General features: G+C 40.5%; 48 protein-coding genes, 2 tRNA genes and 1 rRNA gene (1 of these 51 running past the window's edge). 3 read left to right on the forward strand and 48 right to left on the reverse strand.

Features of this window, described 5'->3' with window-relative positions; translation table 11 throughout:
* The 28 genes from G610_RS0108695 to murI form a co-directional block, all read right to left on the reverse strand.
* A 16S ribosomal RNA gene (locus G610_RS0108695) occupies nucleotides 1–141 on the reverse strand; the annotation flags it as partial.
* A 611-nt stretch (nucleotides 142–752) separates the two neighbouring features.
* A tRNA-Ser gene (locus G610_RS0108700) sits at nucleotides 753–840 on the reverse strand.
* Between the two features lie 152 nt (nucleotides 841–992).
* Nucleotides 993–1,550, reverse strand: coding sequence for a Fe-S-containing hydro-lyase (locus tag G610_RS0108705; RefSeq protein WP_026524466.1), 558 nt, complete (start codon nucleotides 1,548–1,550; stop codon nucleotides 993–995).
* Nucleotides 1,551–1,581: 31 nt separating this feature from the next.
* On the reverse strand, nucleotides 1,582–2,427 hold the full coding sequence (locus G610_RS0108710; protein ID WP_026524467.1) for a fumarate hydratase: 846 nt from the start codon (nucleotides 2,425–2,427) through the stop codon (nucleotides 1,582–1,584).
* A 15-nt stretch (nucleotides 2,428–2,442) separates the two neighbouring features.
* Nucleotides 2,443–2,853, reverse strand: coding sequence for an HIT family protein (locus G610_RS0108715; protein WP_026524468.1), 411 nt, complete (start codon nucleotides 2,851–2,853; stop codon nucleotides 2,443–2,445).
* Nucleotides 2,850–3,548 (reverse strand): rhomboid family intramembrane serine protease, encoded by a 699-nt coding sequence (locus G610_RS0108720; RefSeq protein ID WP_051197877.1) that lies wholly within the window; start codon nucleotides 3,546–3,548, stop codon nucleotides 2,850–2,852. Before G610_RS0108720 ends, G610_RS0108715 begins: the two co-directional genes overlap by 4 nt.
* Nucleotides 3,549–3,550: 2 nt before the next feature.
* Nucleotides 3,551–4,552 (reverse strand): SCP2 sterol-binding domain-containing protein, encoded by a 1,002-nt coding sequence (locus tag G610_RS0108725; protein ID WP_026524470.1) that lies wholly within the window; start codon nucleotides 4,550–4,552, stop codon nucleotides 3,551–3,553.
* Nucleotides 4,553–4,636: 84 nt separating this feature from the next.
* Nucleotides 4,637–5,965 (reverse strand): DUF6382 domain-containing protein, encoded by a 1,329-nt coding sequence (locus G610_RS0108730; RefSeq protein WP_026524471.1) that lies wholly within the window; start codon nucleotides 5,963–5,965, stop codon nucleotides 4,637–4,639.
* Nucleotides 5,966–6,460, reverse strand: coding sequence for a pilus assembly protein (locus tag G610_RS0108735; protein ID WP_026524472.1), 495 nt, complete (start codon nucleotides 6,458–6,460; stop codon nucleotides 5,966–5,968).
* Nucleotides 6,447–6,911, reverse strand: coding sequence for a hypothetical protein (locus tag G610_RS0108740; protein ID WP_026524473.1), 465 nt, complete (start codon nucleotides 6,909–6,911; stop codon nucleotides 6,447–6,449). Before G610_RS0108740 ends, G610_RS0108735 begins: the two co-directional genes overlap by 14 nt.
* Nucleotides 6,912–6,933: 22 nt before the next feature.
* Nucleotides 6,934–7,794 (reverse strand): pilus assembly protein, encoded by an 861-nt coding sequence (locus G610_RS22125; RefSeq protein WP_155830992.1) that lies wholly within the window; start codon nucleotides 7,792–7,794, stop codon nucleotides 6,934–6,936.
* Between the two features lie 52 nt (nucleotides 7,795–7,846).
* On the reverse strand, nucleotides 7,847–9,319 hold the full coding sequence (locus tag G610_RS0108750) for a DUF5702 domain-containing protein (RefSeq protein WP_196809827.1): 1,473 nt from the start codon (nucleotides 9,317–9,319) through the stop codon (nucleotides 7,847–7,849).
* Nucleotides 9,264–9,398 (reverse strand): Flp1 family type IVb pilin, encoded by a 135-nt coding sequence (locus tag G610_RS23915; RefSeq protein ID WP_242829632.1) that lies wholly within the window; start codon nucleotides 9,396–9,398, stop codon nucleotides 9,264–9,266. The genes G610_RS0108750 and G610_RS23915 overlap by 56 nt, the downstream gene beginning before the upstream one ends.
* Nucleotides 9,399–9,561: 163 nt before the next feature.
* Nucleotides 9,562–11,031 (reverse strand): immunoglobulin-like domain-containing protein, encoded by a 1,470-nt coding sequence (locus tag G610_RS0108760; protein ID WP_026524475.1) that lies wholly within the window; start codon nucleotides 11,029–11,031, stop codon nucleotides 9,562–9,564.
* 15 nt (nucleotides 11,032–11,046) lie between these two features.
* Nucleotides 11,047–11,811, reverse strand: a complete 765-nt coding sequence (locus G610_RS20300; RefSeq protein ID WP_081667331.1) for a type II secretion system F family protein — start codon at nucleotides 11,809–11,811, stop codon at nucleotides 11,047–11,049.
* Nucleotides 11,762–12,988 (reverse strand): CpaF family protein, encoded by a 1,227-nt coding sequence (locus tag G610_RS0108770; protein ID WP_155830993.1) that lies wholly within the window; start codon nucleotides 12,986–12,988, stop codon nucleotides 11,762–11,764. Before G610_RS0108770 ends, G610_RS20300 begins: the two co-directional genes overlap by 50 nt.
* Nucleotides 12,978–13,973, reverse strand: coding sequence for a hypothetical protein (locus tag G610_RS0108775; RefSeq protein WP_026524477.1), 996 nt, complete (start codon nucleotides 13,971–13,973; stop codon nucleotides 12,978–12,980). Before G610_RS0108775 ends, G610_RS0108770 begins: the two co-directional genes overlap by 11 nt.
* A gap of 18 nt (nucleotides 13,974–13,991) precedes the next feature.
* Nucleotides 13,992–14,423, reverse strand: coding sequence for an A24 family peptidase (locus G610_RS0108780; RefSeq protein WP_026524478.1), 432 nt, complete (start codon nucleotides 14,421–14,423; stop codon nucleotides 13,992–13,994).
* Nucleotides 14,424–14,810: 387 nt separating this feature from the next.
* On the reverse strand, nucleotides 14,811–15,287 hold the full coding sequence (locus tag G610_RS0108785; RefSeq protein ID WP_026524479.1) for a flagellar export chaperone FliS: 477 nt from the start codon (nucleotides 15,285–15,287) through the stop codon (nucleotides 14,811–14,813).
* A gap of 48 nt (nucleotides 15,288–15,335) precedes the next feature.
* Nucleotides 15,336–17,036, reverse strand: coding sequence for a flagellin N-terminal helical domain-containing protein (locus G610_RS23795; protein WP_051197883.1), 1,701 nt, complete (start codon nucleotides 17,034–17,036; stop codon nucleotides 15,336–15,338).
* Nucleotides 17,037–17,067: 31 nt separating this feature from the next.
* Complete coding sequence (locus G610_RS0108795; protein WP_026524480.1) at nucleotides 17,068–20,163, reverse strand: DUF6240 domain-containing protein; 3,096 nt, start codon at nucleotides 20,161–20,163, stop codon at nucleotides 17,068–17,070.
* Between the two features lie 100 nt (nucleotides 20,164–20,263).
* Nucleotides 20,264–22,312, reverse strand: coding sequence for a 1,4-alpha-glucan branching protein GlgB (gene glgB / locus G610_RS20310; RefSeq protein WP_035797300.1), 2,049 nt, complete (start codon nucleotides 22,310–22,312; stop codon nucleotides 20,264–20,266).
* 86 nt (nucleotides 22,313–22,398) lie between these two features.
* Nucleotides 22,399–25,692 (reverse strand): tetratricopeptide repeat protein, encoded by a 3,294-nt coding sequence (locus G610_RS0108805; protein WP_026524481.1) that lies wholly within the window; start codon nucleotides 25,690–25,692, stop codon nucleotides 22,399–22,401.
* Nucleotides 25,693–25,809: 117 nt separating this feature from the next.
* Entirely contained in the window at nucleotides 25,810–26,574 is a 765-nt protein-coding gene (locus G610_RS0108810) for a TatD family hydrolase (RefSeq protein WP_026524482.1), read from the reverse strand.
* Complete coding sequence (rsmA, locus tag G610_RS0108815) at nucleotides 26,574–27,455, reverse strand: 16S rRNA (adenine(1518)-N(6)/adenine(1519)-N(6))-dimethyltransferase RsmA (protein ID WP_026524483.1); 882 nt, start codon at nucleotides 27,453–27,455, stop codon at nucleotides 26,574–26,576. The genes G610_RS0108810 and rsmA overlap by 1 nt, the downstream gene beginning before the upstream one ends.
* A 122-nt stretch (nucleotides 27,456–27,577) precedes the next feature.
* Nucleotides 27,578–28,111 (reverse strand): anaerobic ribonucleoside-triphosphate reductase activating protein, encoded by a 534-nt coding sequence (nrdG, locus tag G610_RS0108820; RefSeq protein WP_026524484.1) that lies wholly within the window; start codon nucleotides 28,109–28,111, stop codon nucleotides 27,578–27,580.
* Nucleotides 28,112–28,266: 155 nt separating this feature from the next.
* A complete protein-coding gene (nrdD, locus tag G610_RS0108825; RefSeq protein WP_026524485.1) occupies nucleotides 28,267–30,438 on the reverse strand; it encodes an anaerobic ribonucleoside-triphosphate reductase in 2,172 nt (723 codons plus the stop codon).
* Between the two features lie 159 nt (nucleotides 30,439–30,597).
* Nucleotides 30,598–31,419, reverse strand: a complete 822-nt coding sequence (gene murI, locus G610_RS0108830; RefSeq protein WP_026524486.1) for a glutamate racemase — start codon at nucleotides 31,417–31,419, stop codon at nucleotides 30,598–30,600.
* A 70-nt stretch (nucleotides 31,420–31,489) separates the two neighbouring features.
* On the opposite strand from murI, the gene G610_RS0108835 reads away from it, so the two are divergent.
* Nucleotides 31,490–31,939, forward strand: coding sequence for a hypothetical protein (locus G610_RS0108835; protein ID WP_026495426.1), 450 nt, complete (start codon nucleotides 31,490–31,492; stop codon nucleotides 31,937–31,939).
* A gap of 67 nt (nucleotides 31,940–32,006) precedes the next feature.
* On the opposite strand, the gene G610_RS0108840 is transcribed toward G610_RS0108835, so the two are convergent.
* From G610_RS0108840 to trmB, 3 genes are all read right to left on the reverse strand, one after another.
* Nucleotides 32,007–32,858 carry a hypothetical protein gene (locus G610_RS0108840; RefSeq protein WP_026524487.1) on the reverse strand — a complete coding sequence of 284 codons (852 nt, stop codon included), beginning with the start codon at nucleotides 32,856–32,858 and terminating at the stop codon, nucleotides 32,007–32,009.
* 180 nt (nucleotides 32,859–33,038) lie between these two features.
* Nucleotides 33,039–33,362, reverse strand: a complete 324-nt coding sequence (gene trxA / locus G610_RS0108845) for a thioredoxin (RefSeq protein ID WP_026524488.1) — start codon at nucleotides 33,360–33,362, stop codon at nucleotides 33,039–33,041.
* Nucleotides 33,363–33,416: 54 nt separating this feature from the next.
* Complete coding sequence (gene trmB, locus G610_RS0108850) at nucleotides 33,417–34,055, reverse strand: tRNA (guanosine(46)-N7)-methyltransferase TrmB (protein WP_026524489.1); 639 nt, start codon at nucleotides 34,053–34,055, stop codon at nucleotides 33,417–33,419.
* Between the two features lie 123 nt (nucleotides 34,056–34,178).
* On the opposite strand from trmB, the gene G610_RS0108855 reads away from it, so the two are divergent.
* Nucleotides 34,179–35,582, forward strand: coding sequence for a D-alanyl-D-alanine carboxypeptidase family protein (locus tag G610_RS0108855; RefSeq protein ID WP_242829630.1), 1,404 nt, complete (start codon nucleotides 34,179–34,181; stop codon nucleotides 35,580–35,582).
* Here the strand turns inward: G610_RS0108855 and G610_RS0108860 are convergent.
* Nucleotides 35,579–36,502 carry a 3'-5' exonuclease gene (locus G610_RS0108860; RefSeq protein WP_026524491.1) on the reverse strand — a complete coding sequence of 308 codons (924 nt, stop codon included), beginning with the start codon at nucleotides 36,500–36,502 and terminating at the stop codon, nucleotides 35,579–35,581. The two genes, G610_RS0108855 and G610_RS0108860, sit on opposite strands and share 4 nt — an antisense overlap.
* Nucleotides 36,503–36,521: 19 nt before the next feature.
* On the reverse strand, nucleotides 36,522–39,020 hold the full coding sequence (locus tag G610_RS0108865; RefSeq protein WP_026524492.1) for a clostripain-related cysteine peptidase: 2,499 nt from the start codon (nucleotides 39,018–39,020) through the stop codon (nucleotides 36,522–36,524).
* A 202-nt stretch (nucleotides 39,021–39,222) separates the two neighbouring features.
* Between G610_RS0108865 and G610_RS20315 the strand changes: the two genes are divergently transcribed.
* On the forward strand, nucleotides 39,223–40,902 hold the full coding sequence (locus tag G610_RS20315) for a putative bifunctional diguanylate cyclase/phosphodiesterase (RefSeq protein WP_051197885.1): 1,680 nt from the start codon (nucleotides 39,223–39,225) through the stop codon (nucleotides 40,900–40,902).
* 69 nt (nucleotides 40,903–40,971) lie between these two features.
* Here G610_RS20315 and pepF read toward each other — a convergent pair whose 3' ends face one another.
* The 15 genes from pepF to G610_RS0108945 all read right to left on the reverse strand — a co-directional run.
* Nucleotides 40,972–42,771, reverse strand: a complete 1,800-nt coding sequence (gene pepF / locus G610_RS0108875) for an oligoendopeptidase F (protein ID WP_026524493.1) — start codon at nucleotides 42,769–42,771, stop codon at nucleotides 40,972–40,974.
* Nucleotides 42,772–42,809: 38 nt separating this feature from the next.
* Complete coding sequence (locus G610_RS0108880) at nucleotides 42,810–44,195, reverse strand: MBOAT family O-acyltransferase (RefSeq protein ID WP_026524494.1); 1,386 nt, start codon at nucleotides 44,193–44,195, stop codon at nucleotides 42,810–42,812.
* Nucleotides 44,192–45,238: a hypothetical protein gene (locus tag G610_RS0108885; RefSeq protein ID WP_026524495.1), complete on the reverse strand. Its 1,047-nt coding sequence runs from the start codon at nucleotides 45,236–45,238 to the stop codon at nucleotides 44,192–44,194. The genes G610_RS0108880 and G610_RS0108885 overlap by 4 nt, the downstream gene beginning before the upstream one ends.
* A gap of 69 nt (nucleotides 45,239–45,307) precedes the next feature.
* A tRNA-Arg gene (locus G610_RS0108890) sits at nucleotides 45,308–45,381 on the reverse strand.
* Nucleotides 45,382–45,454: 73 nt separating this feature from the next.
* Nucleotides 45,455–47,686 carry a hypothetical protein gene (locus tag G610_RS0108895; RefSeq protein WP_026524496.1) on the reverse strand — a complete coding sequence of 744 codons (2,232 nt, stop codon included), beginning with the start codon at nucleotides 47,684–47,686 and terminating at the stop codon, nucleotides 45,455–45,457.
* 123 nt (nucleotides 47,687–47,809) lie between these two features.
* Nucleotides 47,810–48,694: a DUF3881 family protein gene (locus tag G610_RS0108900; RefSeq protein WP_026524497.1), complete on the reverse strand. Its 885-nt coding sequence runs from the start codon at nucleotides 48,692–48,694 to the stop codon at nucleotides 47,810–47,812.
* Between the two features lie 44 nt (nucleotides 48,695–48,738).
* On the reverse strand, nucleotides 48,739–50,025 hold the full coding sequence (serS, locus tag G610_RS0108905) for a serine--tRNA ligase (protein ID WP_026524498.1): 1,287 nt from the start codon (nucleotides 50,023–50,025) through the stop codon (nucleotides 48,739–48,741).
* Nucleotides 50,026–50,071: 46 nt separating this feature from the next.
* The gene (locus G610_RS0108910; RefSeq protein ID WP_026524499.1) at nucleotides 50,072–50,581 is read right to left on the reverse strand and encodes a DUF4446 family protein; all 510 of its coding nucleotides are present in this window, start codon (nucleotides 50,579–50,581) and stop codon (nucleotides 50,072–50,074) included.
* A 20-nt stretch (nucleotides 50,582–50,601) separates the two neighbouring features.
* Nucleotides 50,602–51,498 carry a ParB/RepB/Spo0J family partition protein gene (locus G610_RS0108915; RefSeq protein ID WP_026524500.1) on the reverse strand — a complete coding sequence of 299 codons (897 nt, stop codon included), beginning with the start codon at nucleotides 51,496–51,498 and terminating at the stop codon, nucleotides 50,602–50,604.
* A gap of 60 nt (nucleotides 51,499–51,558) precedes the next feature.
* Complete coding sequence (locus tag G610_RS0108920; RefSeq protein ID WP_026524501.1) at nucleotides 51,559–52,323, reverse strand: ParA family protein; 765 nt, start codon at nucleotides 52,321–52,323, stop codon at nucleotides 51,559–51,561.
* Between the two features lie 216 nt (nucleotides 52,324–52,539).
* A complete protein-coding gene (gene rsmG / locus G610_RS0108925) occupies nucleotides 52,540–53,274 on the reverse strand; it encodes a 16S rRNA (guanine(527)-N(7))-methyltransferase RsmG (protein WP_035797303.1) in 735 nt (244 codons plus the stop codon).
* A 64-nt stretch (nucleotides 53,275–53,338) separates the two neighbouring features.
* Complete coding sequence (gene mnmG, locus G610_RS0108930) at nucleotides 53,339–55,261, reverse strand: tRNA uridine-5-carboxymethylaminomethyl(34) synthesis enzyme MnmG (RefSeq protein WP_026524503.1); 1,923 nt, start codon at nucleotides 55,259–55,261, stop codon at nucleotides 53,339–53,341.
* 8 nt (nucleotides 55,262–55,269) lie between these two features.
* On the reverse strand, nucleotides 55,270–56,667 hold the full coding sequence (gene mnmE / locus G610_RS0108935; protein ID WP_026524504.1) for a tRNA uridine-5-carboxymethylaminomethyl(34) synthesis GTPase MnmE: 1,398 nt from the start codon (nucleotides 56,665–56,667) through the stop codon (nucleotides 55,270–55,272).
* A 116-nt stretch (nucleotides 56,668–56,783) separates the two neighbouring features.
* A complete protein-coding gene (gene jag / locus G610_RS0108940) occupies nucleotides 56,784–57,578 on the reverse strand; it encodes an RNA-binding cell elongation regulator Jag/EloR (protein WP_026524505.1) in 795 nt (264 codons plus the stop codon).
* On the reverse strand, nucleotides 57,578–57,671 hold the 3' portion of the coding sequence (locus tag G610_RS0108945; RefSeq protein WP_051197887.1) for a YidC/Oxa1 family membrane protein insertase. It continues 1,214 nt past the right edge of the window; only the last 94 of its 1,308 coding nucleotides appear in the window; its start codon lies beyond the right edge, outside the window — the gene reads right to left on this strand; its stop codon occupies nucleotides 57,578–57,580. Before G610_RS0108945 ends, jag begins: the two co-directional genes overlap by 1 nt.

Consider the following 57,671-nt stretch of genomic DNA (forward strand, 5'->3'; position numbering starts at 1 on the left):
CCCACGCGTTACTCACCCGTCCGCCACTAAGATTTAACAAGATTCCGCCGAAGCCTCATCAGCGTTAAATCTCCGTTCGACTTGCATGTGTTAGGCACGCCGCCAGCGTTCATCCTGAGCCAGGATCGAACTCTCACGTTTAAAATTTATCTAATCACTTAAAGTGACTGGATCGTTCGTCTGACCAGAACTAAAGCTTGGCTTTGTTCTGTCCGTTTTTACCTTGTTAGGTTTGTTTTGTTCTCTGAAATTTCTTTTTTGGAATTTTCAGGGTTGCATTACTATTCCATTGTCAAAGTGCTTTGTCTTGGCTTGTCAGCCGCAACTCTGATAGAATATCATGTTTGGCTTTCTCTGTCAAGAACTTTTTTAAATTATTTTTTCGTTCGCTTTTCTGTGTAGACGCTGAAGCCTTCCGGTCAGTCGTTTCTATCACTCGCAGCGAGCGAATATAAATATAACATCAGTGCCTTAGTGTGTCAATTACTTTTTTTAAATTTTTTTAAAATTTATAAAAATTTCTCAAACCCTCGTATTTACTGCGGTTTTGACGACGCTGTCATATATATTTTAGTTTTTCTTTATATTGTTGTTTTAATTGTATATGAATCTTTTAACTACTATATATAGTAGTTATTATATAGAAGATACTCATTCAATTATTAGTTGGCCTCCACTTTTACTTATCCAGGCAATCCATGAAAATAAAAAAATAGAGAGCATTGATCTCAATGCTCTCTGGAAGTATTCAACGGAGAAAGAGGGATTTGAACCCTCGCACCGCGTGAACGGTCTACACCCTTAGCAGGGGCGCCTCTTCAGCCACTTGAGTATTTCTCCATGTCTGAAAACCTCTACCAAACGGTATTTGGTTTTAATGGTCAGAGGTAAATATCTCTAACGCAAAAGTAATTATACAAAGACATTGATGCCTTGTCAACACATCTTTTAAGAAGTTGTTGAGTTGCCATGCCTGTTGTTATAGAAGATTATTACTTCTTTTCTGTATTAAACTCCTTAATTGCAGTCTCATACAGGTTGTTGCCCTCAGAATCAATAACCACTATCGCCGGGAAGTTCTCAACAGTAAGTTTTCTTATAGCTTCGGTTCCAAGGTCATCATATGCAACTACTTCAGATTGAACAATGGCTTTTGATAAAAGAGCGCCGGCGCCGCCTATGGCTGCAAGGTATACTGCGCCGTTTCTTACTATGGCATCTATTACTGCCTGGGATCTTTTACCTTTTCCTATCATGCCTTTAAGGCCCATATCCAATAAGGTAGGGGCGTATTTATCCATTCTGCTGGCTGTGGTAGGACCTGCAGATCCTATAGGGCGGCCTTCTCTCGCAGGAGATGGTCCCATGTAATAGATAACGTTGCCATCAACATCAATAGGAAGTTTTTCCCCATTATCAATGGCTTCCTTCATTCTCTTATGTGCAGCATCTCTTGCTGTGTATATTGTTCCTGTGATAAAAACCATATCTCCGCTCTTAAGCTTTGAGATGGTTTCATTATCAAAAGGCGCATTTATCTTATATTCCATCAGATAATTCCTTCCGGTATAAAAATAGTATTTATAATGTAATACTGCGGTGTCTGTTTACATGGCAGCAAATGTTCACTGCTACGGGCAGACCTGCAATGTGGGTCGCATAAGTGTTGATGTTAACTGCAAGAGCAGTTACTCTTCCTCCGAGACCGCCGGGGCCTATTCCAGTACTGTTTATTCTTGAAAGAACTTCATCTTCCATTTTAGCTACATATTCTATATCAGAATGCTGACCTACGGGTCTTGTAAGAGCTTCTTTTGCCATAAGGGCACACTTTTCAAAGGTGCCGCCTATGCCTACTCCTACAACCATGGGAGGACATGCGTTGGGACCGGCATCCTTTACTGCCTGAACGATCGCATCCTTGACACCCTCTTCACCGTCTGCGGGCTTAAGCATGAACACTCTGCTCATATTTTCACTACCAAAGCCCTTGGGCGCTATTGTGATATGGATTTTATCGCCGGGTACTATATCATAATGAATTACAGCCGGTGTATTGTCCTTTGTGTTTTCCCTGATAAGAGGATCGCTTACTACAGATTTCCTGAGAAATCCTTCCGTATATCCCTGTCTTACACCTTCATTTATGGCATCTGTAAGGTTTCCGCCTTCTATATGAACGTCCTGGCCAAGCTTAACAAAAAAGACAGCCATTCCTGTGTCCTGGCAAATCGGTATAGTATCACTGTCTGCTATTTTCAGGTTTTCCTCAAGCTGTGAAAGTATCTGCTTTCCAAGAGGGGATTCTTCCGTCTCTACAGCTTTCTTAAGAGCGTCTGTCATATCGGGCGAAAGTCTATGGTTAGCCTCTATGCAGAGTCCTTTTACAGCTTCTGTTACTTCTGATGCGTTGATTGTTCTCAAAATAGTACTCCTCTTTTTTCAGACCTTAAGGTTCTCGCAAAGAGCTTTTAATTCTTCTGCTGAAGGCTCTGTGGGCTTCCAAAGTATATGCTGTCCATCATTCTCATAACGAGGAATAAGATGAAGGTGGAAATGATTAACAGTCTGTCCTGCTGCCGCTCCGTTGTTCTGAACGAGATTAAGACCATCTGCTGAGAGCTTTTCCGTAAGTGTCTTCGCAAGCTTCTTGGCAAGCTTCATAGCTTCTGCTGCTGTATCATCAGGAAGCTCATAAAGATTGGCATAATGTTCCTTAGGCAAAATAAGGCAATGGCCCTTTGTTGCAGGTCCGTTATCCAGGATTACATTGAAATTATCATCCTCATATATTGAGTTTGTGGGGAAAACCCCATTTGCAAGTTTACAGAAAATGCAATTATCGTCCTTCATAGCCACTCCTCCATTGTGTATTCTTTTTTGAATATATTGGTTATAAAAAATGTAATGATGATTCCGCCAATGAGTCCGCCGATATGGGCGGCATTGTCGATATTCACTTCTTTAAATCCGCTGTATACCGAGAGAAAAATAATGGCGATCAGCCTACCCAGTAAATTAGAACCGGGCCTTAGATTTTTCCTTCCATATATAACGATGATCAAAACAGCACCTATAACGCCAAAAATAGCTCCGCTGGCGCCAAGTGACGGTGTAAGATCATTTCTTATGATAGAATCCGCAAGACTTACGACGTCTCCTATAAATCCCGAGAACAGGTAAACGAAAAGATAGCTGATATGTCCAAGATCGTGCTCTGCGTTTGCTCCTATAAAGAAAAGTATAAGCATATTACTGCCAAGATGCTCTATAGATGCGTGCAGGAACATGGATGTGAACAACCGGTAATACTCCCTGTTTTGGAAAAATCTGACAGGGTCAAAATCAAATCTGTCCTGGAAATCATAGCCTGCAAAGAGTCCATAAACAAAGATTATCACATTGCATAGAATGATCGCGATATTTATATAGGAAGATAAGAAAACCTGGGTCTGGCGTTTCCAAAAGGCCTGCATAGGATCCTCTTCAAGACCATACTCCCTGTTTTCTTCCTCTTCTATCAGATTTTCATCGTTGTGTTCTTTCAATATTATTTAAAATCAAATAACTGATCCATATTTCTCAGTAATTTGAAGTCTCCCTTCATTTTAAGGTTGCCCTCCATGAAGGCTCTCTGGAAGGTCATCCTGCCCTGAATGATCTGCTCAAGAACGGATGTAGTCATGGATGCATGCACATCACTGCTGGATGTATCCTCTGCCTTGCATTCAAGGTTCTGATTATCAATCTTAAGTAAAATATCTCTGTCCTTTGTCTGATCGGTCAGAGTAATATGATAAACAGCGTGAAGACCGGCAACAGGAGTAAAGCGGCCCTTAAGCTTACTTATAAAATCATCAACATGGCCTGCGGACTGTTCCTTGTCCATCTTGTCGCGGAATAAGTTACTGAGCTCCGCTATATCCTTTTTCTGTGTCTGTACATATTCATCATTGGAGACATATCTTGAAAGCTGCTCTGTCTCCTGGGGCGTAAGGTCAGTTATCTTGGTGATGGCAACACTGTTCTTAACGGCCTGATTACTTGTGGGCAGGGAATCCATCTTCTGATTCATGCTTCTGTAGATATTCTCAGCCTTTTTCTCGATGAGCTTCTGATAGCTCTCATTTCTCTCAAAGGTTGATGTATCTGCTACATAGCCGCAGATTCCGTCAAGAGGTATTCCGCCAAGCATCTCCCATGCACAGGCCAGCTCCATCATACCTTCACGCTCACCATGGGTTGTAGACATGACAATAGGAGCCATGTATAAGCCCTTAAGCTTATCCTCATCGCCGTATAACCAGCATGCATCAAGGAACTGGTGCATATATCCGCCTATTCCGAACCACTCCACAGTAGACGCCAGAATAATGCCATCTACACCTTTAAGTGTGCCCGGCAGTGCTGTTATTCCATTTTTGTGCTCAAACAGATTAAATTGTTCGACCTGAACATTGAGCTCCCCAAAAACATCCGACATCCTGGAAAGAACCCCAAGAGTAGGATCGTCGATAATTCCTCTTCCGCCATAATATATATTGATTTTCATACCATACCCCATGTACATGATTTAGAATAATCTAAATCACATTATACCACAAAGCGGATTGGTGAAATATAAGAAGCCTCATTATTATCTGAATGAAAAAGCGCACTTTCCAAAGACTATCTCATCATCAACTTCGATGGTTCTCTTTTCGTTCGGAAGGAGCTGAGTGCCGTTAATGAAGGTGCCGTTTTTGGAATTTAAGTCCTGTATCATGATCTCGTCCCCAAAGCTGAATATCTTTGCATGGATTCTCGAGACTGTCGGATCCTTTATTACCGCATCGGCGCAGGAGGAAAGCTTACCTATTACTATAGGAAGACTGCTTAATGAAATGTTCTGTATTCCACCGTCCTCGCTGTAGAGTTTGTGGGGATTCTTGGAAAAACTAAAATTTAAAAGAACAGTCTCTTCGTTTTCATCTTCTTCAGAATAAGAGAAAGATGGAACTGCTTCGGGGGCGGGCCTTCTGATTTCATCTTTAGTTTCTTCTTTTTCCTCATCCTTTTCCGCATCTTCATCATCTTCATACTCATCATCTGATGATGAGCGCTTTCTTTTCCTAATGATAGGGCCAGCAACCTTAGATGCCTTAAGTGTCTGAATAAAACAGATAAGCGACATCATGACACAGATCATGAAAACAGCTATATCAAGGAGGTTTTCTTCGTAGGTAAGAATATATGCCGCCCTGATGTACCAAAGAACGCCGCCCACTATTGCAAAAAGAGCGGCCATCAGCATGCTGACTCCAAATGGCAGCTTTATGGGGATAACCTTTGTTTTTACATCAGTTTCTTCTTCATCATCAATATCTTCATCAATGTCAGTAACTTCATCTACGAGAATATCATTATGACTGACATCCGGATTTTCCAAGTCCTCTTTTGCTCTTAAAATGTCATTTATTATAAGAGAAAAGCAGGGGCTGTCCGGCTTTACTCTGTCGCATAGTTCATAGATAAGCTCCATAGCCTTTTGATCGCCTATATCAATCATTTCAAGAAGGGATGCAAAAAAGGATACTGCATTATTATTGTCGTAGTCCGGATTATATAAGAAATGAAAGCTTCCTGTGGAAAAATCCTCAAAAATGCATTCCTCTGTGAGCATAAGGTGATTGTCATCAAGGAAAAATCTGGATATTTCCTCTGTTACTTCAACAACTGATTTAAGAAGCTTTTTTAGATTCTCGTATGAAATTCTTCGGCGAGAATACATATTTCCAAGACTTTGCTTTGAATCTATCTCATAATACATCGCTGTTTCGCCGTCGATCCTTCTAATTGTAAAGGGAACAATTCCTTTTATATTGTTGTGCTCAAGCATCTTGTACTGATAGCTTCCTGTATCATCCCCATCTATCTTAAGAACAAGATAGTTATGTAGCGCCTCTCTGTAATATTTTATTTCCATTTATGAATCCTCTCTTTTATCACTCTTATTAATGGCCTTTTTGGCTATGTCCTTTATCCGCTTATATTTCCTTAGTTTTCCGGAAGGGTCACGAAGCTTAACTGTTGCTACGGCACTTCCCCTAAAAGAAGAAGGAAGGCTCTTAAAATATCGAAATAAACCGTTTGTCTTAGTCAAAAAGCTGCCTTCAACCTTTATCTTGTCTGAGGCTTTTGATGCGCTAATATCCGGCTTGTCTGCTGCAAAGTATCTGGTCCCCAGCTTTTTCCCCGCATTATCTGTTATATATTCCGTCTCTGAAGCATAGCCCTGCTCCTTGGATAGGAGCTCTGCGCGAAATCCAAGTATGTATACGTCCTGAGATAAAATGCACCTTCCATAGAACCAGAAAGCAAGATATATGATGAAAGCCATAATGAACGTAGCTGCCGGAACTATGAAGGAAGCTTCAACAGTCATATATCCGGATAGCTCTCTTTTCTTAAATAAATGCAAAGGAGATAACCCCCATTCCGGCTGTCAGATATGGCAGAAAGGCTATTTTACTCTTTAATGTAGCCTTACCGAATATCAGTAAAAAAATACCTGCTACTGCAGAAAATGCAAATGCCACAGTGATGCCTGTTAAAACAGGCACCGGGCCAAATACAGGTCCCGCCAAAAGAACCATAAGTCCATCACCTTCTCCTATTCCAATCTTTAAAAGCTTTGATAATACAAGCATTATTGCTCCCGGCAAAAGTGACATGAAAATAAACTTAATATCACCTCCGCAAAATGCTATATCATATACACACCATGAAACTGATATTATGGCGCATGCCAGAGGATACATGATATCTATTTTCTTTTCGCGCAAATCCTGAAAAGCCGACATTAGCATTATCAGCAAAACTTCCACCCTCATTAATGTTTCAACTACTATTCTTCCTTCTATAATTTCCATAATTAACCTCTAATTTTCTGTTTCATCCGCACTCACTGCAGGCTCTTCTTCCGCCTACTTCTGAAATTGGTACTGTTCTTATGCTTCTCTTAATTCCGGGACATTTATTGTTACTGTGATATCTGTTTCCGTAATTTGTGATGTAAACCGTACTTCCAGATCTCTTGCCGCAATATTCGCAAGGGTAATACTTTGACCCGTCGCTGCTTCTTTTTTTACTTACGCTGCTCTTAGAGCAGGCCTGTACTGATACCCTCAAATGAGAACACTTCGTACTTCTGTGATAAACAGTTCCGCTTTCTGTAATGTACACGTATTCTTCTTCGGCTTCCCCTTCATCCCCGCAGCCATCATCAGGATTGTAGCCAGTAAAGCCATGTCCATAAAATCTGCTCTCCACGGTAAAATCCGAAAAGCCCGCAATTCCTAGTAATGGGTGTACCTTGTAGGACGCAACGATATCAATGATGTCACCGTCTGATCTAAGCGCTGTCTGCAGGAATGAAAGACCTCCTGCTCCGCCTCTGATACAGCTCTTATTTAAATATTCTTCTCCCAGATATGCCTTAACCTTTTTGCTTGCAAGACCGGTAGTTATCGCACCTTCTGCAAAAGCTTCTGTTTTACTTTTTTCATCCCCTGTAAGCATTTCTGAAAAAGCTGCCTGTTCCATAATCTGACTCCCCGCTTGATGAAGTGCAGCTTCCATATCACACTGGAGCCGTAAAATATCAAAGGCTCCCAGAATGTTAATAAAGAAGAATATAAAAAGTGGCAGAACAAGTGATGCCTCGACTGTTACTGAAGCAGCCGGTGATGGTCTTTTTCCAGTGAACTGCCGGAGAAGCAGGTCCTTTATTTTTTTATTTTCTTTTGATTTCACTTTAAATTTTCCATTATTTGAAAAAGACCATAACCGGCCACTCCAAATCACATCATTCCATTTCATAGCCATATATTCTGTCAACCTCAAAGCTTTCCATTCCTCTTGAAGACGCCTTAAAATCTGCTCTGAAAACATCTATGCAATTGTCTATTTTGAAATACTCATTTCCCTCAGTGTTTCTGATATTCATCTCCATAACATCCATGAGTCTCATAGTCTTTTTGTCCTCATTTTCCATAAGAACCATCATTCTGAGATAGTCCTCATATTTAAGGCCGGATCCTCCGCCATCTGTTAAGTTATCTCCAAATGAAAGCATTGCTTCCAAAGAAAGCTTCCAGCTTGCAGCTGTTTTAACCATAGGGACCCTTCCCCCTGTCAAAAGGATGTGGATGTCCGAGATGCTCTCAGCAAAGGTCCAGGCAAGGATTATTGCTGTCTTTACTACCTCGCACAGCTCCGGTGCTGCAACAACTGCTGCCGCTGTAAGAGCCAAAGCCTCTGCCTCCGCAAGCTTTGCAGAGTCTGTCATTATATATGCAAAGTTAGCCGCTTCCCTCCAAAGGAAAAGCTTATTGCACACTGCTTCAAGATTCTTATAATCGCTATCTTTTCCTGCATAGATGTACTCAAGCTCGTATTTAAGAGGCGAGTCCTCCATCTCATTTCCATAGCTGGACATCTTTTCAAAAATGTATTCGTTAAAAAGAGCTTTCTTTGATGCTCCCATGGAATATTCATCATCAAGGCCTGTCCCCTTTGACAGCGTCCTGTGAGATGCATAGAGATCTTCATTAATTGCAGCTGACGATATCTTTGACATGTCGGGAGCAGCCAGGGTCAATATTCCAAGCCCTTTCTTGGAAGCTACAGACTGTGCCGGGTTATCGATATCTATTTCTTCGTTTTCCCCGTCTCCATCACTGTCTGTTTCGTACTTCCCTGACATTGCAGAATCATTTTCATCTGCCTTTTCCTCAAAATCCGAAGAGTCGTACCCGGACTCCTTAAGGTCATCTACATTTTTACTGACACCTGATACTATTTTCCCAACTGCGTCGCCCTCCATATAGGAAAGGATCTGCCTTTTTAAAACAGCGCCATTGTTATCGCTGGCCAGGGAAAAACCTGTTACAGCGCAGTCAGTGAGTTTTGCCGACATGTAAGTCTTCCTTCCGGTGATCCCCTTGTCAGAAAGCTCGAAGTTTTTCCTAAAGTATTTAGAAAGGTGCTCTTCCACATTTCTTACAGAGCCTTGCTTTTTCCCAAAGGAATCATCCAAAAGAAGAAGACCGTATCTGTCAAAAAGCTCTCTGTTATATTCTCCGAGAACAGAATTCATTGCTATGTCCGTAACCAGCTCTGTTTTCATTTTCACTGCACCTATTCGCGCCCCGGAAAGGAGCGCCAGAATAAGTGAAAGTATCACCGTCATTGAGAGGGATAAGTAAACCGTAAGATATCCGTCAACCTGTGACCTTTGCTGCATCTGTGTTGATTGTTTTAAAGATTTCTTCAACAAGACCATCTATCTCCTTTTTGAATACGATAACAAGGCCAATCAAAACCACTATGATAAGTATGACTTCAACGGTGCCCATTCCTCTCTCATCAAGCAAAAACTCCTTTGCCTTAAATGCCAGGTAATTACCTGCATCTCTTGCTGTTTCGATTACTCCTTTGAATCTTTCCTTTAATTTGTTCATTTTTTCCTCCTAAAATTTGGTTAATAAAATATATTTAGTAACACCTGCGTGATTACTATCAGAATGATAAATATGCAGGAACCATGATCACTATCATTACGATTAGAAGCATCATGATCATTGGTAAAAGAAGCTTTGTTCCCGCTTCCTCGCCAAGCTTTCTGGCATAGCTCATTCGTTCCTTTACCGCTTTGTCTGCTTCTTCTCTAAGTAGATATGAAAGCTCACTGTTTCCCTTTTTAAGATTTTGTGACAAAAGTGTCACAAGTCTTGTATACTGCTGTGCGCCGCATCTTATTCCGAGTCTCTCGTATACGGAAAGCTCCGATACTCCGCTTTGAAGCTCATTGGACGCTTTGCGGATTTCCTCATATAAAAAGCTTTTGGAAGAACCGCTCTCTAAGTCTTTTTTATATTCCTCGGAAAACAGCTCAAAGATCGCTCTTACTGACATGCCGGCTCCCATGTAAAGAACCAGTCTTGAAATAAACTGCGGATAATCAAGAATCAGTTTCTTTCTTCTGTTTTCCACCTCTTTATCCAGTTCCTTATCCTGAAATACAAAGATAAGTACCGCTGATATGATGACTAACAGCAGAATAAGAAGGCTGTTATCATCTATGCTTTCTGAAAAGATTATTCTTTTCCCAAAAACTTCTTCGGGAAGCTTAAAGCTTGCATCTTCCCTTGTGCTTTCTTCTGCCTTAGTGAGCTCATTTTGAATTTCCTTTTGTAAAAAGGCTGCTCCTGTAAGCTCCTTTTCATAGACGTTTGCAAAAAACTCATGCTCCCATTTATAGTCCAAATAGGATATTTCCGCCGTTAGAATTACCAAGGCGCCTTTATCCGTAAGCCCTTCTCCGTCAACTTTTCCATCTGAGTGAATGACATCAATGTCGTCAGTTTTCCAGCTTATTTCAAAGGGATAGCCGGAAACCTTTGTCACCAGATTAAGGTCCTTTTCCACATGACTAAGATCCTCATTTTCGCCAAGGATTATCGCAGGCAGTTCCTTAAGCATCTTTGCAAGCAGCTCTTCTGCCTGCTTTTTTGTATAGGCTCTTTCTTTTACAAGAAGATCAAAATCTCCATACTGCTCCCCGCCTTCCCCTGCTGCCGTCAAAGTCCTTGTCATTTCCCGCTTGTCATAATCATTTCTAATGAGAAATCCGTTTTCATCGAAGGCATCACTGCGTCTTGACTGAAAATAGCAAAGGGCTGCTATGATAGAACCTGCCGTAATAAGCATCAGTGCCATACTGATTTTTTTGATATAGTATTTAGCCTGCTCTTTTTCCACATCTGTCTTGGAGTTAAGAGCTTTTAATCCTCGCTCCACATTCTTTCTTGAAGGCGATCTGTAAAAGGATTTGCTTTTCTTTAAAAATCTTCTGTATAGGAATGCTGCTATTTTGTTAAAAAAGGTACTTACTCCATCCGCAGGTAAGCCTGTAGGGAGCTTTTCCTCAGCGGATAATATATACAAAAGGCCCATATACGCCGGAATCATCAGATATAAAACTATCAATGCAAAACCTCCTGCCTAAATCTCTATTGTGACTATCTTCTCTATCATCAGATAAGCTGCGATGTAGATAAGAAGGCACACCGTCATAATGAATACGCCAAGAACATTCCCATAAAGGACATCAAAAAAGCCGGGGTTGGTAAGGCCCACGTAAGCCATGATTCCAAAGGGAACCATCTCCATGATCTGGGCTTCCATTCTTTTTGCAGATATCAGTACATCGATCTCGTTTTCAACTTCCATGCGCTTTCCGATGACATCGACGCATCTTTCTATTGTCTCTGTCATGTTTCCGCCGCTCCTTTTTGCCACTGCAAACACACCTGCAAATTCCGTAATGTCCCTGTTACCTGATTTTCTTCCAAGCTTTCTTATCATCTTTTCTACTGAGACATTGTTGTTTATGCCCTGATGAATTATTTCCAATTCTTTGCATATAGGCGCATGTTTTCCATATAAAAGCTCCATGTCATGCTTTGCCTCGTGGAAAGAATTCTCTACGGAATATCCCGCCTTTTGGGCAGTAGAAACAGCCATCATGGCATCCTTAAACTGAATACCAAGATCGTGATTGTCTTTTCTTTCCTTTTTCTTTTTTTCATGGAAAAACCAGGGAACTGAAAGTGGCAATATGAAAAGTGAGATTATAAAGGACCCGTAAAAGAGCCTTCCTGCCAGGAGAAGTATAAGTACATTTCTTAAAAGGATAGGTATGTCGGATGGCACATATCTATATTGCAAGGCCTGCCGACAGTAGCTTTTCAGTGTTTGTAAGATCATTTTCTTTTCTCCACTCCCCTATTATTTTGTTATTTTCATCTACTCCAACCTCCGTAAACTTATACAGCGTTTGCATTACAATATCCCCGGTTCTCTCGTCCAGCTTCCCCGTAAGTTCGCATATTTCAAGCACCTTCCTTGTTTTGTCTCGAAGTCTTCCAAGCTGCACGATTATATCTATGCCGGAGGCAATCTGTCCCCTTATGGCATTAAGAGGTATGTCCATTCCCATAAGAACCATGGTTTCAAGTCGCGATAGCATATCGGATGCGCTGTTTGCGTGGCCCGTGGACATGGAGATGTGGCCTGTATTCATAGCTTGAAGCATGTCAACACACTCCTCGCCGCGAACCTCCCCCACAATGATTCTTGTGGGTCTCATTCGAAGAGATGACTTTATCAGATCTCTTATGGTTATCTCTTTGCAGCCCTCCACATTGGCATTTCTGGTTTCAAGGCGCACAAGATTAGGGACATGCAAAATCTGTAGTTCTGCGTTGTCCTCAATTGTGATAACTCTGTCATCACTTGGTATACTGTCTGATAAAGCATTTAGGAATGTGGTCTTACCGGAACCGGTGCCACCTGCGATAAAAATATTGTAACCTGCTGCCACTAGAGTACTTAAGAAAGTTGCCAGCTCTTTTGGTATCGAGCCTATCTCTATAAGCTTATCCATGGTTATGGGATTATCCGGGAATCTTCTGATTGTAAGTATCGGGCCGTTTAGTGCGACTGGTCCAAGTACAATATTCACTCTGGATCCGTTTTCCAGCCTGGCGTCCGCTATGGGACTGGCTTCATTCACCACCCTGTTGCATTTACTTACAATCTGCTGGATTACGTCTTCTAGCTTTTCCTTTGATTCAAACTTAAGGTCATACCTTGATAATCTTCCATCCTTCTCCACAAAAATATTATCTGTTCCGTTTACCATTATTTCTGTTACGGAAGGGTCATCCACGAGGATTTGCAGCACATCAAGCTTTCTTATTGAATAAAAAAGCTCTTTCCGGAGCCTTAGCTTTTCATCCATGGATATTCCCTTTGATCTGCATAGCTTCAGGATATTTCTGTCTATCCTCTCAAGCATCTCATCATCATCAACATCTCTGGAAAAATCCATCTCTGAAAGAATGCTATCCTGTATACACTTTTTTAATTCTTCATGTTCCATCAGATCCTCTTCCTCCGCGGCTTTCTCTGATATTCCTGTATAAGCTTATTCTGCCCTCTGAAACATCTTCATAAATGATCTTCTCTTCATTCATATCTTCATGCTCAGACAATTCCATTCTAAATTTCCTTATCCTTTCTCTGGCTTCTGCATCCTTTGCTCCAAGAACCACAATTTTGTCGCTGGTCTTAAGAACATCCATAAGTCCCGATATGCTCTCAGAAAAATCAAGAACAATATAGTCATAGCCCGCTGTTTTCCTAATAAGCTCTATAAGCTTTATATATTCCTTCCCGCAAAAATCTCTGACTGCACTGTTGTTGCAAGGCAGGTAACAAAGCTTTTTATATCTTTTTCTAATCCTTTCAAGATATATAGATAACCTTTCTTCGTCGCACTGTGCATAATACATAAGATCACAGATATTCTCGCAGGGCTCTTCGCTTCTAATCTCAGGAAGGCTGCAAAGTGAATCATTGCAGATAAAAAGGACATTCTCATGTTCTGAGAGCTTACAGGCAAGATCAAATGCTGCCCTTGACTGATCTATACTTCTAACCGGCGTATAAAAGGCTATAAGCTTAACATGCGTTGTAGCTGTAACAGCCATTCCACCAGGCAAAAGCTCAGGCATTTCAAGGCACATGGAAAGGATGCTGTCTGCAACCTTCTCGCTACTTTGATATTTACTGGTATGTCTTATATTTACATCTTCTGGCTTTCCAAAATCCGTATCGCTCTCAGAAAGCACTGCGTCCCTCTCATCAAGAACCAGGATGTTTTTATATCCATCAACAGCGTTTTTATTAAAGAGTTTTTCTGAAATAACAAGCAGCGTCTCCTTTTTATAGGAAAAATCCTTAAGTTGTTCGCTTCCCGTAAAACTGAATATCTCAAAGGGAATACTGAGTGATCCTCTTAAGAAACTATCCATTCTTTTGCAATATCTTTTATCGGGATCGCAGATAACAAGTATATTCTTCATAAGTCTCCTCCAAAAATGTCAAAGGCTCGTTTTCGTAATAAGTAAAACACTTATAAGTACAGGAACCGCAAAATTTATGGTTTGATATGGTTTTTTATTTTTAATAATTTTCAGGATTCCCATAAATGCAGCAATTACAAAAGAAACCACAACTGCCGCGATAAGCTCATTCTTATTTAAAAACATTGCCGTAACAGCAAACAGCTTTATATCTCCGCCTCCAAGTCCGCCTAAGGCATAGACCGGAATAAGACAAAGTAGCGTGATGGATGCACGTAGGAGTTTCATATAGAATGGATCCTGCCCTTCTCCAAAAAAAGACAAAGCAAGTCCCATACAGATTCCTGCAAGCAGCCAACGGTTCAAAATTTTGTGTCTGTAAATATCCGTCAAAGCTGATCCTGACAGCAGACAGTACAAAACCGGTAATTCCATATTTAATCCTTTCATTTACTGAAAACTTCCCGAATGGGTGTAGGGAATTAAGAATTGTGATCATCAGACATCCGTGAAAAATTCGGCTTTGCGAATGCTTATGGGGAACAGGGGGATAAGACTCGATATGGAGCAGAAGGTGCTTGGCGAGTGCCAGCCGATCATTTTCACTTTGCTGATGTCGTTCAACGAAAGCGATAATATCAGCCGGAGAATTTTATGTCAAACCCGGTTTCCAATGGCTAAAAACAAATATTAAGATTTTATGAAGGCACCTCTTTTTACAAGAAAATAAGCCGAACATAACACCCTCCTGGGAATTATATCCGGCCTTAGCTTTAGGTCATTCTATCTGATGAATTTTCATTATTAAGTTTTTGTGAATTTGTACCTGAAAAAAGATTACGCCATAAAGCCTCTGGATGAAACGTTGCCCATTACGCTCTCGCTAAGGGTTCCTCGTCCATAGGTAAGTCCTGCATATACCTTAGGAACATTTGTCATAACCGCGCTTTCTTCATCCTTCTTTTCAAGCTCTGCGTATGCTGCCCGCAGACTTTCAAAGGTCTTTATTACATGAGAGAGCTTATCTTCATCCATTTTTACAGTACATAATATAAGTGCTCTTTTCTCAAAAAGGTAAAGCTCAAATAATACTCTGCCAAGCTCATAGCCTATGTTTAGAGAATGAATAAGCTCGTCTATGCAGCCCATGGCACGGTACATGGATTCCGTGTACATATTGGTATCATCTTCTTCATAGGCCTTTGTTGCATCATCTATGTAATCTAGTACCATCTCATACAAAATGGTAATCATCTGGGTTTTATTTGCCATGGTGATGCGTCTTGTGTAGGCCTGGATCTTTTCACGTGTCATAAAGGTACCTCCTGACTGGTGCTGACTTCAAAGTAAACATGGAAGCTTTTACTGCAGGAGCTGAAGCACCTGTGAAGGTCTCTCATTTGCCTGAGCAAGCATTGTGGTTCCTGCCTGTGAAAGAACCTGCTGTGTTGAATATACTGTCATTTCTTCAGCCATATCCACATCCATTATTCTGGAATATGCGGCTGTCATGTTTTCGCTAGTTACGTCAATGTTGCTGACTGTGTGCTCAAGTCTGTTCTGATAAGCACCAAGTCTGCTTCGAATATCGGATACTTTCTGTATAGCATTTTTGATATCCTCGATAGCCTGGTCTGCACCGGTATGAGGAGCCACCTTATAGCGTTTATCAGCATAGGCTTTTATTTCATCAAGCTTCTCATTATAGGCTGCCATGGGAGCTGCCCTGAGCTCATCATAATATGCCATGGTATCTGCTATCTGGTTATCTCTTGCCTCATTAACTCCGTCTATAAGTGAAGCAACTATCGGATTCATGGGAGTATCAGTTGCTCCGGGAAGAGTCATATAAGTGGCAATCGTGTCATCTGCATCCTTATTTATCTGTCTTACCTTCTGCTCCTGTGCCATATCATAGGTATATGTCTGCTCGCGATATTCTTTTTTGGCTTCTATTATGGCTCTGGCATCTTCTATGTTAAAGAAGTAGTAATCAATATCATTCTTTTCGCCTTTACCCTCATCGATGCGCTCTTTATCGATGTCATAGTAGGTCATGTCGATGATTTCATTTTTTTCTGTAAAGGACAGAATGTTGTTGGATACATTATTTACATAATCTACGAAATCAAGAAGATCATTTTTATAGGTACGGCTTACATCTGTGTATTGAATTCCAAGGTTTGACAATGTGATCTTGGGCACTCTGATATCAAGGGTCTGTCCTTCGTTTGCTCCAACCTGCATGGTCATGGCGCCTTTTCCTGTAAGCTCAAAATCAATCCTCTCACCAACAAGTTTTCTGTTTACCTTAACCTCGATCTCTCGTCCATCTCTGGTTGCAACCTTGATAAGATCTCCGTCAACTGTGACATCAGCGTCAGACATGTATGTGATGGTCTCTGTTCCGCCCTGAGAGGTAATAACTCTTGAAACGTCCACCTTAAGAGAATCTACATAATGGGGATATTTAACATTATCAATTTCTTCTACTTCGAAAAGTCTTACTTTTCCTGTTGCCTCATCATATTCTGCATTTATGCCTTCAAAGTAGTAGTTTCCACCGTCCACAAAATCACTGTAGCTGTTTACTGTTATTGCAGGATCGGTTCTGTTATTTACAGTAGCATAGCCCTTAAGATCAAAGGAACCATCAAGGAGGCTCTGTCCGTTAAACTGCGTAGCCTCTGAAATTCTGGTGATTTCATCCTTTAACTGACCTATCTCATCCTGTATGATTTCAAGATCGCTTTCACTGTTTGTGCCGTTTGCAGCCTGAATAGACAGCTCGTTCATTCTCTGAAGGATGTCATGAACCTCGGACAATGTGCCGTCTGCTGTCTGTATTACAGATATACCGTCGCCGGAATTGCCGCCTGCAACAGATAAACCTTTTATCTGCGCATTCATTCTTCTGGAAATAGCTAGCCCTGAAGGGTTATCCTTGGCATTTGCGATCTTAAGACCACTTGAAAGTCTCTCAATCGATGCTGCCAGCTTGTTATCATTTGAAACAAGTGCGTTGTTTGCGATCATTGCGGAAATGTTGTAGTTAACTTGCATGTGATGGACCTCCTACTGCATGCGTCATACATTAAAGTGCATGAACAAATATCGCCGCCATCCTTAGCAACTGTCTGTTATCGGAAAGTCCATTTTCCGCACCTTGTACCACGCTACCTGCTTCGCTTCTGTGATACATAATGTTTATGTTACTTTCTGTTACAGCAAGTCCACTATCAAGTAGATCTGCTTCTTTTATAAACCTATCTCTTACCTCTTCCATATATTCACTGACATCAGGTGCCTGGGTAAGAGAAGATGCAAATGCGCCTCTAAGCTGCCCGTTTTCTATGGTTGCTGCAAATGAGATTCTTCCATAGAAGCTGCTCTCAACACTGGCTTCCATTTTGGAGCCTTCGTTATCACTGTCCTTTAGAGTTACGTGCATGGATACCGTTCTTCCATCCACTTCTACTGGAACTTCAAAGCTTCCTCTGTCAGCCATCTTAACAGCTACGTAAATCTGCTTTTGCATTAGCTGTATTGCTTTAACATCAATAAATGATTGGGTCTGAGTCTCTTCTATCAGCATATCGTCGAGGCTTTGTGACAATTCTTCAAGGTGTTCTTCATAGGCTTCCTTGAATTCTATGCCGCCTGCAAGCTCATCGAGAATCTCCGCTTCCTTTTCCTTAAACGAAAGATTGGAAAGCTTTTCTGCCTGATTAAACAGCCCGTTCCTGCCTCGTCTTCCGGCCCTTAGATTAATAAGTGCTTCTAAGTTAGAAACATTTACTTCTATTTCATTTCTTATAAGCTCTTCTGCCACATCGGTGTCATCTGCCACATCTATGATGTTCCTGATCCTTCTTGTTTCCTCAGAATAATATGCTTTTTCTGCTTCTTGTGACAGAGCACTCTCCTGCATTGCAGATAATTTATCAGCCAGCTTATCAAGTAGAGTATCTTCTTTTGGCTTAAGCCTGTTCAGTTTCTCGGGATCGAGATTCTGATATACAATATCGGCCTTTTCGCTGTAATACTTAAATGCTGCTTCTATCTGGTTGTCTATTGATTTTGTAATCCTCTCTCCTGCATCTGCGCCTGCAAAGCTTTCATCAACCTTATAATCAAGACCTCTTTTTTCTGTCTTTAAGGTTCTTGTGGCACTAAGGAGATTTTCAAGAGTCATGGGCGCTCTTGTTTCAAGAACGGCACCAATTGCTGCATTGTCTGTCTTTTTAAGTGTATGGAAAAGTCTGTAAATACCAATGTAGCTTTCTCTCTCTTCAGGTGATATTTCGGCATTTTTCTCGAGTTTATAAAGGAATTTTGCATACTTTTCTTCTCTCCCTGATCTGTCTTTGTCCCCATCAGATAAGTTATTTGATAACTCATCTAACGTCATGTTTAAAGGATTTTTGCCTTCTCTTATAAGGTTCAAAACTGCCTGGGGCTTAAGCTTATCTATTGTATTCATAAGCTTTTCATCCACAGCTCTTACCTTCTCGATATTCTCAGGTGATATCTCCATGCGGTTGTATCCAAGAATTCTTACAACGCGCCTGTTTTCATCATTAATGTCTTCCTTAAGATCTCTTAGAATATCATCAACATTCCTGAAGGCTTTCTTAATGTTATCTCCAAGATCTGATCTAACCTGTGTTCCTACTGCTTCATAAGTTGCGCCGGCCTTTTCATATCTGAGCTTTAGCTTGTAACCTGACTCGATAATACTGTCAAGGCTGTCATTTTTTTCGGGATCTATTCTTCCAACAAGGGCTACAGGATAGGATCTGAATTCACTTATCTTTTCCTGCGTGCTATCAAAAAGTCTAAGCTTCTCTGCGCATTCTTTTCCTGTGATATCAGGAGTGCTGCCAAAAAGACTTTTACCTATTTCTTCTATTTCATTATTGAGGTTTGTTATGAGCTCCTCCATGGGAGCTGTATCTATAGAAAAACCTTTATCGATGAGACGAAGATTTGCTGTAACTGACATTGAAAGCCTTACTTCCTCAAGCTGCTTTCTTGCTGTAAGAAAATTAACATCATGATTTTTTTCAGGCCCACTAACCTCAGTTTGCTGCCCCTTTTCTTCATGGACATCAAAGAGGGTCTTGAGATTTATCTTTTCGCCTCTCTTTACTGCTTCTTCTAAATCGGCGTCTGTAATTAGCCTTGTCTTTTTATTTATTGCTACTGCTTTTTCGAAATGATTTTCCTCGCCTGAAACAGCACCTGCTGCCGCTGTATTCTTGTTGGCTATGGACTTGACAGCACTGTCAACTATAGCTTCTTCGCTCATAGGAAGCTTTATGCCTTTTAACTCATCTGCTTTTTTAAGATTATCTGTTGTAAGCGGTATGGACTGCTCAACCATCCACTTTGCAAGGTTTTCATTTTCTTTTGTGGGCTCAAGTCCGGCCTCATCGATAATTCTAAGGGCCTGATCTCTTAATGAATCCCATTCAATTTTGTCTGCCTTCTGGGCATAATATCCGCCTGTTTCAAGAGCGATAAAGCCGCGGCTCTTTGCACTTTGGCCGTTTGTGGCATGCTCAGCCATGTAAATGTTATCCATGGTCGCATCAAGATTATTTGTAACCATGAATTTTACAGAGCCCTCTGACAAGCTGTCTATTTCAGACATTTGCCTTACAGTCTCTGCCACTTCCTTAACATTTTCTTTTGTAAGCGGGATATCATTTTCATGAAAAGATGATGCTATCTGATTGGCAAGACCCTCACTTCCTGTTATCTTTTTTAGCTCACTTTCTGAAAGATCATCTGTATAGCCGATAATCTCTTCACCTGACTGGGCAAGAACCGCCTTTATCTTATCAATAATAGTTACGGTTTCATCGGAAGAAGTCCTTGAAAGATCAAAGCCCTCCTCTGCTGCCTTGGCATAGTCCTCAGGAGATAAGGTGTTTGCTATTACTGACATATAATTGTGGCGAACGGACATTTCTGTGTTTTGCGCCTGTGCCATAATATCATTTTTGGTCTTTGCGCCTTCGCCATAAGCGTTATTACTAAACAGACTACTGCCAAGATCAACCACGGCGGCACTCTGTGTTTTATTTACCTTCTGATTGTTAAACTGAAAGCCTGCTTCCATGCTGACTGTAGCTTTTTCAAAATCGGATTCCGTTCCGGACAATGCATTTATACTTATGTTCATATATCCTCCGAATGCAGGTCCATAAAAAAGTAAAAAGGTGACGGACATAATCCATCACCTTTTATTTCGGAATAATTATTTAATTTCTAAAGAACCGTTATTACTTCTTTTTGGTAATAGTCTTTGCTGCCGGCTTTTTAGCTGCTGTTTTCTTAGCAGGAGCCTTCTTTACAGGCTTTTCTTCCTTTTTCTCTTCAACCTTAGCTTCCTTTTTTACTTCTTTTTTGGGTTCAGGCTTAGCATCAGGATTCTGGAAAACGAAAAGCTCTGCGCCATAAGGCGGAAGTGTCATTGTAATACTGTAATCCTTGTAATCGCAAAGACCGGGCTCTGCCTTGATCTTATCAGGAATACCGCTTCCACAACCTGCATATTTCTTATCAGCGCTGTCCAAAATGTGCTTGTATATGCCTTCGAAGGGAACGCCTACCTTGTAATTCTGAATCTCCATGGGAGTAAAGTTGATTACAAACAAAACGTTATCCCTGCCGTTGCTGGCTCTTCTGTAAAAGCTGAATACGCTGTGATCTGAATCGTCAGCATTTATCCATTCAAATCCGCCCCAGTCATTATCAACCTCATAAAGAGCAGGATATTTTCTGTAAATCTCAAGAAGGTCTCTTACAAAATCCTTCATTCCACGGTTTAAGTCCTCTGCAAGAAGGAACCAGTCAAGCTCTCTCTTCTCGCTCCACTCGCGTTCCTGACCAAAGTCCTGTCCCATGAAAAGGAGCTTCTTGCCGCTATGACCAAACATATATGCATATCCGGCACGGAGGTTAGCGTATTTATCAACCTTATATCCGGGCATCTTCTCAAGCATTGAGCACTTAAGATGTACAACCTCATCATGTGAAAGAGGCAGGATATAATTCTCAGCATTATTGTAGCTCATGGCAAAGGTCATCATGTGATGAGCGCCTTTTCTGAAATAGGGATCAAGCTTCATGTATTCACAGAAATCATGCATCCATCCCATGTTCCACTTAAAGGTGAAGTTAAGACCATCCTCCTCAACAGGAGCTGTGATCTTAGGCCATGCTGTGGACTCCTCAGCGATCATCATAACCTGAGGATAGGTTCCTCTGATTACGCTGTTAAGATGCTTGAAAAACTCGATAGCTTCGTAATTCTTATTGCCGCCGTCCTTGTTGGGAACCCACTGTCCATCTCTCTTACCATAATCAAGATAAAGCATGGAAGCAACGGCATCTACTCTAAGGCCGTCAATGTGGAACTCCTTAATCCAGAAAAGTGCATTGGCAATAAGGAAATTCTTAACCTCATGTTTGCCAAGGTTGAATATCTTGGTACCCCAGTCGGGATGCTCACCTTTTCTCGGATCCGGATCTTCATAGATGCAGGTTCCGTCAAAGCAGCCAAGACCGAACTCATCGGGGCAGAAGTGTGCCGGTACCCAGTCAAGGATTACGCCGATGTTGTTTTTGTGAAGCAGATTAACAAGATACATGAAATCCGTAGGCTCACCGTAGCGTGCTGTAGGTGCATAGTACCCCGTTACCTGATATCCCCATGATCCGTCAAAAGGATGCTCGGCGATTCCGATAAGCTCAATATGTGTATATTTCATCTCCTTGAGATATTCGACGATTCTGTCGGCGAACTGCCTATAGTTATAGAAGCCGTCTTCTGTACCGTCAGGATGCTTCATCCATGAACCGATGTGACATTCATAGATTGCAACAGGTTCTCTATTAATATCCTTGCCCTTAATGGAGTCAAACCATTTCTCATCACTCCATTTAAACTTGGAAAGATCTGTTGTTCTTGAAGCATTGCCCGGGCGAAGCTCGGCATAGTTTGCATATGGATCAGCTTTGTACAGCTTCCTTCCATCCGGTGTGTAAATGAGATATTTGTAAAGCTCACCTGTTCCTACACCCGGAATAAATAACTGATAAATGCCCATATTTCCAATGCGCTGCATAGGATACATATCCTCATCCCATCCATTGAATGATCCGATAACATGGACAGCTGCTGCATTGGGAGCCCAAACAGCAAAGAACATTCCTTTGACCCCGTTCTCTTCAGAAACATGTGCACCAAGCTTTTTATAAATATCGTAATGTGTTCCCTGACCGAAAAGATATTCATCTGCTTCGGAGATAAAAACTGTCTGACCCATATATAATTTCCCCTTGATAAGTTTATTTGTTTTACATTATAGCACAAATTAAGGGCAGACCACATTAATGGCTGCCCTTTTTGAATTTAATGAAGAAAATCTTTTTCTCTAAGTATGATCATGTCGTCTTCATCAAAACGTTTTCTGAAAATTACATCCACCACATGACCAACAGAAGCCTTGTCAGCGTAGTAGATCGCATCATCAACCATTTCCTTTACTTCTGTAACGGTTACTTCATGATCTACAGTCTGTCTCTCACTAATCTTCTGGTGAAGAGCAAGGATTCCAAGATTATCTATTACGTGCTCTTTTTCAAGTGCATACTGCTTTGCATAAGCAACAAGAGAATCATCATCAAGAGCTTCTATGTCAACGCGAACATTAAAGCACTTCTTAAGATCCGGATATTTATCGAGAAGTCTGTCAATATCATCCTTAGTATCTTCAATGATTACAATATATCCCTTGTTTTCAATCTGCAGCTGCTTAAGGATTGTAGCAACTGTATCCTCTTTAAGATCTGCTGCCCTTCTGATAATAAGAGCACCGTTTACTATCTTATCAAAAATAGTACTTACGGATTTCTTATTGAGGGTTATTGCACTGATCATTGCAACCTTACCGGAGAAGTTGGAATCCGTTGCCTGCACTGCCTTAATAAGACCCTTTGCAAGATTAACGGTTCCTGCCCCTTCTTCGCCTGTAACTATGGCGTTGTTGGTATATGCTGCCATGCTGAGGTTATCGATGGCTTCAATGATCTGCTTGCGGGACTTACGATGCTGAATGTAAGGACCAAAGAGCTCTTTCTCTTCGGGAGTCATGACTCTGACTCTTGTTTCGAGAGCCTTATCCTCCTTCTCATCAGTATCTTCCTCTTCTTCCTTCACCTTGTTGTCAGGTTTAGAAGTTTTCTCTTCGGTTTCTTTGGGAAGTTCCTCTTCCTGGGGCTCTTCCTCTGAACCAGTATCTTCTTCCAAGGAATCTTCTGACGCCTCAGTCTCTTCTGAATCTTCAATTGTGTCCGAAGTTACCTGTTCCTCTGTGGTCTCAGGTTCTTCTGTAATTTCAGTTTCTTCTGAAATCTCAGGTTCAGATGTAGCTGTGTCTGCTTCTTCTGATTCAAGCTCGTTTATTACCTTTTCAACCTCAGCACTTTCAATCTCAGTTGTTTCGCCAAGATCTACTTCTGCTGCATCTACTTCCTCTTCGGGAGTATAAACAAGCTCGTGAAGGCCATTATCTGAAATTGGTTCTTCAAGAATATCCTCCTCCGGATACTCATCCTCAGAAATATCTTCATCATCAGGATAATCTTCCATCAGCTCTTCTTCGCTGTAGTATTCGCCATCCTCTTCAGGAAGCTCTTCTGTTTCCTGAGGTACTTCCTCCTGCTCGGAAATAGTGCTGGCAAATTCAAGGTCTTCGCCTGTTATCTGTACCATGGACTGAGTATTCTGCAGATCTTCCATGGGAACTATATCCTGACTTACAGCAGGAATCTCATGCTCAGGCATAAGAACCTCTTTTATCTTAGGCTCTTCAATTTCCTCAAGCTCTTCCTCAAGAAGAGGCTTTGCTGCTGTCTCATCAAAATCCTTAAACAACTCACCGGTCTCAGATGCCACAAGCTTTTTCACATTATCAAGCTGCTTTTGCTGCTGATCCTTCTTGTAGCTCTCCCAGTCGGTCATGAAATCGCCGATGCTGATCTGACCTGTTATCTGCTGCTCAACCTGCTTCTGCTCATCAATGGCCATACTGATCTGACCATCATATTCCTGAGAAAGCATCTTATCGAAATGATTGTTTATCTGATAACGTACGTTGGGCTTTATTACTGCGCCTGGAACTTCATCCTGAAGCGGTTCATCTGTGAAAACAGCGCCCTTGTATAAAGCATGCTCGTTCAAAGTAGCTGCCGCAATGTTTGCAGCAATTTCCTTATCCTTAAGCTCTTCTGCAAGAGAAGGCTTCTTTATGGGCTCTCCTGAAGTCTGGGCTGTTGGCTCAGCATAAGGTGTTTCTTCCTCTGCAGGCTCTATAGCTTCATCCTGCATTTCCATGGATTCTTCTGAATCCACAGACTCTTCTACAGGTAATTCCTCATTTACAGCCTCCGGATTAATATCGCTGGTCTTATCCTCGTAAAATACCTCAGACATTGAAGGCGTAGCCTGGATGTCTATAGTATCAGTCGTATCATACATCTCGCCGGAGTCTTCTGCATCCTGGGCTTCGTGATCTACCTTGGGACCATTTGCATCAGCAAAAAGCGCTGCTTCAGGACTTGCGATAAGTACCTCTTTAAGGTTCTCTGCAATCTCCTTTTGAAGGTCAACTGTGTTGTAGTCACCTACATTAACGGTAGGAACCTCATATTCAGCTCTCTCTTCCTGTGTGTTATCAATCTGCTGCTGAACTTCCTCAGCGCCCCAAAGCTGGGTCTCCTGATTGTAAACACTTTCAGCCCCTGAATCTACAGCCTGCTCTGTATAGGGAACTGCCTCTCCGATTATCTGGGTAGGACTGTCATTAATATCGCTCTCGGCAGTATACTCCTGCTCATATTGATAACCATCACCCACAGCTTCGTTTACTTCATCAGCTCTAATCTCAGTGGTGTTCGCTTTTGCAAGGTCGCCTGCTTCAAAATCTTCCGGAACCTGTGGAAGCTCTTTGGTAGGCGTCTTGGTGCCTTCCTGAACGTCACGGCCCATCTCGGCTGAGCGCATCTCGGGAGCACTTATGGTGCCGCCTGTTGCTGACTTATACTGTGCGTAAACAGCCTTCTGCTGAGGTGAAAGTGGCTCATGGAGAGCCTTAAGCTCAAGGGCCTTGATTACATATCTTCCTTCCCTCATGTAAACAAAAAGCTCGTCGCACTCTTCTATACATTCAGTAGTAAGACCTACTCTGTGGTAAAGGTATGCCAGCTCGTAAGCCCACTTTTCGTTATAATCGTGCTTTTTATACTCCTCAAGAACTGCAATTCGCTCTTCAAGACTAACTTCCTGTGCCTCGTAAAGCTTGTACTGTAATATGTATCTGGCAGTGTTCCTGGGAGCAAGTCTTACGAATTCTTTATAATATTCTACAGCCTGAACAAATTCGCCCATGGCAATAGCAAGCTCACACAAAGAATAAACAATCTCTCTTCGTGTAGGACTTCTGTCATAAGCAAGAAGCAGAATATCTCTACTCTCTTCAAGGCGTCTGTTTACTTTGTACAGATCACTAATGGCACAAAGCATACCGACACTCTTAACCCTCTTCCAGTCAATTGTGTCGGCTATCTTAACGGCATCAGCATAACGCTGTGCTTTTATTAGCGATTTAATCTCCTCAGCTCTGATTTTGTATTCTGTTTTATCCAAAATATTGCCCTCTAAAACTTTTTCATACTATATCTAGTGTAAATTTTAGCATAGCATACTTTTGATGTCAAAAAAGTATAACGAAAAACCCGCGAAAATACGCGGGTTTTAATGATTTTATATTCTATAAAGTCGCTTGGCGTTTGATGTTGTTATATCCATAACTTCATCCGGGGTTAATCCCTTAATTTCTGCGATCTTTTCAACCACATAAGGCAGGTACAGTGAGGAGTTTCGCTTTCCTCTGTAGGGCTCCGGTGCAAGGTATGGCGAATCTGTTTCTATTACTATCTGTTCAATGGGTGCATATTCTACGACTTCACGAAGCTTTTTGCCATTCTTGAAGGTAATAACTCCGCCGACTCCGATGAAAAATCCCATGTTAAGGTACTCTCTTGCCATTTCCACAGAGTATGAAAAACAGTGAATGTCACCGCCTATCTCCTCTGCCTTCATGGCCTTCATGATGTCCAACGTGTCCTTTGCGGCATCTCTTGAATGAATGATCACAGGAAGTTTTACATCCCTTGCCATCTGAAGCTGAGCTTCAAACCACTTTTTCTGTACATCCTTTGGGGGTTCGTCGTAGTGGTAGTCAAGTCCGATCTCACCAACTGCAACCGCCTTCTCATAGGAGCACTGCTCTTTTAGCCATAAAAGCTCATCTTCATCCATCTCTGCGCAGTCACTTGGGTGAACACCGATTGTGGTATATATGAATGGATATTTTTTACAAAGTTCAAGGGACTGCTCTACGGTCCTTTTGCTGGCTGTGGCATTTACGATTATGCCAATTCCGTTATCATTCATGGATGATAAGAGCTCATCCCTGTCTGTATCAAATGCCTCATCATCATAATGGGCGTGGGTTTCAAAAATCATTATTTATCTCCGGTCTTATTTACTAGTGGATATAAGAGGTTTGAGAGCTCTGCAAATTCTGCAAGGCTTAGCTTCTCGCCTCTTACTGAGGGATTAAGTCCCATCTTGGAGAGGGCTTCTGTAACCTGCTCTCTATTAATGCCGATATTTCCGTTTGCTACGCCGTTTGACAGAGTCTTTCTTCTCTGGGCAAAAGCTGAGCGGATAACTGAAAACATGAATTTGGAATCAGCTACTTCCACAGGGGGCTCTTTGTGGCACTTTAAGTGTATTACCGCAGAATCCACTCCCGGCTGCGGAATAAATGAGCTTGGTGGTACTACCTGCACAAGTGATGGTTCAGTGTAATACTGAACTGCCAAAGAAAGTGCGCCGTAGTCCTTAGAGCCCGGCTTTTCTGCCATTCTGTCAGCAACTTCCTTCTGAACCATTACGGTTATGCTATCTATAGGAAGTTCACTCTCTAGGAGACGCATCAAAATTGGTGTCGTAATATAGTAAGGAAGATTGGCTACTACCTTGATGGGCTTTCCACCGTTTTCTTCCTGAACTATGCTCTCTATGTCGACCTTCAGGATATCTTGATTGATAACCTTAACATTATCGTAGTCAGACAAAGTATCCTCCAGAATCGGAATAAGCATCCTGTCAATTTCAACAGCTATGACTTTTCCTGCGCTCTCAGCTATGTACTGGGTCATGGTTCCGATTCCAGGGCCGATTTCAAGAACAGTATCTTCCTTTGTGACGCCTGCTGCCTCAACGGTTTTGCTGAGGGCACTGTCATCAATAAGGAAATTCTGACCAAATTTCTTTTGTATGCTCAGATTGTATTTTTCTATAACCGCCCTTGTTCCGGACGCACATCCAAGTGTTGGCATATAGTATCTCCATTACTAATTGTGTTTATTATCAATACCCATTATACACTATAACCGATAGTTACGTATAAAAGGAAAAACCGAGAGACCAGCTCCCGGTTTCTATACAAGTATTTCTTAACTCAATCATCATTATGCTCTGAAAGAACAATGCTGCCCTCTTCTAAAGTCTTGTGCACATCAATGATTCTCTGGTTGGATGAGCCTCTGAACTTAAGGGAAATGTTCTTAAGATCAAGCTTGAACTCACCGTCCACGAGAACATCTATCATTGAAAGAATGGCATCTGTGTCATCGCCGTGGCAGCGGGAATTATTCACATCTGTGAGTTCCTCCCATACATAGCCTGAGTAAACCCAGATAGTTTTACCGGGAAGCTCTTTTTTGATGCGCTCGATGAAAGGGCGAAGAGCCTTCTGATTAACAACCTCCATGGGTTCGCCTCCAAGGATTGTAAGACCGGTCACATAGACGGGACGAAGTGATTCAATGATCTCATCCTCTACTTCCTTTGTGAAAGGCTTACCAAAGTTAAAGTCCCAGGTCTCCTCGTTGAAGCAGCCCTTACAGTGGTGGGTGCATCCTGAAACAAAAAGTGATGTTCTTACACCTACTCCGTTTGCAATATCAGTGGTTTTAATTTCGCCGTAATTCATAAATTTCCTCTTATTTCTACTACATATTTTAAGGTTTAGAAAGGAGCTACCCTAAGATAGCTCCTTCTCCCCATTTTTTATATACCTTTACTCCTCCCTGATCCACCGAAATACTCGACCGCTCCGGATCAAAAGGGATTCTATGGCAACATGCATCAAAGATGCAGTACGCGCTCTTTAATCTCCTGTGTACGTCCCTGGTTCCAATACTGGGTTCCGATATATCCACAGGTACGTCTTGCTACGTTCATCTTGGTCTGATCTTTGTTTCCACAATTCGGGCATACCCAGATAAGCTTGCCGTCTGTGTCATTTTCAATCTGAATCTCGCCGTTGTAACCGCAGCACTGACAGTAATCACTCTTGGTGTTCAGCTCAGCATACATGATGTTCTCATAAATGTACTGCATAACTGCAAGAACAGCCTCGATGTTGTTGTTCATGTTGGGAACTTCAACATAGCTGATAGCTCCGCCCGGTGAAAGTGCCTGGAACTCAGACTCAAACTTGAGCTTGGTGAAGGCATCAATCTTCTCTGTTACATGAACGTGATAGCTGTTTGTGATGTAGTTCTTATCAGTAACGCCTTCGATCATGCCAAAGCGCTTCTGAAGTGCTCTTGCGAACTTATAAGTTGTTGACTCAAGGGGAGTTCCGTAAAGGCTGAAGGAGATGTTGGTCTCTTCTCTCCACTTAGCACACTTATCGTTCATGAACTGCATAACACGAAGTGCAAAGTCTTTTCCTGAAGGATCTGTATGTGTAACGCCCTTCATGTATTTGGTACACTCGCAAAGTCCTGCATAGCCGAGTGAGATTGTGGAATAGTTATCAAACAATAATTTGTCGATCTTCTCACCCTTCTTAAGTCTTGCAAGTGCTCCGAACTGCCATAAAATAGGTGCTACATCTGAAGGTGTTCCAAGGAGACGGTTGTGTCTGCACATAAGAGCCTTTTTGCAGAGCTCTGTACGCTCTTCCATCAGTTCCCAGAACTTATTCTCATCTTTTCCTGAAGAGCAGGCAACGTCAACAAGGTTGATGGTAACAACACCCTGGTTGAAACGTCCGTAATACTTGTGCTCTTTATTCTCTCCAAGTCCCTTGTTATCGGGAGTAAGGAAGCTTCTGCAACCCATGCAGGGATAAACGTCGCCGTTCTTATATTCCTTCATCTTCTTGGCAGAGATGTAATCAGGAACCATTCTCTTTGCTGTACATTTTGCTGCAAGCTGTGTCAAATACCAGTAAGGTGTACCCTCATGGATATTATCCTCGTCAAGGACGTAGATCAGCTTCGGGAAAGCAGGTGTGATATAAACACCCTTCTCATTCTTAACGCCGATGATACGCTGCTTGAGCATCTCCTCAATAACAAGCGCAAGGTCGTCACGAAGCTGTCCCTCCGGTACTTCGTCGAGGTACATGAAAACAGTAATGAAAGGAGCCTGACCATTTGTAGTCATAAGAGTAATGACCTGATACTGGATAACCTGAACTCCTCGCTCGATCTCCTTGCGTACACGCATCTCGGCTATCTCATTTATCTGATCATCGGATGCCTGCATTCCTGCATCCTCAAATTCCTTACGTACTTCTCTGCGGAATTTCTGTCTGCTTACATCTACAAAAGGCACAAGATGTGACAAAGTAATACTCTGTCCACCATACTGTGAACTTGCTATCTGTGCGATTGCCTGTGTTGCAATATTACAAGCTGTTGAAAAGCTCTTAGGACGCTCGATCATGGTCTCAGAAATAACTGTGCCATTCTGGAGCATATCTTCGAGGTTAACAAGACAGCAATTGTGCATGTGCTGAGCAAAGTAATCTGAATCATGGAAATGAATGATTCCCTCCTGGTGAGCCTTAACAACGTCCTCAGGGAGAAGGAATCTACGTGTAATATCACGGCTTACTTCGCCTGCCATGTAGTCTCTCTGCACACTGTTTACTGTGGGATTCTTATTGGAGTTCTCCTGTTTTACTTCTTCGTTATTGCATTCGATAAGAGACATAATCTGCTCATCGGTGGTGTTTGATTTACGCACCAGGGCATGACGATAACGGTAGGTAATGTACTTACGTGCAACCTCAAACTTGCCGGATTCCATAAGGCCGTCCTCGACCATATCCTGGATCTCCTCCACGTTTGCTGCTCTTGTGAGAAGGCCGCACTTCTCCTCTACCTTTGCCTCTATGTTCTTGATCTGATCCGCAGACAAGCTTTTATCCGGTGTAACTTCCTTATTAGCCTTCTCTATTGCTGCAAGGATCTTCGCGCCGTCAAAAGTGACTTCTTTTCCGCTTCTCTTGATAATTTTCACTGGTGAACCCCCTATGATTTCTACAACAATCAGGCACCCCCTATGTACCCGATCCCGTACTAGATTTAGATGATTATAGCCACACGAAAACTATATCTTGTGGCTACAATTAAACTATAATACATTATGTTGTATAAATCAAGTGACAATTTATCGATATTAAAAATTTCGCATAAGTTCAAGGCGGTTCAGCATTCTGAGGTACTTTGACAATCTATTGTTATCCGTAATTTCGTATCCCGACTCGTAGTATGTAGTATTATGATTAACCACAATATCTTGTGGTGCGTTAAATTTCATCGTACAATTCGAATCGTTTTTAACATTAATCCCCATTACATCACCCAGATGTCTGATGGTTCCATAGTTACCATCCACCAGTTCTATGCTGTCTCCAAGGATCTCTCTGTACAGCGGTTTGAAGTAGTTAAAGTGAGTACAACCAAGAACCAGTGCACTGTATTTTGATATGTCAAAAGAAGAAAACTGCTTCTTTAGATATTCTTTTACTTCCTCTGAATCAAACTCTTCTCTCTCTGCATAGGTAACAAGCATTGGCATTTCAAGAAGATCAACCCTGTGAAGATTGTCGACTCGGCTTAGAAGGCTTGCCAGCTTCTCTTCCCTTAGAGTAACCGGTGTAGCCATAACAAGAATTCTGCTCTCATCGCTGGTATTTTCAACGGCAGGCTTAACTGCGGGTTCCATGCCAAGTATGGGAATGTCATATTTTCCTCTGACATAGGAAGCCGCAACGCTTGTGGCAGTATTGCAGGCGATAACTATGGCATCTACTCCCTTTTCCATAAGAAAGCGGACTATCTCATCAACATATCCCTTTATCTCTTCCTCTGTCTTAAGGCCGTAGGGTACATGCTCTGTGTCCGCATAAAATATATATTCCTGATCTGAAAGAAGATGGTAGGCTTCATGTAAAACAGAAAGGCCTCCCATACCAGAATCAAAAATTCCTATTCTCATATCTATCCTCGTTGTTGTATAGTAGTTAAAGAAAATATTTATTTTACTATATCACTTATTAGGCATAACCATGAAAGAATCTTACACTAACGAATTACAAAAATTATATGACGATGAGCGCGTAAGCCCCTTTATCCAGGAAATCTGTGAGTACTATGCATCCTCAAGGGATTATGAGGATGGTTCATACATTGAGGAGATAGAGCCCAGAGAGATTGTGGAGCCTGTATACATCCTCTTTTTCCTGCAAAGGCGTGAGACTCTGCTTGATGAGCTCTCTTATGTAAAAAAGAAGTATCCTGCACTCTTTGAAGCAGTATCTGATCTGCATGAAGAAATCCTTATACATATGGACATTCGCTCTCTTGAATCAAAAAGCTCACAGAGGCTGGTTGCCGCAATGGATGGCAAAATAGCATCGGCGCAGATCTTTGACAAAATCGAAGAGCTTGCAGACAGATATGATGAACTGTCAGAAGCTCTTGATCCATTTTATTCATGGCTGCATTCCTTCTCGTAAGGAGCAGCTTTTTCTTTGCTTTATTTCTCACAGCGCTGCTATGCCTGTAAGAAACAATCGAAGCTCTTTATTCTTCCACCCTTAGATATTTCATAACGCAGTAGAGGACTTTATCTTCGTACTCTACCTGAGCCCAAACTCCATCATCACTTACGGCTATTCTGTCAAGAACAGTACCCTCAGGAACCTGCACCTCAATAAAGTCATCCGACACTGTGCTGGGAGTATTCCTGAGATTAAGCTCTGTGGTAGTCACAACCTTATCGTCTGTGTAGGTATATCCTGCAACCTGACCTACCTGCACGGTTCCTCGCACTTCATCCGGGTCCGGCTTTAGATAAACATCATAGACCTTAACCTTAAATATCATTCCCATAAGGATAAGAATGAAAATTCCTGTAAGAGCAGAAGCAATCCTTACAACAACATATGGATTGATGCCGCCTCCCATATCTTCATCCTCATCGAACCAGTCATCTTCATCTCGGCCTCTTCTGCCCTTGTCACGAGATGATTCCTTCACAGCTTTTCGAGAAGTTTTCTTTTCTTCTTTTCTTGAAACCTTCTTTTCTGCTTTGCGGGAAGGCTTCCTTGCAGGTTCTCTTACAGGGCGGCGAGCAGGTCTTTCTTCATATTCATAGTCCTCTATATCTTCCTGCTCTTCCCTTACCTGGTATCCGGTCTCATCCCTCTGCTGTTTTGGAGGCTCGTCATCAAAGTAGAACTCAGAAGAATCCTCATCTAAGCTCTCCCTTTCCCTGTCCATGGCTTCATGCTGAGTTCTGTAGTACTCTTCACGTTCACTTGCTGACAAAAAGTCTAAGGGATCCTGAATCTCGATATTTATCTCCTCAGTATCCTGATTTTCTATATTTACTTTTTTCCTATAATCATTAAAATTTCTGATATTATCTGCCAAAAGCTCTCCTCCGAATTCTTCAGGCTAATATCTCCCCCTGAAATAAGCAAGGCTCTTTTTATCAAAATCAAAAGGCATTTACTTAAATCAAAAGATATTTTATCACAAAACAATATCATCTTCATCCCGGGCAAAGAAAAAGCCTCTCCTTTTACGGAGAGGCCATGAAAATCATTATAATTATGAAACGATCTTGTCGATCATGTTCTGGAGCTTAGCCTTACTCTGAGCACCAACTGCAGAGTCTACAAGCTCACCGTCTTTAATAAAGGCAAACATGGGAATTGACATTACTCCGTATTTCTGAGCAATCTCAGGCTGCTCATCAACGTTGATCTTGCCAACCTTAAGCTCCCCATCGTACTCCTTGGCAAACTCATCGATCATGGGTGCCATCATCTTACAAGGACCGCACCAATCAGCCATGAAGTCGATAAGAACCGGAATCTTGCTGTTGAGAACTTCTTCTTCAAAGTTCTTTGTAGTAAAAGTATACTCCGCCATTGTCCACCTCTTTCCGCGATATCCCTCATATCGCTGTGTTAGATTTTAAAGTACTTACCTTTTAATAATATATTTGAAGATCGGATTGCCCTTTGCAGAAAACCGTTCCTCATATTCTGTCATGATATTGCCTTCGTTCATAGCTGCGTCGTTATGAAGATCGAAGGTCACTGCCTCTGCGTGCCAGCCTGCAGTATTGAGCTCCATCAGTGAAAAATCAAACAGCTCCTTGTTATCTGTCTTAAACTCAAGCTGTCCATCCTCTTTTAAAATATGATCATATCTGTTAAGGAAGGTACTAGATGTAAGTCGTCTCTGTGCGTGTCTTTCTTTGGGCCAGGGATCGGAAAAATTAAGATAAATCCTATCCACTTCACCCTTATCAAAAACCTCTGTTAAAATCTCAGCTTCCATACGGATAAATCTGACATTCTTAAGTTCAAGCTCTGTCTGCTTCTGAATAGCTCTTAAAAGTACACTTGAGTACTTCTCAATTCCTACATAATTTATATCAGGATTGGCTGCTGCCAGATCCATTATAAATCTGCCCTTACCTGTTCCAACCTCGATACGGACAGGATTGTCATTTCCAAATACTTCTTTCCATTTCCCTTTGTGCTCTTCGGGATTATCTATAGCGAAGGGTGACTCCGCAATTCGCTCTCTGGATCCGGAGATATTTCTTAAACGCATTAAAACATTTACCTTTCATTTTCCTTCTCTTTTAGTGTATCATAAATGGGCAGAAACTTTATACTGTTTGACTGAAAAATAAGAAATTTTTCATATTTTTATCTGTATTTGGAGCAAAATAAATTGAAATTTAGAAAATTACAAACAATATCAATAATGCTTCTTGCAGTGCTTATATTTGTAAACTCCGGCATTTTTGTTATGGCAGAGACTCTTGAGGAAGCTGCTAATGAGAGAAAGCTTCTTCCTATTGAGAGTAACTCCATTGCCGGCTGGCCGGAAGGTCCTGAGATCGGCGCTGAGGCTGCTATTCTCATGGAGGTCAATACAGGAACAATTTTGTACTCCAAGAACATACATGAGGAGCTTTATCCTGCAAGTACCACCAAGATCATGACCTGTCTTCTTGCGGTTGAGAAGGGGAATTTGTCGGATACTATTAATTTCACTTATGACGCCATTCATTCCGTTCCTGCCGATGGATCAAATATCGGTATGGATGCAGGAGAATACCTCTCTCTTGAAGAATGCCTTTACGGAATTATGGTTGGTAGTGCCAATGAAGTTGCAAATGCTGTAGCAGAGAATCTTTGCGGATCAATCCAGGGATTTGTTGATCTTATGAATGAAAAGGCCAAGTCTCTTGGCTGCACCAATACTCATTTTGTTAATACCAATGGACTTCAGGATTCCGACCACTACACAAGCGCCTATGACCTTGCTCTTATCGGCTGCGAATTTTTCTCAAATGAGCTTTTGTGCAGAGTTGGAAATACTCCACGCTATCACTTTGAGCCAAGTGCAGGGCAGCCTGATGATTTTTATCTAAACAATAAGCACAAACTTATAAGCGGCGAGATACCTTACACAGGAATTATCGGAGGAAAAACAGGATACACAGATCTTGCAAGAGAGACTCTTGTAACCTGTGCTGAGCGCGGTAACATGAAGCTTGTCTGCGTTATTTTGAAGGAAGAATCTCCTGCGCAGTTTACAGATACCGTTCAGCTCTTTGATTATGGCTTTAATAACTTTAAGGCAGTCAATGTAAAAAGCGAAGAGACAGGATATATCCCTAAGGACAACTCCTTTTTCTCACAGGGTGAGGATATTTTCAACATAAAGGGAGCTTCTCTTGAATTCACCAAAAATGATTATGTCTGTCTTCCTTTGACTGCTGAATTATCGGATGCCACATCCAAGATTCTATACACAAATGATGAGAATTCACCTGAATCTGTAGCAACCATCGAATATTTTTTCAGCGGAGTTCCTATTGGAAACGGACATATTGTGGTAAATTCAGGGGCTTCCTCTGATTCTGATAAATCTGATCCTGAAAAGACTATTTACATTAATATAAAAACAGTCCTTTCCGGCATTTTGGTAGCCGGAGGACTGCTGCTTTTATCAATATATATCAGCGCTCTCATTTCAACCTACAGCTTCGGTGGAAGCCGCGAGGACAGAAAGCGTCTTTCAAGGAGAAAGAAGGAAGCCAGAAAGAGAAGCGGTCCGAGATTTTAATATTTCTTTTTCTCGGATTTTGCTTTTACTTCGCGCATCTCCTTTTCTGTAATAAACTTAAGGGTCTTAACGGCATAGTACCTGTCACGTTCTGTCTTTTTAACACGGACCTTGGCCTTCATATAGCCATGCTCCTTACAGATGGATACGCTGTAGAAGTGCTTGCCGTTAATGGAAAACCATTTAATCTTTCGTCTTAAAGGGTGATTACAAAGATAACACTTTGTGCCCATTACTTCAGGATCAGCAAGGAGTTCTTCCTTGGTCTTAAATTCCCTGGAAATGTATTTTGCATAGTGATCAAAAACAATATGAACTTCCTGATCCTTGGTCTTGGGAGTCACGTAATTATCGAAGGAATAGTTATAGAGAACCTTTTTATCAAGCTCCACAAAAATCCTTGCGGTGTAGTCCGCATCTGAAAGGGCTCTGTGAAAAGCACTGTCCTTCTCCATTCCAAGACTGTCCGTAGCGTGCTCAAGAGAACGTCTCATTTTTCCATCTTCATACATGATACTATAGAGCTTTTGCACATCATAAAATGGAAGCGGTCTGTCCGATAAAAGCTTCATATCAAAAAAGTCCATATTACGCTGAAGCTCTGTAAGATCAAGGGGTCCCCAGGTGCAGAATATGGGATCCTCACCGCACCAGTTAAGAAAATCATTTACTACGGTTACAAAATCATCACCGCTCTTAAGATCATCCATTGTGATGTGAATGAGATTCTCTGTTATCTTGTGCATTTTTTTATAAATCTGGGGACAGATGAGTCTGTTAAACTCACCTGTTCTTTTCATGTTTTCATCAAGGCGGATCGCACCTATTTCGATAATTTCGAAGGGCAGCGATTTCCCGTTCCTTTCTTTAACTGATTTCCCCTGATTCCATTCAAGATCAAAAACAATATAGTTTCCCATAAATTATTACTGTCTTTCTTTAGTATTTAAGCGATTGTGACCAGTGTTCCTGTCCGTAAATATCTGTAAATTTAAAGGATACGAGTATTTCTCCATCTCCCACGCTTCTGTTGGAGATATGCATATCTTCCATGCTGCCCTCAACTATTACGGGATCTCCAAGGAAGTAGGTATCTGTGTAGGTCTTATCGTATGCGTAGCAGTCGCAGATATATTCAAGCTTATCACCCTCTGACAGCTCTGTCAGATTTTTAGCAACCGTATCTGTCTCACCATTTACATAGTCGTAGGTTACGCCTGCCACATATCCATCTTCATTCTCTGAATCAAAGATAAGGATAAGGTCAGCTCTCTGATCATTCAGCATAACAGGAACTCTTCCCATAATAGCGTAGTTATCGGAATCTCCCTGAGTATCAATATGATAGTAGGAAACTATCTGATCATCAATATAGAGCCATGTTCTGTCAGAAGGTGCAACTGGATTGCCATCAGCGTCAATATCATAGGAGTTATCAAGACCCAGGTCCACATATCTTGTTCCGTCATCATAGAAAATATTGACCTCAAGATCCTGTACAAGATCCCACTGGTCAGCTGACATCTGAATTACATCGCCGTCCTCATCATTTTTCACAAACATAAGGGCGTTTTCATCAAACTGGTTGGCTGATACATAATCTGCCATATCCTGTGGATCAAGACCTTTTCCAAAGAACTGTGTATTGGATGCATCAAGTCCTGAAATTCCGCTATAGCTTCCTGAAAGCATTGTGGTAAAGAGCTGCATAAGGGCATCACCGCTTGCTGATGAGGATGAACCCGAAAGCTCTCCAAAAAGGCTTCCTGCCGGAGTCTGCGTTCCGCCTGCTGCCATCTGACCTGCAACCTGCATGGAAGCAACTTTCTGAATACATTCAGAATAGCTCTCATCCATTCCTATAGCTTCACTGGTGCTGACCATGCTGTCAACCTTAGAGGATTTCCTGTAAGGGAAGTACATGGAAAGACCGTAAGCATTGGTCATACCCTGGCTTGTGCGATTATACTTAACGCAGCCCTTGATGGCATCTGCAAGTTCTTTACCTTCATCTGTGCCCATATTATAAGCAAGATGAACAAGGTCAACCTGATCGATCTTTGTTGAAGCTGCAAATTCTCTTGTCTGTGCTCTGGCATTTGCAACTGTCTTATAGTTTTTATCTGAAACAAGATCAGATGTGGACTGGGCAAAGCCCTTAAGCTCATCAGGAACAGTTTTCTCAAGCTCTGCAAGATCTATAAGTGAAAGTGTTGTCTTTTGGCCTCGGCAGGTACTCTCACAGGTTTTGGTAAATCCATCGATTATGTTTTTACCGATTTCAAGAGTATCCATAGAGGGATTGGCTGAATATGCGTTAAGCCAGTCGGTGTAATACCAGCCAACACCTGGTTCTGTCTCTTCTGAAGCGATGAGATAGTCACCGTAGGAAGCAGTCATAAGGGCTGTCTCAACAGTAGCCATAAGGCATGCATCAAAGCCAATAAAATCAAAGGTTACTCCGCCGCCCTTAAGAGCTCTGTTTATACCTGAAAGTCCCATCGAACCAGACTGAGCATTTTTCTCATCATATCCATAGCCGCTTACAGAGCCGCCGCCATGATCCCAGAAAATCAGATCATATCTGTCAGCAGGATATTTATCCGCAGTCCATTTAATGAAGGATGCCAGATTGTCAGGATCTGTCATGGGCTTTTGACCTGCGTTGTCATTAAGGACTCTCAGGCCGCCCTTTTCAACCTTGTAAATCTGGTTTACTGAGCTGGATATTACATTGTTCTGCCAGTTTTTACATCCACCTGTAAATACAATGATGTTTATCTGATCTGAGAGATCTGCAGCCATCATTTCCTGAAGGTCCTTGGTGGCCATGGCGCTTCTGCTCTCAAGATCTGTTCCGCACATGTATACCATGATGGTGGTCACATCGCTGCCATCACCCTTAATAACTGTGCGCTTAGCTCTTGCACCATCGATAACTTCTTTATTGAGAACTCCTGTATTTGGCTCCTCTGCCCATGCACTTGAAGCTGAGCCATAATATCCTGTGCCGCCTCCAAGGAGGGAACCAAGAAGTGATCCCATCTGAGAAGATGAGGATGCAGTACTACTCTGAGTAGTATTTGAATAGGCGTTATCTGTTGTCTGCTGTGTCGTAGTATCTGTAGTTGTAGCCACATTGCCGGTTGTAGTAGTCTGCGTATATGAACCGGTGTCAGTGGTTTCCGGTGAGTCGCCGAAAAGTGATGAAAGGCCGCCGCCTCCGCCAAGCAAAAGTATCACCAGTACAACTACTATTGAAAGAGGACTTATGCCTCCGCTTCTCTTTGGCCCGCCGCCATTTGATCCGCCGCCTGACCCTTTTCCTTTATATCCATCTGATGATCCAACGGGTCCTGTTCCAAGACCATCACCTCTTACGTGGACGCCATTTCCGCCTTCTTCTATATTTTTCTTTCTTCTTACAGGTTCCGCCATGATGCCCTCCCCATTATCTATTTGGATAGACTTTTTTCCATTTTATCATATTGTACTACTTATCGCTCTTTTTTGCTTTTTATCGTGTTAACCTCCATACCAAACTCCTTTATTAAAATTCCATTAAAAAACCCTTAATATCAGTTTTTTCCAAAATATGTGATTTATAATTTAATATAGAATTGTTTCGAGGATACAGAATATGACTAACGAAAACACTGAACATGTCAAAACATATTCATATAAAGAAATAAATATAGCCATGGATTCCATGCGAGTCATGTTTGACATCGTAAGGCTTGTTGATGCTGAAGAATGCCGTGAAGTCTCAGTTTCTGCTGAGGGCGAGCTATGCTTTGGCAAGGAATGCTATGCCGTTTGGAATGCAGATCACAGGTGTGCCAACTGTACCAGTTTTCAAGCATGCCACACTCACTCCAAAAAGACCCGTGTCGAGTATTTTAACGGCAAGACCTTCCAGATTCAATCAGTTCCCATCATTCTGACTTTAAAGGACGAATCTCCCTACTGCTGTAATTTAGAGCTTATATCCTTTAGCGATGATGCTGTTGAAGCAGCTTACCACGAAGAGAAAACAAAATGGGAAACAAGCGGGTATCTTTCTACCCATGATACTCTTACAGGTATTCTTAACTGGGACGGCTTCTGTAAGGGAGCCCGTAATTTAATCAGCAATAATCCGGAAAAAAAGCATCTGGTTATTTCTGCTGATGTTGATAATTTCAGACTGGTTAACACTCTTTTTGGAAACAGTAAAGGAAATGAAGTTCTTATAGGCATTGCCAAAATATTAGAGGAAATGAGCGGAAGCACCGGAGTTGCCGGAAGATGCGGCGGTGTAAACTTTGCGCTGTGCATAGATGAACAAGATGATCTCGAGAAATGGCTTTCCGAGCTGTCTTCAAAGGTTGCAGAGCTTATCTATTCACCTTCATTTACTCTGACTATGCATTTTGGTATTTTTGATGTAGAGAATCAGAACCTCCCTATTTCCATAATGTATGACCGCTCCTATATGGCTCTTGAGTCCATAAAGACTGACGAAAGTGTATTTTATGCATACTTTACGGATGAGCTTTTAGAGAAGGCAGTCCATGAACAGAAGATTATAAACGAGTTTAAATCAAATCTAAAAAGCGGTCAGTTCATAATTTATCTGCAGCCTCAGGTTACAAAAGAAGGAGTGATCGAAGGTGCCGAATGTCTCGTAAGGTGGTGTCTTCCATCAGGTGATATACTTCCTCCGATGGAATTTATTGAGATTTTGGAGCAGGTAGGTCTTATAGGATCCCTTGATGAATATGTGTGGGATCTTGCTGCATACCAGCTATCCAAATGGAAAGGAACTGAATTTGATAATCTCTACCTCTCAGTAAATGTATCGCCAAAGGATTTTTATTACCTTGATATTGCCGAGATTTTTCCTTCTCTTTGCAAGAAGTATGATATATCACCTTCAAAGCTTCATATAGAAATTACTGAAACCGCCATTGCAGATGAAATGTCCGGAAATATGGCAACAATGGAGAAACTTCAGGCAAATGGCTTTACTGTTGAAATTGATGACTTTGGAAAAGGTTCGTCATCCCTTGGACTCTTGAAGGATTTAAAGGCTGACGTTCTGAAAATTGATATGCGCTTTATTCAAAGATGCAGCGATGATGACAGAAGCAATGTTATTTTGGAATCCGTTATAGATATGGCAAAAAAGCTACACATGGAAGTTATCTCTGAAGGAATAGAAACAAAGGATCAGCTTAATAACTTATCTGAGCTTGGCTGTGATGTATTCCAGGGCTTCTATTTTTCAAGGCCAATCCCTGTGGCTGCCTTTGAACAATACGCAAAACAGAGATTATAATTTGATCTGTAAAAGTTTACGCTATAAAAAATCGCTCATCACCCGTAACCGGATGATGAGCGTTTCATTTTATTTATAGAGTTCTTCCATTTCTTTGAGTGCTTCGCCGAATACTTCAAGTGCATCATCGATGGGCTTAGAAGTAGTAAGATCAACTCCAGCAATCTTAAGAAGACTAACCGGATCGTCTGTGCAGCCGCTCTTTAAGAAGTTCTTATACTGCTCTACTGCGCTCTCGCCCTCTTTGAGGATGCGGCTTGCAATAGCAACTGAAGCAGCAAAGCTTGTAGCGTACTGATAAACATAGAAGTTGTAATAGAAGTGAGGTATTCTGCACCACTCCCATGCAATCTGAGGATCTGAAACCATATCCTCGCCAAAGTACTGCTTATTAAGCTCATAGTATACATTTGAAAGTGACTCTGCTGTCAGAGGCTCGCCCTTCTCAGCCATTTCATTGGTCTTTCTCTCGAATTCCTCAAACATGGTCTGACGATACATTGTACCCTTGAAGCTTTCAAGGAAATGATTGATAATGTATGCCTTCTCTTCCTTGGACTTTGCATTGTCCTTCAGGTAGTGATAAAGAAGAACCTCGTTAGTTGTGGATGCAACCTCAGCAACGAAGATCTTGTAATCTGCGTTAAAGATGCTCTGTGCATGGTCTGAATACCAGGTGTGCATTGAGTGTCCCATCTCATGTACGAGTGTAAATACATCTTCTAAAGTGCTGTTGTAGTTAAGAAGCATATAGGGATGTACGCCATAAGCGCCGCTACTGTAAGCACCGCTTCTCTTTCCTTCGTTCTCAACCACATCGATCCAGCGATCTTCATAAGCTTTTTTCACAATTGAAAGATACTCTTCACCAAGAGGTGCAAGAGCCTTCAAGGAAATCTCCTTAGCTGTCTCGTAATCAACCTCCATGTTGAAGTCCTTGATCATTGAAACATATACGTCATACATGTGAAGTTCATCAACGCCAAGTAGCTTTTTCCTAAGGGACACGTAGCGATGCATCTTATCAAATCCTTTGTGGATTGACTCGATAAGCATATCGCAAACCTTAGGATCAACATTATTTCCATCAACTGCTGCTTCAAAGTTGGAGTTATATTTTCTTGCCTTTGAATTGAAGATTCTGGCCTTTACTTCACCGTCATAGAGGGCAGCCCAGGTGTTCTTGAACTCCTCATATCTACCATAGAATGCTTCGAATGCTCTTTTTCTAAGCTCCCTGTCCTTGGACATCTGAACAGGAACGAATCTTCCGTTTGAAAGAACAACTTCTTTTCCTTCTGAATCCTCTACACTGGGGAATTTAAGGTCTGCATCTGAGAGCATGTTAAAGCCTGTGTAGGGAGTGTTTGCCATCTCGCCTGTTGATGCAAGGAGCTGCTCCATCTCTTTACTTAAGATGTGGTCCTTAAGTCTTCTCATCTCTTTGATCTTAATCTCATACTGCTTAAGTGAAGGCTCTTCGCTGTAGAAGGCTTCAAGCTTCTCATCTGAAAGCCCAAGGATTTCAGGCTCAACAAATGATGTCTTCTCGCTTACAGCCACAAGAGCAGATGTGGATTTCTGGTTCATTCCGTTATATTTGGAATTAGCTGTATCCTCATCATGTCTCATGTGTGCATAGGCATGGAATCTGCTCTCTAAAAGCTCGATCTGCTCATAGAGATTTAATGCTTCAAATAAAGCCTTTGCACTCTCAGTGAGCTTTCCGCTGTATTTTGCAAGCTCTCCTGAAAGCTCTATTGCTTTATCAACTTCCTTCTGCCAGTCTGCTTCGTTCTCGTAAATATCCTCAAGTCGCCATGTAAGCTCTGCTGCAACTTCGGATCTCTTTGGTAATCTGTCCTGCATATTGTTTTCCTCCATTTAAAGTTTTTATTTCCCCCGATTTAGAACTGGAAGTATACGAATGGATTCTCACCTGTGTAGGCAAGAGTCAGTATAAGTCCAAGCTCAATAAAGAACAATGTCATTCCCTTAACTGTACTAAGGTCAAGTATAGGATAAAATCCGCTTACAGGGCGGTTTTCTTTTTTCGCTTTTCTGTCTGCAATAATCGATGCAATAATGAGTACAGCAAATCCTATAAAGGACCAGGCAAAGGGCTGGTTTATACCCTTCTGGAAGGTAACGATCCTCTTTATTATAAGAATTGCATCTGAGAATTTTTCTGATCTGAAAAATATAAATGAAAGTGAGTTAAACAAAAAGGCATCTACTATATTAAGCGCCCTCACAACCTCATTTTCACTTTTCCTTGGAACAAACTTATCAACGCAAAGCATGATTCCGTGAAGTCCGCCCCAAAAAACATATTTCCAAGCAGCACCATGCCACAATCCACCGACAAGCATAGTCAGGAAAAGATTAAGGCATTGTCTGTACAGTCCTTTTCTGTTTCCGCCAAGGGGGATGTAAACATATTCCTTAAGCCATGTGGAGAGGCTTATGTGCCATCTTCTCCAAAGCTCTGAAATGGATCTGGACATATAGGGTATGTTGAAGTTCCTGCTAAAGTCATATCCAAGGCACTTTGCACAGCCTATAGCCATGTCTGAATATCCGGAAAAATCAAAGTAAATCTGAACGGTATATGTAATGGTAGCAAAAAACAGTGAAAATGCACTGAAAGCTGCAGGCTTTGAATAAACATCATCAACAAATACGGACATGTGATCCGCAAGGACTATTTTCTTGAAAAGTCCAAAAGCAAAAACCTGAAATCCCCACTGAAGATTTTGCCAGTTGACGCATCTCTTTTCACGGAGCTGTGGCAAAAACTCGGATGCACGAACAATAGGGCCTGCAACCAGCTGGGGAAAAAAGCTTACATATAAAGCGAGCTTTATAAAGTCCTTTTCAACAGGGATTTTTCCTCTTTTTACATCTATAACATAGCTAAGAGCCTGGAAGGTATAAAATGAAATACCAACAGGCAGGATTATTCTGAGTGTACCAAGGTCCCTTCCTATCATGGCTTCAAAGGTATCCATGAAAAATCCAAGATACTTAAATATTCCAAGAACCGATAATGGTACCAAAATACCTGCCACAAATGCGGGCTTTTTGTCTGTGTGCTGCGCAGAAATATATGACACAACTATCACAAACAAAAGCAGGAAGCAGAAGCGGTAATCCCAATAGCCATAGAAAAAGAAGCTGGCCAAAAGAAGGAATATTTCTTTTACTCTCTGTTTAAAAAAACGCTCTATAAAAGCCGTTCCGGCAAGTACTAAAGAGAAGAATATTAAAAAATCTATTGATGAAAATGTCATTTGTTCTCCTCTATGTATTTATAAAGTTCATCTGCCATCATTTTTTGTCCCTTTTTATTAAGGTGTCCCAAGCCCACGGAGGTATTTGTAAAACCGTAGGCGAGAGTGTTGTTATCATAGTACTCCGAAGCAAATCGCTCTGACATATCGATGTAGCTTATTCCGACTTCATCGCAAAGTCTTTCATACTGAAGGCTGTCATTGTCTGTATTGTCGTATGTAAGGACGCCCTCGTGATCAAGTCTCATTGTGGGATGGAAAATGATTATTATATGAGTTCCATTCTCATCCGCCTTCGCTTTTATCTTGGAAAGCACTTCCCTTAGAAGCTCTTCATTGCAAAGATTATCTTCTTTTTTCTCTTCGATTACTGTTTCTGTGGCAGCGCCTGCTTTTTCAAAAGATATTATTTTATCCTTTATTTCGCTTGGCCCGATTATTTCCTTGAAGCTCTCAAGCTGATAGTACATCTGTCTGAGGAAAGGATTTTTCTGAAGCGCACCTATTATGCCACCTGCGTGGGAGCCTATGGTTTCTACAGTGCCATCAAGCATCTGATTAAGCTCTTCGTATGTGAAGTGAAGATAACCCGTCTCAATTACCACATATTTTGAAGGCTTATATTTGTCCATGGCCGCATCAAAGTTATTAACGCAGGTTGCAAAGTAGTGGCCTGACACGCCTATGTCATAGATTCTAAGATCCGGCAGACTTTCTGACAGCAGCGCTGCAGAAGAATAACCGGTGGGCACATTGGATGCCTCCATCTGAGAAGAACCCATTATGAGAATATCTATATCCTCTCCCTCTACATAATCTGTAGTATCATAGTACCCCTCATTATTGGTCTTGCCATAGGAAAAACCTTCAGTCATCTGTGAATGGAAGGTTTTGGGTTCCCATCTGTAATCAGTGGCACCATCAGGGTCATCATAATGTACCGGTGTATTAGAATAGAAAAAGCAAAAAGCAGTTAATACGCAAAATGCAATTATCATGGATAATAGTATTTTGCCTGCCTTATTAAAAAAATTTGAAATCATTAAAAGACCTCGTTTATCAAATATCTACGTATACAAAACGAGGAAGCCTTTTGGCTTCCTCTCTCTAAACGTTCCCGATGTGATTCGAACACACGACCTTCCGCTTAGGAGGCGGACGCTCTATCCAGCTGAGCTACGAGAACTCACTAAGCGCTATTTATACGCGCTTAGTTATTTTATCACAGCAGTTTTTATTGTTCAACTGTGCTTTTTGCTTTACGCCTTAGGGTTCCCTTTTCGCTTGCAGCAAATGATCAGAATCGCAATTGCTGTTGCAAGGGATATGATCTGAGAAAGTCTCCAGGTAAAGGGCTCGCTAAAGTAAACCTTCACATTTCCGCTAAAGCCTGCGGGAATCTCGACTGCCACGCGTTTTGATTCAGACTCTGTCACTGTAAGTGATTTACCATCGCTCTTTGCCTTATATTTTTTATAGCTCCAAAGAGGGAACTCTGCTGTTATATCCTGTCCGCTCTCATTATTTATTTCAGCAGTGATGGTTGTTGCCTTTCTCTGTGTGATGCTGCCAGACACACCCTCTACTTCAGGAAGTGAAAGCTCTGATTCTCTGTAGGCAAGACTTGCCTGGGCTCCTATAATTCCAAATTCATCAAGACCATCGAAATAGCATTTTCCTGAATCAACTGCAGAAACGGTATGAGCAACTCTAAATACCTCATCATAGTAAGTAAGATCCTGACCTATTGTAAGAATGGTCAGACAAAATGCTATGATAGCAGCAAGCTCCATGCCAAAGGCTTTTCCTTCTTTTACAAGGTTATCCTCCAATGCACCAAGGGAAAGTACTGTAAGCAGCACCACGAGTACACATATCACTCCAAGGAAATGCCATGGAAACTGAAGTATCTCAAGAGCTGAGTACAATTTTTCCGGAAGAAGCCTGTAAACATCATAGTATGGGAACCACTTTGTGCACATTATAAGAAGTACAACTGTGCATAAAAGAAGCTTTACTACCGTATTTTTCAGTTTTCCAAAATAGCCTTTTCCAAGAACTGCTGCGCAGATGAAAAGCGCTACAAGTGATGAAAAGCCAAGTGCTGCCCAGCCTGCCGTATACTGCATGCTATCAGGTTTTGTCATGAAAAGATATTCCGGCTCTGTGGCATTGCCCCAAAGAATATATCCATGCTCACCCATAAGCATCGGCACGTTTATAAGGTAGTCCACAACTGGAAGCATGAAGTGTAATCCAAGAAGAATCGTAAGTCCCAGTGTCTTAAGGAGCTTTATAAATATCTTTTTGGAAAATGTCAGCTTAAAAAATACAAAGCAGATAACCGGAATAACCATCGCCAGTATAAAGGTTGAGTGAACATGGGTCTCGATAGTCATATCGATTCCAACAGCCATCTCAATTATGCCGATATTTCCGGAAAGCTTCTCGTTATCTGTATATATATCCCACATTCCAAGCAGGATAAGTGGCAAAAATGCGTATGCTGCAAGCTCTCCAACAAGGGCACCTGAATAAATGCTGTGAAGATGGAAACCCATAAGTGAGTAAAGTGCAGCACCTGCAACGCCAAGATACTTTTTATTTGTGATGTTTCCAAAGGCTTTGTATGAGATAAGTACTGCAATAACATTCATCATCAGAATGTAGAACTTATATGCAAAAGCCAGTGAAAAACCAAGAACTATGAGTACTGCAGAAGGATAGAGGAACATTGATCCATACCCTACTCCGTCAGCATAGCCATAGCCGTTACACCATAAGGGATGTATTTTTACAGGAAAAATGCCGCTTTTAATTCCATCAGCTATAGCGCAGAATCTGGTGAGATGATAGTTTAAGTCATCTCCAAAATATACACCCTTATGAACAAGAGGATAACTTGAAAGTGCAACTATTCCTAAAAGAAGTGCTGCAATTGTGGCATTTTCCTTAAGCCATTTATCTGTTTTTTCTTTATTGAAAACGAAGGCTGCTATGAGAAGATCAATTATTACAAAAATGAACAGCCAAATGGTGAACTCGTGAAGTATTGTTTTGCCTCTAAGATATTCAATGTGAATATCTCCTACCATTATGTAATCTTCATCTGCAACAACAGGAAAATTTACTCTGAAATTCCCGGATCTGTTGATATACGCAAGATGTCTTCCTGTTTTATTCTCAGTATTATAGATTCCGATAACATCGGATACTACATTATCTGCACCCTTGTTTCCGGAAAAATCATCTACCGATTCAATCTCGGAATAAACATCCTTTTTGGAATCCTCATAAACGTTATTGGTATCGTAGGTGTAGCTGATATCATAGATACCTTTTTCCAGATAAATGTTTTCTGTGGTAATCATCTGGCCGTTATGATAGGAGTGGTCACAATAGGCACCCTTCTCATAACCGTTATCTTTTCCCATATATAACAGAAGATCATCCTGAAGGATGTCCGATGCCATTTGTCTGTTGAATGACATGGTATGTACTCCTAGAAGGATGATTTCTAATAAAATGATCAATGCAAAAAATATGCGTTTTTTATTCATGATAATTTTTGATTTCCCCTGATTTTTTCATGTGCACGATTCGGTAAGCTAATATCAATCCTCTGCGTAATTGACATAGCCCTGCATCCAGATATTCCCCTTAAATCTTCTACCTGGCATTGGCTCTCCGAGAAGATCCTTTCTGTTAATGCAAACATCAAATACAAGCTCGTTACAATTTATTGTCATAACCACAAGTGTCTGACCTGTAAGTCTGTTTGTCTCCTCGTGACAATCCATGATTTCTCCCATGACAGAATACTGATCACTTTCTACTCCGTAGGGCATAAAGTAATTGTCTACAAGAGTGTAGATATCAGTGGTCTTTATCTGCTTAGAAAGTGCACTGTAGGTATCCATATCCTCTATGGACAAGGATTCCATTGCTGACTCATCGCCTTTCCTGGCTTTGTGCATCAGCTTCTCTCTCTCCCTTGTTCTCTTTCTGACAAACTTCTTGTCGCTGTCTGTTTTAGCAATAGGCATTACGACAGTTCCATTTGTGGAAAGAGCTGACATAGTAAGTGTAGTTCCTCGTATGGGGAATTTATTTTCATTCTGCACCTTAATATAAGGAATCATATTTTGCAGATAAAAAATAATGGTAACTCCCACACGAAGATCATCACAGACACCGGCATAGGATTCTCTTGAAGCGTGACGAGAAACTGTGATGTCTTCTTCTGTAGTTATGCCGGTACCTCTGATATATGGATAATAGTAGTCGTACATGAATTTGTCCTGCTCATTAAACTCGCCGCAGACACAAATTCCTATACCATCAGCGAAATCCTTGCAGAATTCTCCGAGCAACTTATCGCCATCCTTGGTAACATAGGATCTTGAATCTGCTTTCTGCACTGTCATTGCTATCAAATTCTGTATGTCTTCTCTGCTTTTTATATTTTCAAAGCCTATTGCCCGTAAATAATTATGCATGGATTTCACCTCCTTTCATTTTTTCTAAAAATACTTCTATAGCTTTATTTTACAGGGATGAGTTTCTCTTTTCCACCCATATAAGGTCTAAGTGCAACAGGAATATTAACTGATCCGTCTTCATTGAGGTTGTTCTCAAGGAATGCGATAAGCATACGAGGCGGAGCAACTACTGTGTTGTTAAGTGTGTGCGCAAGATAGTTTCCATCTTTGCCCTTGATTCTGATCTTAAGTCTTCTTGCCTGAGCATCACCAAGGTTAGAGCAGCTTCCTACTTCGAAGTACTTCTTCTGTCTGGGTGACCATGCTTCAACGTCGCAGGACTTGCACTTAAGATCTGCAAGATCTCCTGAGCAGCACTCAAGTGTACGAACAGGAATATCCATTGAACGGAAAAGATCAACAGTGTTCTGCCAAAGCTTGTCGTACCATACCTTTGACTCTTCAGGCTTACAAACTACGATCATCTCCTGCTTTTCAAACTGATGAATTCTGTAAACACCTCTCTCTTCGATGCCGTGTGCACCCTTCTCCTTACGGAAGCAGGGTGAATAGCTTGTAAGAGTCTGAGGAATATCAGCTTCTTCAATAATCTGCTCTTTGAACTTACCGATCATTGAATGCTCACTTGTACCGATGAGGTAGAGATCCTCACCTTCAATCTTGTACATCATAGCTTCCATCTCAGGGAAACTCATAACACCTTCAACAACATTGCCGTGAATCATGAAAGGAGGAACGCAGTATGTAAATCCTCTGTCGATCATGAAATCTCTTGCATAAGAAATAACTGCAGAGTGAAGTCTTGCGATATCACCCATAAGATAATAGAAGCCATTACCTGCAACTCTTCTTGCTGCTTCAAAATCTATACCGTTGAATCTTTCCATTATATCTGTGTGATAAGGAATTTCGAAATCCGGAACTACAGGATCGCCAAACTTTTCAATCTCAACATTCTCGGAATCATCTTTTCCAATCGGGACACTCTCATCAATGATCTGAGGAATTACCATCATGATCTTAAGAACCTTCTCATCAACAACTTTCTGATTTTCCTCAAGCTCAGAGAGTCTTTTTGCATTAGCTGCAACCTCAGCCTTCTTTGCTTCAGCCTCTTCTTTTTTGCCCTGAGCCATTAAAGCTCCAATCTCTTTAGAAATCTTATTTCTGCTTGCGCGGAGATCATCTGCTTCCTGCTGATTTGCTCTTCTCTCGTTATCAAGTGCAATAACCTCATCTACAAGAGGAAGCTTTTCATCCTGGAACTTCTTCTTAATGTTTTCTTTTACTACTTCAGGATTTTCTCTTAAAAATTTGATATCTATCATTTTTGCATCTCCTTATTATGCTTAATTTTTCTGACATAAATTTGAATTACCTGTAATTCATGGCTTCATCTAAAGCTATCTGTTCTTCTTCACCAAGCTCAAGATCACATTTTCCGTTTTTGATTTCCTTTGAATATGTGTAGTTACCATCTGTGCTGTGAACAGAATTTAATAAGAAACCATTGTTGTCTTCATCAAGAAGTGCAAGTGCATAACTTAGCTTTCCGCCCATCTGATTGAAGGCATCATATTTAATAATACCGATTTTCTGGAAACAGTATGCCAATCTGTTGTAAATATTATTTATGTCTTTTTGATTCTTTTGTGTCGCTTTTTTGATAATCTCATTATCTTCAAAAAGAGCAACTATTTCATCCTCAAGTGAAGCGGCTTCTTTACCCTTCATGAATTTGGATATCTGCACCTTGATACTCTTTATCTTTTTTCCCTGCATTATTATGATGACAAACAGGATTATTATCAAGAGGATATTTGCTATAAGTACATAAGTAATATCCAGGCTGATTCCCATTGAATCTAATAAGTTACTGTTCATTTATTTCCCCTACCCCATTTTTATTTGTAAAGTTTTTCTGCGATTCTCTCTAAATCATCTGTGCTGTAGAACTCTATCTCAATCTTACCGGTTCCTTCTCCCTTGGAAACAATCTCTACCTTTGTTCCAATTGCCTGCTTACATCTCTCTTCAAGTTCTCTGTAAGCTGACTCAACACTTTCATTTTTGAGAACAGATTTTTTCTTCTTTTTATCCGGCTTACCAAGATTCTTAACAAGCTTCTCTGTTTCTCTTACATTAAGCTTTTTATCAAAAACTTCCTCAGCAATCTGAAGCTGCTCTTCCGGATTCTCGATAGATATAAGTGCTCTTGCATGTCCCATGCTAAGCTTCTCATCTATAAGCATCTGTCTTACTTCATCGCAAAGCTTCAAAAGTCTGAGAGAGTTCGTAATAGTAACTCGGCTCTTTGAAACTTTCTCAGCAACAACGTCCTGGGTATACCCAAACTCATCGATGAATCTCTTATATGCAAGAGCTTCTTCAATAGGATTGAGGTCATCTCTCTGGAGGTTATCAATAAGAGCATACTCTGCAATTTCTTCCTCAGTGAGATTCTTTATGATTACAGGAACTTCTTTAAGACCTGCCTTCTTAGCAGCTCTCCATCTTCTCTCTCCTCCGATGATCTCATAGTGATCACCTCTATCCTGAACAATAAGAGGATTTATTATTCCATGCTGTTTGATTGAATCAGAAAGCTCGATGAGTTTATCTTCATCAAAAGTTTTTCTGGGCTGATCTCTGTTAGGTTCAACCTTTGTAATATTTACTGTTGTAACCTGTCCCTCTTCAGGAGTCTCGGAAGTATTTGTCTTTGATGCAGACTTAGGTGCCGGTGCTATAAGAGCATCAAGTCCTTTTCCAAGTCCGCGCTTTGCATTTTTAGGTGGCATAATTCATCTCCTCTATATTTAGTATAATGTTTCACGTGAAACACTAATAGTTGTAATTAATTAAAATTTTCTTCCGATAACTTCATCTGCTAAAAGTCTGTATGCTACAGCACCAGCTGACTTAGTATCATAAAGGTTAATCGGTATTCCATAGCTGGGTGCTTCTGCAAGTCTGATATTTCTGGGAATGATTGTTTTATAAACATTCTCATTGATATGATCTTTTACATTCTCAACAACCTGCAATGAAAGATTTGTTCTGGAATCGTACATGGTAAAGATTACGCCTTCCATCTCAAGATCATTATTCAGTCTGTCCTTTACAAGATTAACTGTACGTACTAACTGACTAAGTCCTTCCAAAGCGTAGTACTCACACTGGATAGGAACAAGAACTGTATTTGCAGTAGTCATTGCATTTATAGTAAGCATACTAAGTGAAGGAGGACAATCGATTATAATAAAATCATAGTTGTCTCTGATTTTCTCAATTGCATTCTTTAAGATATATTCCTTCTCTTCCATATCAATAAGTTCGATCTCAACAGCAGCGAGATCAACATTGGCAGGAATAATATCAAGTCCGTCTACTACATTCTTAATAAGAACATCTTCGACATCGGCCTGTCCTATAAGTAATTCATAAATAGTATTTTCTAATTCATTCTTATCAAGTCCAAAACCACTGGTGGTATTTCCCTGAGGATCTGTATCAATAACCAGAACTTTTTTCCCTTTTTCTGCCAGGGTAGCAGATAGATTAATAGATGTAGTTGTCTTACCAACTCCGCCTTTCTGATTGGCGATTGCAATTGCTCTTCCCATATTGCTATATCTCCCTCTTATTATTAAACTCAATTTTGTATTATATCATAATTATAGAATTATTTTATTGGCAAATTGTTTAAATTATGTACTCAATTTTCTTGTAATTTATGTTTCACAAATAAAAACAACTATATATTGGGTTAAAATGTTTCACGTGAAACAATTACTTGTGAGAAAATATTTTCAAATTGTAATGTTTCACGTGAAACTTTTTTATAAAGGTTTCTTCTGTGGAGTACCTGCTTTTCTTGGATACTTATGTGGAGTGTTTTGTCTCTTCTTGATTATACAGATAATTCTTTTCACATCAGTACCCGGGAGATTGAATTCTTCCACAGAATCAGTCTTACCACCAAGTATAAATATAGCATTGGAAGCTTCATCAATTTCTTCTTTTGCTTTGTCTCCTTTATATGAAATAAAAGCTCCATCAACCTTTATGTATGGAAGGCAATATTCACATAAAGTAGAAAATCTTGCAACTGCTCTTGAAACGCATATATCAAATTTTTCTCTGAGTTCACCGGTCTTATAATCAGAATAATCTTCTGCTCTTCCATGTACAGTAGTTATTGATCCGGCACTATTTAGATCAAGTTCTTTTATCACTTCATCAAGGAAGTTCAATCTCTTTTGAAGTGAATCCAATAAGGTAACATGTAATTCAGGAAAAACAATCTTCAGAACAATTCCAGGAAAGCCGGCACCTGTTCCAACATCAATAAGTGATAGATCCTTTTTAGTAAAATCAAAATACTTGGCTGATGAAATACTATCAGTAAAATGTAATTTACATACTTCATCAAATTCTGTTATGCCGGTAAGATTCATTCTGGTATTCCAATCCACCAACATTTCAAAATATTTATCAAACTGATTAAGTTGTTTTTCTGAAAGACTAATGCCAAAGGATTTAAAGTCTTCTATCATAGTATCAAAACTATGCATTTAAATATCTCCTTAAAAATACAATATATAGTGTTTCACGTGAAACATTATATACAATTAGTAGTTATTCATATTTTGTTCCTCTATTATAGTTTTCAAGATAAACTAATAATACTGAAATGTCAGCAGGATTTACTCCACTTATTCTTGATGCCTGTCCAACATTTACGGGTCTGAACTTTTTAAGATTCTGTCTTGCTTCTAATCTTAGACTAATTACATCATCATAATCTATATCAACCGGAATTATTTTTTTCTCCGTCTTCTTAAATTTGTCGACCTGTCTTTGCTGTCTTTCTATATATCCCTCATACTTGATATTGATTTCAACCTGTTCGATTACATCTAAAGGAAGGTCCGGTCTGTCGGGATCAATATCACTTATGTTCTGATAATTAAGTTCAGGTCTGCAGATAAGTTCAGCAAGAGATACAGCAGTTTTTAATCTCGGTGATTCATGCTTATCCATGAATTCCTGGATAGTTGCATTGGCACCAACCTTTATACTCTTAAGTCTTTCGGTCTCTTCCTGAATCTGTTTTTCTTTTAAGATAAGAGCATTATATTTCTCTTCAGAAATTAGTCCTACCTCATAACCTTTTTTACGAAGTCTTATATCTGCATTATCCTGTCTGAGTAAAAGTCTGTACTCAGCTCTTGAAGTCATCATTCTGTATGGCTCAAGATTATCCTTTGTAACAAGGTCATCAACCAAGACACCAATATAGCCTTCTGATCTGTCTATTGAAAGATAAGGTTTTCCAAGGATTTGCATACAGGCATTTATACTTGCGTATAATCCCTGAGCTGCAGCTTCTTCATAACCACTGCTACCATTAAACTGTCCTGCACTGAAAAGTCCTCTTACTTTTTTTATTTCAAGTGTAGGATGAAGTTCACCAGAACATAAGCAGTCGTATTCAATAGCATACGCATTTTTAACGATCACACAATTTTCAAGTCCGGGAACAGTTCTATACATCTGGAGCTGTACATCTTCAGGCATTGAAGAACTCATTCCATCGACATACATTTCATTTGTATGAGTTCCTTCGGGCTCGATGAAAACCTGATGTCTTATCTTGTCAGGGAACTTTATTACTTTATCCTCAATTGAAGGACAATATCTCGGTCCAATTCCTTCAATTACTCCTGCATATATAGGTGATCTATTTATGTTATTTCGTATAATTTCATGTGTTTTTTCATTTGTATAAGTGAGGTAGCAATTATGCTGTTCCTTCTGGATAGAATCAGGATCCGTATCAAATGAAAAAGGTATTACAGGTGTATCTCCTGTCTGAACTTCCATCTTGGAATAATCGATGGTATTTCCATCCATTCTAGCTGGAGTTCCTGTTTTAAATCTTCTTAAATTTATTCCGGCTTTTATAAGTGAATCTGATAAAAGGTTTGAAGGCTGTAAACCGTTAGGTCCTGTATACTGAATTGATTCACCGCAAAGACATCTGCTTTTAAGATAAGTTCCTATACAAAGAATTACAGACTTACCTAAATATTCAAGACCGGTAACTGTCTTAACACCTTTAATAGTTTTCTCATAGCCTTCTTTTTTAAGTTCATCATCTGATATATCTTCAAAAAGAATTTCTGAAATTTCAGATTGCTTTATTGTAAGATTTTCCTGGTTTTCCAAAATTCTTCTCATGGTCTTGGAATACTCAAGTTTATCTGCCTGGGCACGAAGAGAATGGATAGCAGGTCCTTTAGATTTGTTCAGCATCTTGGATTGAAGAAATGTCTTATCTATATTTTTACCCATTTCTCCGCCAAGAGCGTCAATCTCTCTAACAAGATGTCCCTTTGAAGAACCACCAATGTGAGGATTGCAAGGCATGAATGCAATATTGTCCGCACTTAATGTGAACATTACAGTCTTAAAACCAAGTCTTGCAGCTGCAAGTGCAGCCTCACATCCGGCATGACCTCCACCTATAACAATTACATCTACTATATCAGCTACCATAAAATCTCCTATTTACCCATACAGAACTTTGAGAAAATCTCATCAATAAGATCTTCATCAACTTCCTGTCCAATTATTTCTCCAAGAAAAGCATAAGCATTCATAAGATCGATTGAATAAAAATCTTCAGACATTCCATCTTCAATACTGGAATTTACTTTTTCAAGACTTGCCTTTGTATTTATCAAAGATTCCTTTTGTCTTAGGTTGGTAATATATACTTCTTCTCTTGGAAGAATGTTTCCACTTAAAAACATAACAGATATTATTTTTTCAAGTTCTTCTATTCCAGTTCTGTCTATCATAGAAGTCTTAATTACTTCAATATCATCACCATACATTTTGTGTATGGATTCTTCAGTGATACTAATACTGTCACTGATGTCATTTTTATTAAGTAAAACAATCACATGGTTGTTTTGAATAATTTTTTTTATTCTCTCATCATCTGACAATTCATCATCAGTGGAATCTATGATATATAAAATCAGATCAGCAGTTTCAGCAGACTTAACAGCCTTTTCCACACCTATCTGTTCAATCTTATCTTCCGTATCTCTTATTCCGGCAGTATCAATTACATGAAGAACAATATCACCCAGTTTTATATTTTCTTCGATAATGTCTCTTGTAGTTCCTTCGATATCAGTAACTATTGCTCTCTCTTCACCGGCAAGCATATTTAAGAGAGAAGATTTTCCTGCATTTGGTTTTCCAATGATTACAGTTTTTATTCCTTCTTTTCTGATGATACCTTCATCGGAATTTTTAATTAGCTTATTTATTTTCTCAAGCCACTTTTTATTCTTTTCAGAAAGCTTTTCATCAAAACCTGTGAGATCATAATTTTCAGGATCATCTATTGCAGATTCTATGAAAGCCATCTCATAGAGAATCTCTTTTCTGAGTTCATCTATCTGTTTAAAAAGTTCACCACCAAGTTGAAGCTCAGAGTTTTTCATGGAAAACTCATTTTGTGAATGGATTAGATCCATTACAGCTTCTGCTCTTGTTAAATCAATTCTTCCATTGAGAAAAGCTCTTTTTGTAAACTCACCGGGCTCAGCAAGTCTGCATCCATTTTTTATAAGGAGCTTTAAAATGGTTTCCATAATAAGTCTTCCGCCATGGGAATTTATTTCAACCACATCTTCTTTGGTATAACTCCTTGGAGCCTTCATGACAGATATCATAACTTCATCGATTTTGTTTTCATCTTCATCGCATACAAATCCATAATGAATAGTATGAGAATCAAAATCTTTTAAAGAATGATTTCCTTTAGCATCAATATACAATTTGTCAGCCTGCTCTATGGCCATTGGTCCACTTATTCTGATGATACCGATTCCGGCATCTATCATTGCAGTAGCTATAGCACAGATTGTGTCTTCTTTAAAATACATATCATTCCTCTGAAAATGAAAACAAAATTTGTATGGCAACTCTTTTATCTAAAAGAAAATCTACTACTTCCTTTTAGATAAAAAAGCTGCCGCATTAAATGCGACAGCCCCATTAATTATTTCTTCAGTGTAACTACAACTCTTCTGAAAGGTTCTTCGCCTTCACTATGAGTAGTAACATACTTATCACCCTGTAGAGCTGAATGTATAATTCTTCTCTCATAAGGATTCATAGGTTCAAGTGAAACTGATTGCCTGTTTTTACGAACCTTATAAGCAATATTTTTTGCAAGATTCTCAAGTGTGGCTTTTCTGCGAGTTCTGTAATTCTCTGTATCAACCTTAACATGAATGTAATCTTCACTGTCTCTGTTAACAACAAGAGAAATCAGATACTGGATAGAGTCAAGAGTCTGTCCTCTCTTACCGATAAGAACTCCCATCTCATCTCCTGATAAATCAACTTCGAGAATCTTATCTGTCTCGTTGTATTTAGCATCTACATTTACTTCCATCTTCATAGCGCCAAATACATTTGATGCAAATTCCTTTGCTTTGTTTATGAATTCATGATCATAAACATAAGAAGCAGGCTTTTCTTCCTGAACTTCTTCCTTAACTTCAACTGCCTTTTCAGGCTTGTTGTTTTTCTTCTTTTCAGAATTATGATTCTTCTCAGCCTTAGGCTCCTTTGTAACCTTCTCTTCTACAGGAGTCTCTTCAACATCGCTCTTTTCTTCAGACTTAACCTTTGCCTTAATGATAGCAGGCTTTACATTAAATCCAAATAAACCGATTGAAGGCTGCTGGATTACTTCATAGTCAAGATTGTCGCTTGTAACGGATAACTGAATGCAAGCATCTGTAATACAATCATCAACTGTCTTAGCTGATATTTCAATGTATTCCATTACTCTTCCCCCTTGTTGTTTTTCTGATCAAATTCCTTAACCATATTAGCTCTTGCAAGAAGACTGTTCTTATTAGCTTTTCCGGAAGCATAG

Origin of the sequence: Butyrivibrio sp. MB2005, assembly GCF_000424285.1 — a bacterium.
Lineage (GTDB): Bacteria > Bacillota > Clostridia > Lachnospirales > Lachnospiraceae > Butyrivibrio.

Bases quoted from the DNA above. Each gene is read 5' to 3' on its own strand.
- G610_RS0108705 (WP_026524466.1), bottom strand. From the start codon at position 1,550: ATGGAATATAAGATAAATGCGCCTTTTGATAATGAAACCATCTCAAAG.
- G610_RS0108715 (WP_026524468.1), bottom strand. From the start codon at position 2,853: ATGAAGGACGATAATTGCATTTTCTGTAAACTTGCAAATGGGGTTTTC.
- G610_RS0108725 (WP_026524470.1), bottom strand. From the start codon at position 4,552: ATGAAAATCAATATATATTATGGCGGAAGAGGAATTATCGACGATCCT.
- G610_RS0108730 (WP_026524471.1), bottom strand. From the start codon at position 5,965: ATGGAAATAAAATATTACAGAGAGGCGCTACATAACTATCTTGTTCTT.
- G610_RS0108740 (WP_026524473.1), bottom strand. From the start codon at position 6,911: ATGGAAATTATAGAAGGAAGAATAGTAGTTGAAACATTAATGAGGGTG.
- G610_RS23915 (WP_242829632.1), bottom strand. From the start codon at position 9,398: ATGGGCACCGTTGAAGTCATACTTATCATAGTGGTTTTGATTGGCCTT.
- G610_RS20300 (WP_081667331.1), bottom strand. From the start codon at position 11,811: ATGATCTTACAAACACTGAAAAGCTACTGTCGGCAGGCCTTGCAATAT.
- G610_RS0108770 (WP_155830993.1), bottom strand. From the start codon at position 12,988: ATGGAACATGAAGAATTAAAAAAGTGTATACAGGATAGCATTCTTTCA.
- G610_RS0108775 (WP_026524477.1), bottom strand. From the start codon at position 13,973: ATGAAGAATATACTTGTTATCTGCGATCCCGATAAAAGATATTGCAAA.
- G610_RS0108780 (WP_026524478.1), bottom strand. From the start codon at position 14,423: ATGAAAGGATTAAATATGGAATTACCGGTTTTGTACTGTCTGCTGTCA.
- G610_RS0108785 (WP_026524479.1), bottom strand. From the start codon at position 15,287: ATGACACGTGAAAAGATCCAGGCCTACACAAGACGCATCACCATGGCA.
- G610_RS23795 (WP_051197883.1), bottom strand. From the start codon at position 17,036: ATGCAAGTTAACTACAACATTTCCGCAATGATCGCAAACAACGCACTT.
- G610_RS0108795 (WP_026524480.1), bottom strand. From the start codon at position 20,163: ATGAACATAAGTATAAATGCATTGTCCGGAACGGAATCCGATTTTGAA.
- glgB (WP_035797300.1), bottom strand. From the start codon at position 22,312: ATGGGTCAGACAGTTTTTATCTCCGAAGCAGATGAATATCTTTTCGGT.
- G610_RS0108810 (WP_026524482.1), bottom strand. From the start codon at position 26,574: ATGATTTTTGAAACCCACGCCCATTATGATGATGAGGCATTTGATACA.
- rsmA (WP_026524483.1), bottom strand. From the start codon at position 27,455: ATGCCAACACTTGGATGTGCGTCCGGAACAAGGGCGGTTATAGAAAAA.
- nrdG (WP_026524484.1), bottom strand. From the start codon at position 28,111: ATGAATTACGGCGAAATTAAAACCACTGATATTGCAAACGGAGTAGGT.
- murI (WP_026524486.1), bottom strand. From the start codon at position 31,419: ATGAGAATAGGAATTTTTGATTCTGGTATGGGAGGCCTTTCTGTTTTA.
- G610_RS0108835 (WP_026495426.1), top strand. From the start codon at position 31,490: ATGAAAGAATCTTACACTAACGAATTACAAAAATTATATGACGATGAG.
- trxA (WP_026524488.1), bottom strand. From the start codon at position 33,362: ATGGCGGAGTATACTTTTACTACAAAGAACTTTGAAGAAGAAGTTCTC.
- trmB (WP_026524489.1), bottom strand. From the start codon at position 34,055: ATGCGTTTAAGAAATATCTCCGGATCCAGAGAGCGAATTGCGGAGTCA.
- G610_RS0108860 (WP_026524491.1), bottom strand. From the start codon at position 36,502: ATGGGAAACTATATTGTTTTTGATCTTGAATGGAATCAGGGGAAATCA.
- G610_RS0108865 (WP_026524492.1), bottom strand. From the start codon at position 39,020: ATGGCGGAACCTGTAAGAAGAAAGAAAAATATAGAAGAAGGCGGAAAT.
- G610_RS20315 (WP_051197885.1), top strand. From the start codon at position 39,223: ATGACTAACGAAAACACTGAACATGTCAAAACATATTCATATAAAGAA.
- pepF (WP_026524493.1), bottom strand. From the start codon at position 42,771: ATGCAGGACAGATTACCAAAGAGATCCGAAGTTGCAGCAGAGCTTACA.
- G610_RS0108880 (WP_026524494.1), bottom strand. From the start codon at position 44,195: ATGACATTTTCATCAATAGATTTTTTAATATTCTTCTCTTTAGTACTT.
- G610_RS0108885 (WP_026524495.1), bottom strand. From the start codon at position 45,238: ATGATTTCAAATTTTTTTAATAAGGCAGGCAAAATACTATTATCCATG.
- G610_RS0108895 (WP_026524496.1), bottom strand. From the start codon at position 47,686: ATGTCATTCAACAGACAAATGGCATCGGACATCCTTCAGGATGATCTT.
- G610_RS0108900 (WP_026524497.1), bottom strand. From the start codon at position 48,694: ATGCATAATTATTTACGGGCAATAGGCTTTGAAAATATAAAAAGCAGA.
- serS (WP_026524498.1), bottom strand. From the start codon at position 50,025: ATGATAGATATCAAATTTTTAAGAGAAAATCCTGAAGTAGTAAAAGAA.
- G610_RS0108910 (WP_026524499.1), bottom strand. From the start codon at position 50,581: ATGAACAGTAACTTATTAGATTCAATGGGAATCAGCCTGGATATTACT.
- G610_RS0108915 (WP_026524500.1), bottom strand. From the start codon at position 51,498: ATGCCACCTAAAAATGCAAAGCGCGGACTTGGAAAAGGACTTGATGCT.
- G610_RS0108920 (WP_026524501.1), bottom strand. From the start codon at position 52,323: ATGGGAAGAGCAATTGCAATCGCCAATCAGAAAGGCGGAGTTGGTAAG.
- rsmG (WP_035797303.1), bottom strand. From the start codon at position 53,274: ATGCATAGTTTTGATACTATGATAGAAGACTTTAAATCCTTTGGCATT.
- mnmG (WP_026524503.1), bottom strand. From the start codon at position 55,261: ATGGTAGCTGATATAGTAGATGTAATTGTTATAGGTGGAGGTCATGCC.
- mnmE (WP_026524504.1), bottom strand. From the start codon at position 56,667: ATGTATTTTAAAGAAGACACAATCTGTGCTATAGCTACTGCAATGATA.
- jag (WP_026524505.1), bottom strand. From the start codon at position 57,578: ATGGAATACATTGAAATATCAGCTAAGACAGTTGATGATTGTATTACA.